Annotated in this window: 35 protein-coding genes, 4 tRNA genes and 1 pseudogene; 26 read left to right on the top strand and 14 right to left on the bottom strand. The window is 36.4% G+C overall.

The genetic code is table 11. The annotated features are described in order from the left end of the window. Positions 1-451: 451 nt before the first annotated feature. Both kdgT and XM47_RS17135 read right to left on the bottom strand, forming a co-directional pair. Entirely contained in the window at positions 452-1,456 is a 1,005-nt protein-coding gene (kdgT, locus tag XM47_RS17130; RefSeq protein ID WP_048695308.1) for a 2-keto-3-deoxygluconate transporter, read from the bottom strand. Positions 1,457-1,832: 376 nt separating this feature from the next. After that, a complete protein-coding gene (locus XM47_RS17135) occupies positions 1,833-3,524 on the bottom strand; it encodes a methyl-accepting chemotaxis protein (protein ID WP_048695311.1) in 1,692 nt (563 codons plus the stop codon). Positions 3,525-4,256: 732 nt separating this feature from the next. Between XM47_RS17135 and XM47_RS17140 the strand changes: the two genes are divergently transcribed. Next, positions 4,257-5,420, top strand: a complete 1,164-nt coding sequence (locus XM47_RS17140) for a hypothetical protein (protein WP_048695314.1) — start codon at positions 4,257-4,259, stop codon at positions 5,418-5,420. Between the two features lie 340 nt (positions 5,421-5,760). On the opposite strand, the gene XM47_RS17145 is transcribed toward XM47_RS17140, so the two are convergent. Next, complete coding sequence (locus XM47_RS17145) at positions 5,761-6,669, bottom strand: heparin lyase I family protein (RefSeq protein ID WP_048695315.1); 909 nt, start codon at positions 6,667-6,669, stop codon at positions 5,761-5,763. Positions 6,670-6,773: 104 nt separating this feature from the next. Beyond that, positions 6,774-7,538, bottom strand: coding sequence for an IclR family transcriptional regulator (locus XM47_RS17150; protein WP_048695318.1), 765 nt, complete (start codon positions 7,536-7,538; stop codon positions 6,774-6,776). A gap of 150 nt (positions 7,539-7,688) precedes the next feature. On the opposite strand from XM47_RS17150, the gene XM47_RS17155 reads away from it, so the two are divergent. Together XM47_RS17155 and XM47_RS17160 are read left to right on the top strand one after the other, a co-directional pair. Beyond that, a complete protein-coding gene (locus XM47_RS17155; protein WP_048695320.1) occupies positions 7,689-9,746 on the top strand; it encodes a methyl-accepting chemotaxis protein in 2,058 nt (685 codons plus the stop codon). Positions 9,747-9,839: 93 nt separating this feature from the next. Beyond that, a complete protein-coding gene (locus tag XM47_RS17160; protein ID WP_077066601.1) occupies positions 9,840-11,774 on the top strand; it encodes a S9 family peptidase in 1,935 nt (644 codons plus the stop codon). A gap of 86 nt (positions 11,775-11,860) precedes the next feature. Here XM47_RS17160 and XM47_RS17165 read toward each other — a convergent pair whose 3' ends face one another. Beyond that, on the bottom strand, positions 11,861-12,262 hold the full coding sequence (locus XM47_RS17165) for a DUF2721 domain-containing protein (RefSeq protein ID WP_245623496.1): 402 nt from the start codon (positions 12,260-12,262) through the stop codon (positions 11,861-11,863). Between the two features lie 290 nt (positions 12,263-12,552). Here XM47_RS17165 and XM47_RS17170 point away from each other — a divergent pair, with 290 nt between their 5' ends. The 5 genes from XM47_RS17170 (at position 12,553) to XM47_RS17190 (ending at position 23,227) form a co-directional block, all read left to right on the top strand. Continuing rightward, positions 12,553-14,022, top strand: a complete 1,470-nt coding sequence (locus XM47_RS17170) for a sulfatase (RefSeq protein ID WP_172656558.1) — start codon at positions 12,553-12,555, stop codon at positions 14,020-14,022. Positions 14,023-14,094: 72 nt separating this feature from the next. Continuing rightward, positions 14,095-15,498: a BNR repeat-containing protein gene (locus tag XM47_RS17175; protein ID WP_048695326.1), complete on the top strand. Its 1,404-nt coding sequence runs from the start codon at positions 14,095-14,097 to the stop codon at positions 15,496-15,498. 5 nt (positions 15,499-15,503) lie between these two features. Continuing rightward, positions 15,504-17,681 (top strand): hypothetical protein, encoded by a 2,178-nt coding sequence (locus XM47_RS19215; RefSeq protein ID WP_172656559.1) that lies wholly within the window; start codon positions 15,504-15,506, stop codon positions 17,679-17,681. A gap of 348 nt (positions 17,682-18,029) precedes the next feature. Next, positions 18,030-19,613 (top strand): sulfatase family protein, encoded by a 1,584-nt coding sequence (locus XM47_RS17185; protein ID WP_048695328.1) that lies wholly within the window; start codon positions 18,030-18,032, stop codon positions 19,611-19,613. A gap of 395 nt (positions 19,614-20,008) precedes the next feature. Further along, a complete protein-coding gene (locus tag XM47_RS17190) occupies positions 20,009-23,227 on the top strand; it encodes a TonB-dependent receptor (RefSeq protein WP_245623497.1) in 3,219 nt (1,072 codons plus the stop codon). 142 nt (positions 23,228-23,369) lie between these two features. Here the strand turns inward: XM47_RS17190 and XM47_RS17195 are convergent, their stop codons facing one another. The 4 genes from XM47_RS17195 to XM47_RS17210 all read right to left on the bottom strand — a co-directional run bounded on the left by XM47_RS17195 (position 23,370) and on the right by XM47_RS17210 (position 25,790). Continuing rightward, positions 23,370-24,029 (bottom strand): class I SAM-dependent methyltransferase, encoded by a 660-nt coding sequence (locus XM47_RS17195; protein ID WP_048695329.1) that lies wholly within the window; start codon positions 24,027-24,029, stop codon positions 23,370-23,372. A gap of 240 nt (positions 24,030-24,269) precedes the next feature. Beyond that, entirely contained in the window at positions 24,270-24,611 is a 342-nt protein-coding gene (locus XM47_RS17200) for an outer membrane protein assembly factor BamE (protein ID WP_048695332.1), read from the bottom strand. Positions 24,612-24,755: 144 nt separating this feature from the next. Then, positions 24,756-25,241 (bottom strand): hypothetical protein, encoded by a 486-nt coding sequence (locus XM47_RS17205; protein WP_048695334.1) that lies wholly within the window; start codon positions 25,239-25,241, stop codon positions 24,756-24,758. A 69-nt stretch (positions 25,242-25,310) separates the two neighbouring features. Continuing rightward, complete coding sequence (locus XM47_RS17210) at positions 25,311-25,790, bottom strand: hypothetical protein (protein ID WP_048695335.1); 480 nt, start codon at positions 25,788-25,790, stop codon at positions 25,311-25,313. Between the two features lie 90 nt (positions 25,791-25,880). On the opposite strand from XM47_RS17210, the gene XM47_RS17215 reads away from it, so the two are divergent. Beyond that, a complete protein-coding gene (locus XM47_RS17215; protein WP_048695337.1) occupies positions 25,881-27,359 on the top strand; it encodes a TyrR/PhhR family helix-turn-helix DNA-binding protein in 1,479 nt (492 codons plus the stop codon). Between the two features lie 64 nt (positions 27,360-27,423). On the opposite strand, the gene XM47_RS18925 is transcribed toward XM47_RS17215, so the two are convergent. Continuing rightward, positions 27,424-27,594 (bottom strand): DUF3545 family protein, encoded by a 171-nt coding sequence (locus XM47_RS18925; protein WP_077066600.1) that lies wholly within the window; start codon positions 27,592-27,594, stop codon positions 27,424-27,426. Between the two features lie 387 nt (positions 27,595-27,981). Here XM47_RS18925 and mpl point away from each other — a divergent pair, with 387 nt between their 5' ends. From mpl to msrA, 7 genes are all read left to right on the top strand, one after another. Beyond that, positions 27,982-29,340 carry a UDP-N-acetylmuramate:L-alanyl-gamma-D-glutamyl-meso-diaminopimelate ligase gene (gene mpl / locus XM47_RS17220; RefSeq protein ID WP_048695340.1) on the top strand — a complete coding sequence of 453 codons (1,359 nt, stop codon included), beginning with the start codon at positions 27,982-27,984 and terminating at the stop codon, positions 29,338-29,340. After that, entirely contained in the window at positions 29,327-29,947 is a 621-nt protein-coding gene (locus XM47_RS17225) for a flavin prenyltransferase UbiX (RefSeq protein WP_048695342.1), read from the top strand. The genes mpl and XM47_RS17225 overlap by 14 nt, the downstream gene beginning before the upstream one ends. A gap of 19 nt (positions 29,948-29,966) precedes the next feature. Further along, positions 29,967-30,890: an ABC transporter ATP-binding protein gene (locus XM47_RS17230; protein WP_048695343.1), complete on the top strand. Its 924-nt coding sequence runs from the start codon at positions 29,967-29,969 to the stop codon at positions 30,888-30,890. Next, positions 30,883-31,656, top strand: a complete 774-nt coding sequence (locus XM47_RS17235; RefSeq protein WP_048695345.1) for an ABC transporter permease — start codon at positions 30,883-30,885, stop codon at positions 31,654-31,656. Before XM47_RS17230 ends, XM47_RS17235 begins: the two co-directional genes overlap by 8 nt. Next, positions 31,656-32,303 carry a tRNA (guanine(46)-N(7))-methyltransferase TrmB gene (trmB, locus tag XM47_RS17240; protein WP_048695346.1) on the top strand — a complete coding sequence of 216 codons (648 nt, stop codon included), beginning with the start codon at positions 31,656-31,658 and terminating at the stop codon, positions 32,301-32,303. Before XM47_RS17235 ends, trmB begins: the two co-directional genes overlap by 1 nt. Positions 32,304-32,681: 378 nt before the next feature. Further along, entirely contained in the window at positions 32,682-34,301 is a 1,620-nt protein-coding gene (locus XM47_RS17245; RefSeq protein WP_048695349.1) for a methyl-accepting chemotaxis protein, read from the top strand. Positions 34,302-34,306: 5 nt separating this feature from the next. Further along, entirely contained in the window at positions 34,307-34,834 is a 528-nt protein-coding gene (gene msrA / locus XM47_RS17250) for a peptide-methionine (S)-S-oxide reductase MsrA (protein ID WP_048695351.1), read from the top strand. Here the strand turns inward: msrA and XM47_RS17255 are convergent. Further along, positions 34,826-36,031: a methyl-accepting chemotaxis protein gene (locus XM47_RS17255; RefSeq protein WP_048695353.1), complete on the bottom strand. Its 1,206-nt coding sequence runs from the start codon at positions 36,029-36,031 to the stop codon at positions 34,826-34,828. The two genes, msrA and XM47_RS17255, sit on opposite strands and share 9 nt — an antisense overlap. Positions 36,032-36,044: 13 nt before the next feature. Beyond that, positions 36,045-37,034: an ion channel gene (locus tag XM47_RS17260; RefSeq protein ID WP_048695356.1), complete on the bottom strand. Its 990-nt coding sequence runs from the start codon at positions 37,032-37,034 to the stop codon at positions 36,045-36,047. 593 nt (positions 37,035-37,627) lie between these two features. On the opposite strand from XM47_RS17260, the gene XM47_RS17265 reads away from it, so the two are divergent. After that, a complete protein-coding gene (locus XM47_RS17265; protein ID WP_048695358.1) occupies positions 37,628-39,412 on the top strand; it encodes an ABCB family ABC transporter ATP-binding protein/permease in 1,785 nt (594 codons plus the stop codon). A 78-nt stretch (positions 39,413-39,490) separates the two neighbouring features. Here the strand turns inward: XM47_RS17265 and rnhA are convergent, their stop codons facing one another. Next, on the bottom strand, positions 39,491-39,955 hold the full coding sequence (rnhA, locus tag XM47_RS17270) for a ribonuclease HI (protein ID WP_048695360.1): 465 nt from the start codon (positions 39,953-39,955) through the stop codon (positions 39,491-39,493). Positions 39,956-40,144: 189 nt separating this feature from the next. Here rnhA and dnaQ point away from each other — a divergent pair, with 189 nt between their 5' ends. From dnaQ to XM47_RS17315, 9 genes and pseudogenes are all read left to right on the top strand, one after another. Beyond that, positions 40,145-40,861, top strand: coding sequence for a DNA polymerase III subunit epsilon (gene dnaQ / locus XM47_RS17275; RefSeq protein WP_048695363.1), 717 nt, complete (start codon positions 40,145-40,147; stop codon positions 40,859-40,861). Positions 40,862-40,872: 11 nt separating this feature from the next. Next, on the top strand, positions 40,873-42,324 hold the full coding sequence (locus tag XM47_RS17280) for a TIGR03503 family protein (RefSeq protein ID WP_048695366.1): 1,452 nt from the start codon (positions 40,873-40,875) through the stop codon (positions 42,322-42,324). Positions 42,325-42,441: 117 nt separating this feature from the next. Continuing rightward, positions 42,442-42,518: transfer RNA gene (locus XM47_RS17285), tRNA-Asp, on the top strand. Positions 42,519-42,564: 46 nt separating this feature from the next. Next, positions 42,565-42,641: transfer RNA gene (locus tag XM47_RS17290), tRNA-Asp, on the top strand. A gap of 59 nt (positions 42,642-42,700) precedes the next feature. Further along, a tRNA-Asp gene (locus XM47_RS17295) sits at positions 42,701-42,777 on the top strand. Positions 42,778-42,831: 54 nt separating this feature from the next. Then, positions 42,832-42,908, top strand: a tRNA-Asp gene (locus XM47_RS17300). A gap of 1,001 nt (positions 42,909-43,909) precedes the next feature. Continuing rightward, a complete protein-coding gene (locus XM47_RS17310; RefSeq protein WP_048695371.1) occupies positions 43,910-44,224 on the top strand; it encodes a helix-turn-helix domain-containing protein in 315 nt (104 codons plus the stop codon). Next, positions 44,217-44,540, top strand: a pseudogene (locus XM47_RS19530) (HipA N-terminal domain-containing protein); the annotation flags it as partial. The gene XM47_RS17310 and the pseudogene XM47_RS19530, both read left to right, overlap by 8 nt. Positions 44,541-44,573: 33 nt before the next feature. Then, positions 44,574-45,431, top strand: a complete 858-nt coding sequence (locus XM47_RS17315) for a type II toxin-antitoxin system HipA family toxin (RefSeq protein WP_459553599.1) — start codon at positions 44,574-44,576, stop codon at positions 45,429-45,431. An 839-nt stretch (positions 45,432-46,270) separates the two neighbouring features. Here XM47_RS17315 and XM47_RS17330 read toward each other — a convergent pair. Further along, on the bottom strand, positions 46,271-46,909 hold the full coding sequence (locus XM47_RS17330) for a hypothetical protein (RefSeq protein WP_048695375.1): 639 nt from the start codon (positions 46,907-46,909) through the stop codon (positions 46,271-46,273). Positions 46,910-47,509: the final 600 nt, after the last annotated feature.

Below are 47,509 nucleotides of genomic sequence, written 5' to 3' on the forward strand. Positions count from 1 at the left end.
TTTAGCTCTATAATAATAAGCGAAGCGATGTTATAAAATTCTTTGAGACCATCAATGCACTAAGGTGAAAATTAATGAAATGCCCAGAATGTCAAAGTAATGGAGTGGGGCTTATATCCAAACTATTCCTATTGTTTGAAATCGAATTAAGGTGTTCGTGTTGCGGCAGTGTATTTGTATTGAGTAAAGGGGTTTTCCTTTTTATTAATTTAGCTCTGCAGTCGGTTATTTATTTTAGTATTATTTACTCGTTTATTTATTTGTCTGTCGATATTGTTTACTTAGGTTTGCTAGTTGGCATCTTGTGCTTAGCAGTTTTGGTGTTATTTTTACCTATGAGGCTTCAATCAAAGATTGGTAGCAGGCGATTGATTTAGCTCTATGTTAAAACAAGATCTGTTAGGGGCTAATAAAGCCAATTTTGGGACTCGCAGTGCGAGTCCCAAATAGCTTAATGACTCATTTCTAATTCATTTTTATCTATTAAGCTCTCATTTTCTACCTGAGTTGGATCACCATATCGTTTGTGGTACATGGCGGTAATGATAGGTACAAGAATTGAGGTGACAATTACGCTTGTTGCAATCAGTGCTGTAGCGCTTTGCGCAGCAACGGCAAACTTAGGCTCTATTGCCGCGATTGCAGCTGGATTTGCTATTGCAGCACCTGCAGTAGAAGAAGCTGCAACCCCAGCTGTACCGTTACCTTTTCCTATCCAGCGATCGGCAAAAATTAACGGAATACCTGTGATTATGATAACAGCTAAACCTAATAATATACCCAATAAGCCAGTTTCAAAAATAACACCTAGGTTGATTGTATTACCTAAAGCAAAACCAACAAATGGGATCATCACAGCACTGGCACGGCTGAAAAATTCTCTCAAGCTGACGTCTAAATTCCCGAGAATAAAGCCAGCTAAAAAGGGTAATACAGCGCCAATAAAGTGATGTGGTTCGAAAGTAGCCGCACCAACTGACCCTAAAATTAACATTGTCATTAATGGCCCAGATTCTAAAGACATTAAAATAAACGCGCCAGACTCTTCTTTGGAGCCATACTGGTTCATTAAACTTGCGTATAAGCCGCCGTTAGTCATATCCATAGCTGACACTATGGCTAAAGTTGAAAGACCTGCAAATATTCCAGCTTCAATCCCATTTTCTGGTAATAATGCTGCCGCAATAATGGCTACTAACCAAGCCGTACCAATTTTTGTGACAACTAAGGTACCTGACTTACGAATAACAATACCTGTTGATTTAAGATTAATACTGGCACCAATACAAAAAAACCACACGGCTAAGATAGGTAAAACACCTGTCATTATTCCTTTTGTGAATCCACCAAAGTAATCGGCTGAATCTGGCGCAAGTGTATTAATTAAAGCACCAAGAAATAAGGGAACTAGCATCATGCCACCAGGCACGCGTTCAACTGCTTGTTTAATTTTCATTCGTTTTAACTTTGTTAATTTATTAAAAACCTAAATTTTACCGATTGAAATATGTAGATATCAATCAGTTTTCAGTCGATAGGGCAGCGTTTTAGCTTAAAGTTCATATAAAGAGATTTTATAGCTGTTTGGCAACATATTTGCTTGTAAAGCCGAATTAAGCTAACGCAGATTTTTGCTTATAAGTAATTGAAAAATGAACAGTGAGTTCATATTTGATGCTGGCAAGTGGCAATAGTTTAACTAGATTGAACATTGCGCTGCTTTAAACTCGGTGGTAGTCGAGACAGTACCACCGAGCATATGATTCAGGGCAAATTAAAACAAGTATCAGCTAATACAGTTAATACCAATACGACCGAAATGCATTGCTTAATTAAACCGAGAAATTCCCCATTTCTTTATTTAATGTATTGACGTTACGTTTCAAACTTTCACCAGTCTCTGCTACTTTCTGAATTTCAATCTCTGTGTGTCCTGTTGATTCAAACAAGCTATGTAAATTTTGGTTTAAATCTTCAGTTACACTGGTTTGTTGTGTCGCGGCCGTTGCAACGACAGCATTGACTTCATTAATTACGGTAATTGATTCATTTACCTTTTCTAAAGATGCTTTTGAAGATTCGGCAACTTCTTGAGCTTCTATGCTAGTATTTTTACTAACTGTCATTGATGAAACAGCATGTTGCGCACCCGCTTGTAATTTAGTGATCATTTCTCTAATTTCTTCAGTACTATTTTGTGTTCGACTTGCTAATGTGCGGACTTCGTCTGCAACAACAGCAAAGCCTCTACCTTGCTCACCCGCTCTGGCTGCTTCAATTGCTGCGTTTAAAGCAAGTAAGTTAGTTTGCTCCGCAATTTGCTGTATAACTTCTAAAACAGAACCTATAGCATCCGTTTCTTTTTCTAATTGATTCATTGCATCTGAAGACTTATTAATATCTTCATTTAGTTCTTTTAATTTATTAACTGCTTGCATCAATGCGGTTGATGTCTTGTTAACTTCATTACTCGCATCGTGAGCAGCTGTCGCGGCAGTATTACCGTTATTTGTGATTTCTTGCGCGCTTGCAACCATTTCGTAAATGACTTGGTTTAAATATTCAGTTTTAATTTTCTGTTCTTGGACTAAACCTAAACTAGTTTTGGAAGATTGCTCTAAAAATACAGTTGAATCATTAATAACATTGGCTTCTGCGGTCACATTTAGCACTATATTTCGGATTTTATCTGAGAAATCATTGAATGATTTAGCACACCGGCCCACTTCGTCATCAGACTCTACTTTTAATTTATGAGTTAAATCACCTTCACCATGGGCAATATCTTTTAATGCTTCATTCATGTTGTCTAAGGGTTCAAGTGCTTTACGAATTAAGAAAAAGCAAATGACACAGGAAATAATTAATATACTAATACTGACTAAGCTGGTTTTTGTTGCCAGACGACTAATCGTCATATCGAATTGGTTCACTTTTTCTTGAATCTTGAGTTCTATATCATCTATAAAGTAGCCTGTGCCTAATAGCCAGTCATAGCCTGGTATTTCAATTACATAGGCTAGTTTGGGGGCTTGTTCTGTATCCCCTAATTTTTTAAATGCGGTGTAGTGGACAAATCCAGTCCCATCTTGAGCAGCTGCTGCCATATTTTCAAGCGGGTGTTTTTTACCTTGTAGTTTAACTCTATCAATTTTTAACTTTTTTGGCGGTCTCGGACCAACACGACCATTTGCAATTGCATACATATCGTAACTATTGATGAAAAAATAAGTACCATCACCAAAGTTCAAATTGTAGATGTAGTTTTTAATTAATTGATCTCTTTGTTCTGAAGGGGGCATTGAAAGCGTGTCTTTCATAGCGGAGAGTGCAACTAATACTAGCGACTTTAACTCATTTTGTTTTTGCGCAAGCAAGGATTTTCTTTCGTTTTCAATTTGAGTATTTTTAAGCGTCTCTAGCTCATTCACTGTACTCCAAGCAACAGCGGCAGATACGATAATAAGTGGAATGGCACAGATAATTAATAATTTGTTCTTAAGCAGTTTTATTTTTTTAAACATGAATATTCTGACCTTCTAAAACCCATCTAAATGGAGTTTAATCATTGCCTTGTTATTCCTTTAGGTGATGTGTCATTGCCTTGACGTATTGCAATAAAGTGCTGCACTTACCTAAGCTTAATATGACTTATTTATAGTAAAGCTCACACTTGTCTTTCTGTACATATTTTTAGCTATTTTTTTACATATTAATTACTGTAGATTTTGAATAAAACAATGCATATTAATTAATAAATGCATTAAGCAATTTATTATCAAATTTAGTAACTTGCATGAGGTATATGTTTCTTAATTAATCAAAATCATGCAGTTTTGTTTTATTTAGTGAATTTATTTATGAATATGGTTGCATTTGTTAAATTAACCAATCAAAATTAGTTTAATTTGATTTATTATGGTCAAGTTAAGTCTTTGTGTAAAGTATAATATTTTAGGGCTTAGCAAGTGGAAAATGACATGCTTGATGTTAATTAAGCAATTATTACAATTGAGACTGGGTAGCAAGAATGTTTTTGGCATTACTTTCTTTATATTAGTTAATGTAAACATCGGCCTAAATCGAGTCTTTTTGAAAAGTGATATCGCTATATTTTGACTATACTCTTTAAATGATCGAATACAGATATCTTAACTATTCCGCCATCGGCTTAAATCTTTAGTAATGTTTCGATATGTTTTAGTAAAAATGGAAACTAGAATTCCTCAAGTAATCAATGTTTTGAAAGGTTAAAAATGAAAACTTCTTATTCGTATCTCATGAGCCTTGTGTGGTTTATCTGTGCTACTTCCTTTTCGGTACTAGCCCAGTCTCATGTTGAACAAGATGGTATAGTAATTGTTGAAGCGGAAAATTTTTCAACTCAGCATTTAGATGAGAAACGCCGTTGGGTCGTTTTTTCAGCTAATCAGCATCAACACAATTTACAAGATAGTGACTTACCTCATTTTGAGACAGCCAGCGGTCAAAAATATATAGAGGTTTTACCAGACACCAGAGCTAGTCATTATGAAACGCTAGTTCGAGGAGAAAATTTTACTGATCAGGGCGGAAACATAGCTGTGCTTTCATACCCAATTTTATTTAATCAAGCAGGAAAGTATTATATTTGGGCCAGAGCATATAGTTCTAATAGTGAAGATAATGGTGTGCATTTTGGTTTAAATGGCAATTGGCCTGAAAGTAGTCGGCGCTTGCAGCTGTGTCTGGGTAAATATCAATGGACTTGGTCTTCTGCACAACGTGTTCCAGAGAACCATTGCGGTGTTCCCAATACCATTAGTTTAGATATTCCTCATGCCGGCGTACACAATGTCATGGTATCTATGCGAGAAGATGGTTTTGAGCTGGATAAATTTATCTTAACCCGAGATAAAGGTTTCAAACCAAATGGGCTAGGAGGCGAAGAAACGCTTTCTATAACGAATCCTCTGCCAGAAAAAGAGATATTGCATGGTATAAATGAATACAAGCGTATTTTATTTGCAACTGAAGATTTCGTCGTCTCAGGTAAAGATCACAAAGCTTATTATAAGAATTTCACCGAGCAAGCACTTGCTATTGATAGCGCCAAGTTAGAAAATCGAGATAGATACTTTTCGGCTAAGGCGGTTGTTGACAGCAAAGACGTGGGCATCAACCAGCTTGTATTAGTTACTTTAGCTGAAACCAAAGGCGAATCTAGCTATAAAATATTACTCAACAACAAAGTCATCGCGAATTTTACGAATCCTAAATCTACACAGGACAAACAGGAAGTCTATTTTAAAATCAATAATATTGAGTTGAGAACAGGTGATGTGTTAGAGGTTGAAGCTATGGCCGTGGGTAAGGGGAGAAGTGACGTTTCACAGGGGCTGTGGCGAGCTTTAGTACTTGTCGGTGAGAGAGTGCTATAAATAGCGGTAGCGGGTCGCTTGTACAGCATAGTCTCATATCTTGTTTGAAACATTTATCAGAGCACTCAGGTGAAACATGCTTGGCTGAGTGCGCTTAATATTAGTATAAAATCTATTATTATTTAACCTGAGTTCAGGATAATAACTTGCTTTTTAGGGGCTATTTTTCCTTACTAATAGGTATTAGGTGCGTCGAATTCGCTGGTAATAGCCAGCTATTACGTAGTCAAATTCGCCTTATTCTAAGAATAGATACCCTTAAGAATAAAATTTCAAGTCTTTATTAATAACTACAATGCCTTAGCCAATTTTTTATCCCTAATTCAGGTTATTTGGCGTTTCACTTAGGTGCAACATCTTGATAGCTAGCATTGGGATAATCAGCCATTTTTATCGCATCAAGGTACAAATAGTGGTCATTTTTCATCACACTTAAATCACCATTTAAATATAAACCCCATGATGGATAAATACCTTTATCATCATTGTAACCAAACTGTATATCATGCTTGTTTAGTACTTTTTTGCCATCTATCCAGAGTTCTAGCAGGCCTGTTTTAGCACTTGAGTAATCTACTTTTACATGCAAAACGAAATCGACCCATCTGTCTAAATAATCACTTTTTTTACCCGGAATGGTAAAAGCTTCGGTGCCTTTTCCTGTTCTGGTAATACTTTTTTCATCTGGATCCCATTTCCACGAACCTTCCATGCCGTTTTTGGTTAAGGTTAAATGAAAAGGAGGATTTCTTGAATGTTCTTTTAGGCGTTTATCTGCACTGCCATGTATTTGAAAAAATAACCAATTATTAAGTTCATCTCGAGTACCGTCACTCGGGAAATAGAAACTGAACCCAAACCAAGCTTCAGCGCCCATGACAGTATCCGTTTTATAACCATGGAACATAGCTTTGCGATCAACATTATCTATTTTAGTTTTATTTCCATTATAAGCCGCAGGGTTTTTATGCTTCCAACTGAGTTTAGCTGAATAGTTTCCCTCGCGAACAATATTCTTTTCAATATTAAAAGCGTGATTGCCTTGCAGTTGATTAAACATGAAATTTTTCGGCAAGTCAGCTTTTAACCCAGGTGTAAAACCTCTCGGGCTTTGAGCGTTCCAGCCTTGATTTTCAAAGGATTCAATTACTTTGTATTGCGGGTTAGCAAAAGCCAGATTGCTCAAAGTTAAACTTGTGAAAGAGGCCAAACATAGACTTGCCAATCCACCCAACGAAATACGGTTCATACCGACTCCCATTTTAAATAATAAATACTTGATAGCATGTTAGTTGGCTATTTGAGCTTAGTTAAGTGAGTTTGAGTTTTATCCTCAAACTCGAAATAATTGGCTTAGATAACTGCGTTTAATTCAGCTTTAAAGTATAGTTTTGTACCAGCTTCTTTTACTTGTCTAGCCACAGATTCAATTAAATCGGGTGTAAACTCAGTAATGTGCGCTGTGATACCAATCGCAGCTATTGGGTTACCTCTGTAGTCATAAATTGGCGCTGCTAAGCACCTAACTTCATTGGCATATTCTCTTTCGTCCATAGCGTAACCTATGGCTACTACCTTTTTGATTTCTTCTTTGACGGCTTCAACCGTCAGTAATGTTTTATCAGTTCTTTTAACAAAACCAATTTCATCATAAATATCTTGGATTTTCTTATCGTACATATGCGCTAAGAAAATTTTACCTGTACTGGAGCAATGCAGGGGCGCCAAAGTACCTTGTCGTGAAGCTATTTTGGTCGGCGTTGGACTATCACAAACTTCAATTATTAATGAATTATAGCCACTTGGCACTGCTAAATGTGCAGAAAACCCAGTTGCTTTAGCTAATTCATGCAATACAGGTACGGCTTTGTCTCTAAGTTTATTAGTCGACACCATCTGTAAACCAATGTGCAGAAGGCTATTTCCCGCAAAATAAAATCGTCCTTGTTTTGAAGCCATTTGTTCATGGATTAAAGTTTTTAAGATCCTGAAAACCGTTGTATGTGGCATATCTAGCTGAGTTTCAATTTCAGATGCAGTTAACCCTTGGTCATTTTCTGACAGCATTACCAATATCTTACAAGCGTTTTTTAGGTTAGGAATTAGATAATCGTTCATTTATTCGCCTCTATATCTAGATTGGTTTGTCATTAGTTGTTTAACAAAAGTGACAATTTCCAATTCAGTTGTTAAGATTACGTTATTAGTCACAATTGGTCAATTTATTTCAATTGTGGTCATTATGGTTCTTTTCCTAAGGTGCAATAAATGAAAGTATTCAATTTACTTAAAATTAAAACTAGGATAATCCTCTTAGTCGCTATTCCATTAGTTGTGACTCTTATGTTAGCGGTCGAGAAACTGGATAAGGCTTGGGATGAGCTAGAAAATGTTGAAAAATTGGATACGCTTCAAAAGTATGTTTATGTCGCTGCCCCGTTATTATCGGCGTTACAGCAGGAGATTCTTTATACCAAGATGTATTTGGGACCGGGTACGATAAACGAGCCAACTGGAACTGAATTTTATCAAGATATGTTGGATAAGAGACCCGCGGTTGATAAAGCTTTAAAGGCTTATCGGGAATTCATCAATGATGAAGCTAAATATGCGGAATTCAGTATGTTTGTTGAAGATCTTAACGCGGTAAAAACTTATTTATCTAAATTAGATTTTATTCGTGATCTTGCAAATAAACGGTTAAAGAAATTAGAAAACCAAGATAAAACAGATGGAAAATTTACATGGACAGTTCGATCTTATCAAAACATCGCAGATAGCTTAATTAAAAGTACCAACCAAGTGGTTTTGATTGCCGCAAAAAATGCACATTTGTCGTTATTAGCCAACGCATTTAAAAATCTAATTTATGCTCAGGATAATGCAACTTTACTGGTTAGTTCAATTTATCGCGGTATATCTGGCTCTGTATCTATCAATACTTATGGTGCATTGATGAAGCAAGCCGCATTAGAAGCAGCCTACCTTGATAGTTTCATCCTGTTTTCTGCTCCTCAGACTGTAGATTATTTTAAACAAGAATTATTGAATCAGGACTATTATAAATTCGCAACAACTCAATATGAGCAAATTAGAAGAAAATCGAAAACCTATTTAGATAACCCCATTAATATCGATAAGTCGGAATGGTTAGAAAATGGTAGGTTAATTAGTTTGAGCTATGAAAAAGTGATAGATCGAACACTAGAAAATATTGAATTAACCAAAAACCAGCAAATCGATCAAGCTCAAACTCAAGTTTATAATATTATTGGTTTGATTAGCTTTTTAATTATTACCCTAGTTCTACTCTCTTTAAAAATAATTATGAGTATTAATACACCATTAAAAACCCTAATGGCAGACTTAAAGAAACTCGCCGACACTAAAGATATGACGCTGAGAAGTCACATTGAAGGCCGCAATGAATTGAGTTTAGTTGGCTTAGCATTTAATTCTTTAATCAGCGTTTTTGAACAAACCTTGTCAAATGTTAGAGAAAAAATTATCTCTTTAGATCTTATTTCAAAGCGCGTATCTAGCTCGATGCGAGAGTCCATGGATTTGATCCAAAACCAGACTACAGCGACAGATAATATATCAGTTGCAATTAATGAGATGACCTCAAGTATTTATGCTGTATCTAAAATGGCTTCGGATACGTCTGATACTGTACAAAGAGTTTCGGAAATTTCCATTGAGAGCGCAGAAGATGCATCTCAAACTAAACAAACCATAGATAACTTAATTATTGAGTTAGGGGATACCAATAAGCTTGTTGCAAACTTGAACGAAGAAGCGGGTCGAATTAGTAATGTTTTACAGGTTATACAAGGCATTTCAGAACAGACCAATTTACTTGCTTTGAACGCTGCTATTGAAGCTGCAAGAGCGGGTGAGATGGGGCGAGGTTTTGCCGTAGTAGCAGATGAAGTTAGAAGCCTTTCTAAGCGTACTCAAGATTCAACAGGTCAAATCCAAAGCCAAATTGAAGAGTTAATTAGCGGAGCTTCTTTAGCTTCAGAAAAAATGGATACCCTGCAAAAAAGTGGTCTAGCTGCTGTCTCAATTGTCGAAAAAAGCACACAATCTTTTGGAGTGATTAAGGCTGAATTGGAGCAAATTACGGATATGTCTGGTCAAATCGCCGTTGCAGCAGAGCAACAAACTAATGTGGCTGATGAAATTAATAAGAGAATCCACGCAATTAAAGATGATTCAGAAACCTTACATGAAAAAAGCAGCGACACACTGTCATCAATTGAAACCTTGTCTAACAATGGTGAACAATTGCTAGAAAACATTTCACTATTTCACTTTAAATAACTCTGTTAGTGCCTGATTTAATGTGCTTAAAATTTAGTTAGGCAGTTGATGGAGAAATTTAAAATATTTACCTTTAATTATGAGAAGGATTTTATGCAAAAGTTATTCTGTTTAATTCTATTTTTATCCAGCATGGGTATAGCTCATGCTACTGTCTCAGATCCCCAAATTTATGGTGCTTTAAAATCGGTCAGTTTGATGAGCTTATCGCCAAGCGGCGAGCGAATTGCTTATAGAACGACTGATGGTAACAAAGATTTGGTTGTCGTCATGGACATCAAAAATAATAAATTCATTGGCGGCATCAATGCTGAAGAAGTGAACCCTCAAAAAATACATTTTGTAACAGAAGATAAGGTCATCTTTGTCGCTTCGCAATACAAATCGCTACCCGGTTTTATTGGTAAGCATCATGTAAGTACCGCATTTGTATATGACATCGAGAATAAAAAGCTTAGGCAATTATTGGTGCCAGGCGATCGAATTTATACCGGCCAAACTAATTTAGGCACCATAGTGGGCATCTCTCCAGATCAGAAATATGCTTATATGCCTGCTTATGTTGGTGAAAATCAAGATATGCCAAATTTTAATCTGATGAAAATTAAATTAACGTCAAAAGCTAAGCCCACAAATTATGCACTTGGCTTAAATAGTGTGATTGATTATTTCGTTGATGCTGATGGTGGTTTACTGGCTAGAGAGCGTTATGAAAATGATGGCGGCAAGCATGTTATTGAAGCCCGTAAAAATGATGAATGGGTCGAGATTTTTTCTGAAAAAGTCCCTTATCGATATAAATCTTTTGTTGGTGTAACACCAGACAGAAAATCTTTAGTTATGTTAACTAAGTCGAATAAAACGCGCAGAACCGCATATTATACAATGTCACTTTCAGATGGAAAAATATCTTCCCCTATTTTTGAACACAAAAATAAAGGAGTTGAATCCGTTATTACAGATATTAATCGTGTAGTTGCTGGGGTTCGATTTTCCGGGTTTAAACCAAGTTATAGCTTTTTTGATAAAGAGTTAGACAAGAAAATTAATAATATCGTTAATTCTATGCCTCAGTACAGTTTTAGAATTACGGATTATGATGATAACTGGAACAATATTATTTTTTATCTTGAAGGTGAGGGGTTGTCTGGGGATTACTTGCTCAGTAGCAAGGGTGGTTTCTCTAGACTAGCAGGTGCTCGTAAACATATCGCTGGTAGTGAAGTCGCTCAGGTAATCGAGTATGAATATACAGCACGTGATGGTTTAAAAATTCCAACATTACTAACTTACCCCAAATCAGTAAAAGCGCAATCTGGCCAGCCTAAGCTTCCTGCAATTATGTTACCGCATGGCGGACCTGAATCATATGACAGGTTTGGCTTTGACTGGTTAGCACAATATTTCGCTAAAAAGGGGTTTTTAGTTATTCAGCCACAATTTAGAGGTTCAAGTGGTTTTGGTGCTGACCATACATTAGCTGGTTATGGAGAATGGGGTAAAAAAATGCAGCATGATTTGACTGATGCGGTATTACATTTAACCCAAACGGGTGACATAGATCCTGACAAAGTATGTATCGTTGGTGCAAGCTATGGTGGTTACGCTGCTTTAGCTGGCGCAGCATTTACCCCTGAAATATATAAATGTGTCATTTCAATTAACGGAGTAAGTGATCTAGAAGAAATGATGGATACAGAAGAAGAGCAATATAGTTCAAACCATTGGGTTGTTAGGTACTGGAATGATGTTATTGCAGATGGACCAGCGGGCGATAAATTACTCTCAGATATTTCTCCGATAAATCATGTCGAAAAAATTAATGCGCCTGTGTTGTTGATTCATGGTGAACATGACACTGTCGTGCCTTATAAGCAATCTTATTATATGCATGACGAGTTGGATGATGCAGATAAACAGGTAACTTTGGTGCGCTTAAATGATGAAGACCATTATCTCAGTTCTGACGTGACTAGAAAGAGTGCCTTAGAAGCGATCGAAAAGTTTCTTAAAAAGCATATGTTATGAGTTAATACACCTTAGTTAAGCAACACACTAAGTTAGCTTTTGCTTAGTGTGTTGTTAAAGACCGCATACCCTATTTTTCTTTATGATTATTCGTGTAGCCTGCCCAAATTTTCTAATTGTTTATTCAAAGCATAACCACTGATATAAACTTCAAAAAAGCAGATAAACAAAGAAATAATTAAACTAACTAGGCTGATAGCAAATAAAGTCAATGATAGTTCAGTAATTGGTATTAATAGGATAATCATAGCTAAAGTGCAGCTAATAAAGGCGCCTATCCCCCATAGTTGCATATGTCTTATCAGGCGGATCCTTAACCTTAAATGCTCGATTTGAGAGCGCATAGTGTCATCTGCAGTTTCACGATATTGGACGTAAAGTGAACGGGTTAAGCCTGCAATAACATTAAAGCGATTAGTGTAGGCGAGTAGTAATAACGAGATTGCTGGAAATAATAGAAGTGGACTCGTGCTTGTCATGTCAAACATATAAACATCCTGTGAATTTTAAACATGAAGAAGGGTACAGCTTATAACGAATTCCTATCATAGAACTTTATTCGCTCATTTCATAGACAGTAAATCAGATTTTATTACAAAGGTATAATAATTATCCTGAATTTAAGACCCTGTTATTGGCTAGACACTTCATCTAAATATTCATCTTACTAATTGTGCTTATTTTGTGTATTTTTTGTTTTATTGGTGTATATTGACTGGTTGTGACTTGTGTTGATTGTTTTGTGGCTTTGGCTGAATAGATTAAATTTGAGGTTGATATGTTAAATAGGCGTAATTTCTTACTCGGCGCTGCAGCAGTAGGCGGTGTTGGGGCTTTATCTCAGTTAGATTGGTTTAAAGCATTAAAAAAAGAATATCCAAATGTCTTGATGCTTATTGTCGATGATTTAAATGATTGGGTTGGTGCTATGAATGGCCATCCAAATGCCAAAACACCTAATATTGACCGCTTAGCTGACCAAGGTACTTTGTTTATGAATGCCCATGCTTCTGCACCTTTATGCGGGCCTTCTAGAGCCAGCATCATGACTGGTTTATCGCCTTCAACAACAGGAATCTATGGCCATATTAACGATAACGATATTAAGCGCGCCAGTGATAAAACGGCTCAATCTGTATTCTTGAGTGAATATTTTAGAGAGCATGGTTATTACACGGCAGCTGTCGGTAAAGTTTTCCATCAAAAAGTAGCAGCTGGCAGCTTTGACGATTATGGTGGCCGAGTTAAAGGCTTCGGTCCTTACCCTGAACAAAATATGGTTTGGGATGATCCTAGAACCAATACAGATTGGGGACCATTTCCGGAAAAAGATGAGCAAATGCCGGATTATGATTCAGCTCATTGGATCGCGGATAAGCTAAAGCAAGCGCATGACAAACCATTTTTTATGGCATGCGGATTTCTTCGACCTCACGCTCCTTGGCATGTGCCACAAAAGTGGTTTGATTTACATCCTAAAGAAGACGTAACTTTACCTCCGTATTTAATTCAAGATATGGCAGATGTGCCTGATATCAGCAAACGTATAACCGATCACCCTATGATGCCGACTACCGAGTGGGCAGTTGAAAATGGTGAATATCGCAATATTGTCCAAGGTTATTTAGCCAGTGTTTCTTTTGTCGATTCATGTGTCGGTATCGTGTTAGATGCACTTGAAAACAGTCAATATGCTGATAACACAGCTGTTGTGTTATGGGGTGATCACGGCTACCACATAGGTGAGAAAGAAAAATTTGCAAAAATGACGTTGTGGGAAAGAGCAACTAGAACTCCGCTAATTATTAAGCCACCTAAATCTAAAGGCAAACAAGTCACTAATCGCCCTGTCAGTTTACTCGATTTATATCCGACTCTAGTAAAAATGTGTGGCTTACCTAGAAACCCTGCAAATGAAGGCCGAGATCTGACCCCTTTATTGAATGATCCAACAACTAAGTGGGAACACGCAGCGCTAACCACGTATGGCGCAAAAAATCATGCTGTTAAAACTGAAAGGTATAGATATATACGTTACGAAGACGGTTCCGAAGAATTATATGACCATAAAAAAGATAAAGATGAGTGGGTAAATTTGGCGAATGATCCTGCTTACTTTGAAATAAAGCAAAAACTTGCCGAAGAGATCCCTATAGAAGATGCGCCTTGGTCTAACAAAACTTATTACACGGGTAATGATTATTTTAATCAAAAAACCCTAGAGGCAGGTGGCAAAGGCAAGATTTAGTTCTGGCCTCGCTCGTTAATTTAGTTTCAGTTATTTAAAAAATTCAATAATTTAGGTTTAGGTTTGTTTACTATGAAAGCAATATTCCAAAAAAATTTACGAGATTTTACATATCTCAAAATAATTACTTACGTAGCAATTGTAATTTTTCTATACACTTTTTTCTTGCCAAGAGCTGTATACGCTGAAGTAAAAGTCATCAACACACTTGCACTGGATAATGTTTGGTCTGGACACAGAATCAAGCCTTATTTATTAACCCGTGGTGAGCACCAATTTGTTGCTTATTTCGATGCAAATCGTCAAATGACTGTCGGTTATCGAGCACTTAATGGCAAATGGCGCTATTACAAAGTAGATAGCTGGTTAGGCTGGGATAGTCATAACTATGTGACTATGGAACTTGATAAAGAAGGTTATCTGCATGTTATGGGAAATATGCATGCAGACCCATTGGAATACTTTAGAACGAGCGAGCCTTATAATGTGAGATCGTTGAGGCGAGTTGCACAGTTAGTCACTCCTGAAGTTGAACAACGAATGACTTACCCAATATTTTTATTAAATAAAAATAATGATTTGATTGTTAAATACCGAGATGGTGGCAGTGGTAACGGCAGCGAGATCTACAATATTTATAATACAGAATCTAAAACTTGGTCAAAATTACACAATCAACAATTTTTAGATGGTGAAGGCTTAATGAGTGGTTACTTTGAAGGTCCTCGTTTGGGCCCTGATGGTTATTTTCATTTAATTTGGGTATGGCGTAATTCACCCAATGCGGCGACCAATCATTCTTTATCTTATGCAAGAAGCACAGACTTAGTTCATTGGGAGGATTCTAACGGGCAATCTATCTCATTACCTGTCACCTTGAAAAAAGCAGAAATAGTTGCGCCAGTACCACCATTTGCAGGCATGATTAATGGTAATGTAAAACTGGGGTTTGATAGTAAAAACCAGCCTGTTATTACTTATCATAGATATGATCCTAAAGGTAATACTCAAATGTTTTTAGCGCGCAAAGAGGGTAAAGGCTGGATAAATACGCAAATTAGTGATTGGAAAAATTTCCGTTGGGACTTTGGTGGTCATGGTTCATTAGGCCGTTTTGCGGTTAGACCCTATAACCCAATCGCGCTAAACGATAAAGAAATCGGGATCATGGTTAGAAAACATGACCAAGTTATGCAGTTTGTGGTATCACAACAAACCTGGGAAACTGTAAGAGTTGAAGAGGCAGAGATTTTCCCTGCAATTATTACCCCTGACTCACTAAAAGCTAATCAGCATATGTTTAGTGGTGAAATTAAATATAAATTAGAACATCAGGTATTTGAAGGCGTAGGCGATTTGAGTCCCAAAGGCGGACAGTATTACCTTTCTTGGTATAGTCAACCAGGTAATAGAGATAAAGCGCATTCAACCATTAGTCCATCTAGTGTAATGCTGTTGCACGAAATAAAAGAGTAAACATAATGAAAAAAATATTATCACCATTATTAATTGCAGTTGGTATTGCTGGTTGCACTCATAATAATTTAGAAGTCAGCCAAACTGCAGAGCAAAGCCCTGCTATTTCAACTAACACATATACTTTTGATGCGATTGATGATTTCACTAGCATAGAAAAAGGCAATGTGCCTTTTTACAAAGATACGAGAAATGATGCTTTGGGCATTGATGCCCGCATTTTGGAATACCGCGCAGGTTTTGCCCGAGCAAACAAAACATTTGAAGGTGATTCTGGCATTTATGACATCACAATTAAAGTTTTAACCGAAGAAGATGGCGAACCTAAATACAGATTATTAGTGAATAATCTGTTGGTTGGAACTTACCGTAGTTCGTATATAGGTGAAGATTCGCCTAAAGACTTAAGACCAGAAAATCATACCTGGCAGGGTATAGCTTTAAAAAAAGGCGACATCATTAGTATAGAATCTAATGCTGATACTAATGGTGAAATCCCTGAACATGGCGGTACTGCATGGGCTCGAGGTCGTTGGCAAGCGCTTGAGTTGACACCTGCAGGTCAGTTAACAGTTGACCGACCGCAGTTTAATAAAGTAAGTGATATTTTAATTGCTCAGTTTGATTTGCAACCGGATGCGGATGATGTGCACGCGATTGCTGCTTTAGGTTCTATGCTGAAACACCCAGATCTAAATGGCGTTAATCTAGTTGCAGTTGCAGGTACGACAGGCATCCAAACTGGCACTTATTTTAATTCGAATTCATTATTTGACTTGGCATTTGGTCGAGAAAATCTAAACTGGACAGACGCTAGAGCTGATTGGCAAAAATCGGCGAAAATGATTCGAGATAGAGTTAAAGCTGTACTTGCACAAGGCGGTAAAGCTTGGGTACAAGAGGCTGGGCAATCGGATTTTACTCGGGATTGGGTTCAAGCGCTTTTAGAGTCAGGCGTACATCCGGCTATTGTTAAAAATAATGTAATAGTCGTGCAGCATAGCCAGTGGAATGAAGATAAAACCACACCAGAAGATTTAGCTTTTGTTAAGAAGATGACGGACTATCGCGCGATAGATGATGGCAATAAACCGCAACGTAAATTTGATCTAAACAATCGACGTGGGCCATTAACGCCAGAATATGTTAATGCACAGAGTAAATGGTTAGAGAGTGCAATCTCTGCTGATAATTCCAATAAAGATGCTCAGGTATTGTGGTTAGAAGCAAAACGTATTATCGCTGAAATTGGTTTTAGCGCAAAACACTCGACTATTCCAAATGGCGGTGTTGATTTTTCAGATATAGTTGAGACTTGGTGGATTTTAGATTTAGGCCAACCTGCGGTAACGATTCATGCCTTCTGGGAAAGGTATATAACCGATGTAGAGCTAGATCAGGTTGCTCCGCCAAAAGGCCGATTAGCAGTCGTGATAGATGGTAATTCACCTGATCCTGATGATATCGGTGCAACGCCTGTTATGTTTGCTTTACTTCAGCAAACCGGGTTAAGCGATAGGTTGGTTCATATTTCACATTCATGTGACCTTGACCCATTTAGAAATAAAGCAAAATATCAAATTGACGCAACAAATGAGGCCCGTCGGCAAAAAATCCTTCACCACTTGAGTGGTAAAGGTATAGAGTTATTTGGTCCATTCAACAATTTACGCAATTATTATAATTGCCGTGTTGATCAGCAAGGTGCTATGAATGATTTAGTTGATGCAATAAATGCCTCAACGGCAGCGGATCCTCTATGGATAATAGAAGCTGGAGAGCCAGATTTAATTGGCTACGCTTTGCAGGCTGCAGATCAAAGTGTGACTAAGCACGTACATGTTGTTTCACATCACCCTGCAAATGATGACAGTGGCGATTACTTTACATGGCAACAAATTCTTGATTTTGGTGTAACAGAGCATCAAATAGGCGATCAAAATGTAGGATTACAAACTCCGATCTCACCTTGGGATTGGGCAAAAAATCACCCTAATCCAGGTTATCAATTTATTTGGCAAATGCTAGCCTATGCAGAACAAGATGGCATAGTACCATTCCAAGAAAATAAATTTGATTGCTCAGATGCGGGTATGATTTATTGGTGGATAACGGGTGCTGATAAAGGGGGCAATAAGTTCTCAACAGCAGCCGATATGAAAGAGCTCCTATTCAGAAAGTAAAGCGCTAGAAGCTAACTGCTCAGAAAAGAACTGTATAGAGAAATCGTTCATATGAGTTGAACATCTTCAAAATGACCAATCAAGTTAATTAACTTGATTGGTCCATCTGCGCGATTAGAAAAAACTTATTATCCCGAATCCAGATTTCTTAACCTTATTGACTGTTTATCTAAATATCCATAACTTTTATTAGTTCGTAGCGCACCTCATCCTCGCTTAAATACCATATTTGAAATTAATTAGGAAAAAATTTAAATTTTAAGATTGAATGTGATTTATTATGCTTAAATGTGACCGTTATGTTGATTTGGCTCTAGGTTAACAAGGAAATTATAAGAGGTTGGTGCTGTGCATTTTAGAATTTATTTAATTATAGCTGCGATTTTATTACTAAGTGGTTGTCACTCTGTTTCTAAATTAGCAAATGAAATAGAGTCAGCTACACAAAAAACTGAGGAAAATAGACAGCTAAAACAGGCTAATCCGAATGTTATTATTATTGTTGCAGATCAGATGCGCAGAGCGTCTATGGGGTTTTGGCAACAAGAAAAATTCCGTGGCGCCTTAAATGGTCGAAGCGATTATGTTGTTACGCCAAATCTAGATAAGCTTGCCAATGAAGGGATTGTGTTTACCGAAGCGATTTCTAATTACCCACTTTGTAGCCCATTTAGAGGCATGCTCATGTCTGGTATGTTTCCTCATAACAACGGTGTGACTAACAATACCAGAATCGATCGCCCAACAGTTGGCTTAAGACCAGATATCACCTCACTAACAGAAGTACTTAATCAAGCTGGCTATAATACTGCGCTCGTCGGGAAGGGCCATTGGCATAATAATCTGCCACTATTTGATAATCATAGTCGTTACGTCGGTACAACTGTAGCCCCAGGTGGACATTTTATGAAAGGGACTAAATACGATACCTTTATTCCGCCAGGACCGGGTCGACAAGGTATTGAGTATTGGTATCAAACGCTTGGCCATAATCATGACAGCCCTATGGTTTATACAAATGACACTAAGAGGAGTGGGGTGCCAGAAGGTCATCCTTATTTTCCAAAACGATATAGTGCTGTTGATCAGGCGGACGTCATTATTGATTATCTAAACAATACCCATCAACAAAGACAAGTCGATAAGCCTTTTTCTATTTTATGGACAATGGACCCACCACATAGCCCGTATCAAGCAATGGAAGACACAGATGAGGCTATATACAATCAGTATTATAAAGATTTACCGATTGAAACCTTACTCAATAGACCTAATGTCAATATCGAGAGGGCGAAGAAATATGCTCGTATTTACTTCTCAATGGTGACAATAGTTGATCGTGAAATCGGTCGTATATTAGATGAGTTGAAAAGCTTAGGGTTAGATGAAAATACCTTAATTGTATTTACTTCTGATCACGGTGAAATGATGGGTAGTCATAGCAAGATGACTAAAAATGTATTCTATGAAGAGTCGCTAGCTATTCCGTTAATTATTCACCAGCCGCAAAAACTAAAACCACAAATTCAGGATTTATTAATTGGCGTTCCAGATTTTATGCCGACAATACTCGGTTTATTGGACCTTGAAGATAAAATTCCAGATTCTTTGGATGGGCTTGATTATTCGCCATTACTCCTTAACAAAAAACTGGGGATAGAGCGTTTACCCAAATCCAGTCTTTATTATGGTGCAGGCTCAAAATATGGTGTGAAAACTCATAAATACACTTATGTTGTCAGTGGTAACGGCGAGCTAGCCGCATTATTTAATAATTTAAATGACCCTTATCAACTAACGCCATTAAATTTTGCTGATATTCCTACGCAAGATGTAAACTTTTTAAAACAGCAACTCGGCTATTGGCTCAAAAAAACAAATCATGATTGGTTTAAAGCTCGTAAATATCCATCCATGATTGCCTATCCTTAATTTCGATCTATATTTAAATACCATATATGGTCAACATTGATTTGTTGATCATAAATTCCTTATTTGTTATTAACTTTTATATTACATATGGGAGTTAAAGTGATTGTTAATGTTGTCTTTTAACAAAAAAGTCATTTTTTATCTTGGATTGTGACTTGTTTTTGTTTTTGTATACATTAAATGTCATTATTATTCATTAATATGTTTCTTTTGAGTTTTTATGAGCGCTTGTGGTTTTTTATTTAATGCATTTAAAACAATGATTTATGTGTTTAGTGTAATTTATTGTAAATAAAATTTACAATAAATTTACCAAAAAGACTTAAAATGATTGAAATTGTTATTAATGTGAATATAATTAAAGTTGTTTTATTAATGTTAATAACGTGGCGATTATGAAGTTAGTCACAGACACAACCCAAACTCAAAATACAAAATTAGAAAGTGGGAAATACGGTATGACCAAACCAACTAACACATTTAAAAATGCTAATTTACGTCCTAACAAACTAGCCTTAGCTTTAGCTGCTGCTGGCTTAATGTTTTCTGTCAGTGGCTCAGTTGTTGCTGCTGAGAAAGCTAGGCTTACGGCTAAAGAAAAACAAGCACAACAGGAAGAAGTCGAGAAAATCCAAGTAACAGGTGTCCGAGGCGCGTTAGAAACAGCTTTGAATACTAAGCGTGAAGCGCTTTCAATTGTAGATGCGATTTCAGCTACTGATATTGACGCTTTACCAGCGCTTGATTTCGGTGAAGCATTACAAGCTATTCCAGGTGTTCAACTGGACCGTTCAAGTGAAGGTCGCCAATCAGAAATCAGCTTACGTGGTTTATCTGGTGGTTTTGTTAAAACGACAGCTATGGGGCAAAGCTTTGCAACGCCAAGTCGAAGTTTTGGTCCTACAGGTGGCACTAATCCATTTGCGGCTTTCGAAGCTGGTGTGTTTGATGGTGTAACCGTTGTTAAAACTCCAACTGCAGATATCCAAGCGGGTGGTATGGCGGGTGTGGTTGATAAAAAACTACAAAAAGCTTTATCAAAAAAAGATGGTAAATACAGCGTCAGTTTAGGTGGCCGTTATGAAGAGCTAACAGGTAACTGGGATAAAAGTATCAAGCTTTCAGCTGCTAAGCACTTAATTAAAGATGAATTAGCGGTTGCTTTTAAATTTTCGGGTTCAGAGCAAACATTTCGTCGTGATTTAGTACAAACAGCTGTTCATGTACCTTTAGTTAATACGGGGCGACTAGGCCAAGCTAGCTCTGATACCATTGGGGCTTATATTGATAAGTACAATATTCCAGAAGGTTCTGTATTAAAAGGTGTGTCAAACCTTCGCAATGTCTCTGAGTACAGTGACGGTGATCGTGTTTCATTTACGGGTAACGTAGAATGGAAACCAATTGAAAATTTAAAATTGGGTGCTCACGTGCTTTACACCGAGCGTGATTTAGGCGCTGGTACTAAAGAAGATGCTCAAATTGACGCAGGTATCCATCGCAGTAATCGTAACCATGGCCGTGATTCGCGTATTGAACCTGATATGGATACGGCACCATTTATTTATAAAACAGATGAAGATGGTGTCGATCACTACATGGTTAGCAATGTTCATTTCACCAATGGCTACTATGGTTTTACTAACCGAAAAACAACATTCTTAGAAACTTCAAAAGGCCTTTTCTTATACGCTGATTATGCTACAGATGATTGGGCGATTGACGCTAACTTTAATCAATCTGAATCTGAGAATCAGTTTATGAATATTGGTATTGAAATGGCTCATAACCAACATCATAGTAATACTTCTAATCATAAAGCTGCTGGTGAAACCTCTAATACTGCTTTTCCTGCTGTACCAACTGGCATTGATGGTCAAATAAGCACAGGCCAAGGTAATATGGAAGACATTATAGGTCAGTTTACTGGATGGGAAACATATAATTACGACAACTTAAATTGGAATACACCTACTGTAACAAGTCCGACGATTACCTCATATGACCCTTCAAATGATGGCCGACGAGTTCAATTCCGCGTAAATGGGCGTGTTGATACACCTATTCGAGACATGTCTGCTGCTGAATTCAACGCCGAGCGTTATACTGAATTTGGCTTTGGCGATGCTTTTAACGTTTCATCTATTAAATTTGGATCACGTTACAGTAAAGAAACACTGGTTAATGATGATCATCGTGTAAGTATTTCTGGTGTTGACTTGGCAAATGTTAGTGGCGGCCTAGTTAAAGATACACTGCTTACTGCTGAGCAAACCGCTTTCTTCGATGGCAAAGTACCAAATACATTCGGACAGAATTCAGGTTGGCAGACTTTCAGTAACGATGAAGCTGCAGCAATTTTACAAACAAACTTGGCAGATTTATCAACAGCCTCTGAAACGAACCCTTATCCGGTAGAAATTATACCGCCAAGTGGTTTTTATGAACGCATCAACAACAATACAAAGTTACCAGAGTTTTATCAAAACAATTTCGATGTTGATCAAGAAATTAAAGCTGCTTATGTTATGGCAAACTTTACGGGTGATTTAGATGCTATCTCCTATACGGGTAACTTTGGTGTTCGTTATGAAGAAACTACTAATAGCTTCTTAGGTGCACGTACTGAAGTTATTGAAGAAGGTGGTAAAGAACTCGCTTTATCACAAATCGAGTACGAAACTGACTATGCTAACGTATTACCATCATTTAATTTATCGTTGGATTTCTTAGATGATTTTGTTTTACGTACTGCTTATTTTAAAGCCTTAGTAAGACCTAACTTAAGATCTCAAAATCCAACACTAGCGATTAACGAAGGTAATACCAATATTACAGTCAATTTACCAGCGGCTGAATTAGAGCCATACACGGCTGATAACTATGATTTATCATTAGAGTGGTATAACCGTGAGGGTAGTGCAGTATCAATTGGTGTGTTTAAGAAAGTAATTACTGATTTATTCTTAACTGAAAATCCGTGTCCTAGCTTAGGAGAATATACATATCTTGACGATCAATTTGGTGGATTTGTTGGTGAAGATTCAGAAGACCAAGGCAGTTGTTTACAAATAGCCGAATACACTCATCCAGAAACAGGTGAGGTAGGTAACCGTAGTCTTAGGTTAACTCGTAAATACAATGCAGATAATGAAATTAAATTAACAGGTATTGAATTTGCGCTACAGCAAAAACTTGATTTCTTGCCATATCCTTGGAACGGGTTTGGTGGTGTGTTTAACTACACATATATAGATCAAACAGGTGATGAAGGCGATAACAAACTTTACAAAGTATCACCACGCTCATATAACTTAATTGGTTATTGGGAAAATGATGGCCTTAGCTTACGCTTAGCGTATAACTGGCGTGATTCGTTCGATATTCAAAGCTCTAATACTTATTATGGTATTGAAGATAAGAAAACGAAAGCGAGTGGTCGTTTAGATTTTTCAGGTAGCTATAAGGTAAGTAAAGGCCTTACCTTCTACTTAAAAGGCTATAACATTACCAATGAGCAAGTTTATGAATATTTTGGCAATGACGAGCGAGCAATGGCACGTATCGACTACACTGGTCGTATTGTTGAAGCGAGTTTGAACTACAGTTTCTAAACTCTAGTAATTAAACATACTGTTTAGAGGCCTTTTGCTTAATAAAGCATAAGGCCTTTTTTATTTAAGCTATTTTGATATTGTCAGACTTTAAATATTTCGAGAAAGCTCAAGCTGCAAGCATCAGCTGTAGTCGCTCAGACTAGCCATCATTTCTAGAATAGGTTAACACTACGCCTTTAAATTGTTTACTGAGGTAATCCGTATTGATAGGCTTTACCTGACTATGTTCAAAACCTAAACTGACCATTTTTTTACTGAATTTAGCATGGTGTCCTCGGCCTGGATCAACCAGTATGACTTCGCATGTCGGGTTAGCATGTTGTTTGATAAAGTTAGATAGTAATTCTATGTGCTGAGCTTCGTAGAGTAGATCACTACCAATAATTAAATCAAACTGACCTAGTTTTGTTATTTCGTCAGCCCAGCCAGTTCTGATAAAAGGGATTTTTGGATCGTCATTTAGTTCGGCGTTTTTATCTAAAAATGATTCTACTTCTGGGTGGTAGTCAGTTGCCGAAATGTCTGCATGTCGGTTGTTTAAAACTAAACTGGCTAAGCCTAAGCCGCAACCTATTTCTAAGATACGTTTCCCTTCAATTTTAAAATCTGTCATGGTCTGTGCTAACACATGACCAGATGGCCATATAATGCCAAAGAATGGCCAATTAGCGGAGGAAATACCAAGATTTTCAGCTACATGCTCATCGTCTTGAAATTGTTGGTTATCTCTTAAGCTTCTGATGTGAATATCAATATTATCAAACTCTATGGTTTGAAATTTAAATCTGAGTTTTGACATTTTTAATTTGACCTTGTGTTAAACAGGCAGTGAGAAACTAAGATCAAATTGTAAGCTGATATCAACCAAGCACTGATTAGACTATGGAGCATATAGCAATCTAGCTAATATAGCGACAAGTGAATTTATGCAGTGGGCTTGGGAAGATTAAAGGTAGCGGTACTTGGGATACCCCAATTGTACCGCTAATTATTGTTTGCCGAATTAGGCAAAATTAGATTGAAATTTTAAAACTAAAATTTAGATATCTAAAGATTGGTTGAAGTTTTCTGGCTCATCTATATTACCCGACATTTTAGCTAGTTTATTATCAGTAAAATCTAAAATAAGCTCTATTCTAGCGTCTGGGCGTCCGTCACCGTAATTTATTGTATAAATGTAATGCCAAGTGTCTTTATTAAAAGTGTCATTTAAAACTGGGTTGCCTAGCACAAAAGCAACTTGTTCTTTACTCATGTTAATTCTGAGTTTATCTACATCTTTTTTCTCTATGTAGTTACCTTGTCTAATATCAATACGGTATGCGCAACTGGCTAGGCCTAGTATTAAAATTATGGAAGCTAATCTGGTAAATAATTTCATTGTCAATCTCATAAAATAGGATCACTTAAATATTGAAAATTAAACTTAAGTGATTTTTAACGCCGGAGTATATCGTTTCAATAAATATAAATACAGGCATGCTTAAAAGGTTTTTTAGAAAAAACAAATTGATAAAAGTTCAATCTATAAACTTCTATCCAAAATCGCACCTGTCGGTTTAATCGATTTGATGCCTTTCTCTGTAAATTTGAAGATAAGTTGTACCGTATTATTTTCGAACTTGTATTTGTTATTGTTTATCTTAAGTTCGTAATCACCCTTTAAATTATTATTTGGCGACTTTACTAAGCTAATTTGATGCTTGCCTAGGGTTAAGTTAAAAGTATCAAAATATCCTTTGGCTAATTCTTGCACCCAAATATATTTCTCTTTATGAAGTATTAAAGCCATTGAATATTTTTCTGGCAGTTGATCAACCGCAACTCTCATTTTTCCAGCCGAAAAGTAGTTTTCTCCTGATTCTTGTTCAAATGAAAAACTAAATGGTACAGTTTTTTCCACCCCTGAAGGATAAACGATTTTAGCTTCGCCGCTTTCTGTGAAGTAGGCAAGGGCATTGTGGCTAACAAAAATAAATGAGATGAAAATGGATGCTAATAACTTTTTCATTATGGTCCTTCAATAAATGCCTATCGGCTTTAATTTTTCAGCTGGTAAAATAACTTTACCTATACTAACTTATTTACGCCATTCTAATCGATTAATTTTTTCTTCTAGATTATTAATTGCAAACAAGCACTTTTCTCTTCTTTCGTATAGTTTGTGACTTTTTGGTAAATTTGGGTGTAGTCTAATTTGATCATCAAATTTGGTTAAATACTGTCGGTACTCAGCTAATTTTTGGTGCAGGTAACCGACTCGGCTGCGTCGATTTTTACCTAATTCTTCATTTTCTATATGCTTAGTTAATGCGAGTCTAGCCAATAGGTCTAATTGGTCATTTAGCATTTCGTTAAGCCGTTCATTGTCTTTGTTTGTACTTAGACATCTTTTCGCTAGCTCACGGGTTTCGTCTATGTATTCATCTAAGGCTTCGGACTGGCAGATATAACTCCTATGCATTTGTAAATGGTGTATCAATTCATCTTGGTTTGCCAATTTTAGTAATTTTTGGTGCAAAGAATTTATGATATTTGTGACATCTTGATATAATGACATTTATTTTCCAAATCATTAGGGTTTAGCGTTATTTAAACAACTAGTCTAAGCTTATCTAAATTATATAACTTTTCGACTTAAGGTGCCCATATGCGACTGGAAATCTTTTGTGAGCATAGAGCTGGTATCACACAAGATGTTTTAGAAGTTCTAGTGCGACATCAAATTGAATTAGATGGCGTTGAGGCTGATCATGACTACATTTATCTGAACTTTCCTAAAATCGCATTTGCTGAATTTCAGCATCTTATGCCAGAAATGCGATTAATAAAAGGCGTTAAAGATGTAAAGACAGTCGATCATATGCCATTTGAGCTGCAACAGTTTGAATTGAATTCTATTTTAACGAATAGTTCTGAGCTAATCGTGTCATTGGATAGTAAAGGGCATGTAATCCGGTTTAGTATTGCGGCTAAAAATACCTTAGGTGAGAAGGTGTTTGAATCGGATTCAAATTTTATCCATTCAATTAAAGGTTTTAATTTACATAAGTGGATAGAACAAAAACCAACTAGTCGGATATTACAGGTCGCAGAAATTAACCACCAAGTCGTACAATTAGAATTGACGCCTATTTGGTTACCAGCAGAAGGCAATAGTTTCTGTTTTGTTGGCGTATTTATTCGATTACAGCCTAATCGTAAAAGTTACCCATTAGCCAACCAACAAGATTTTATTTTAAATAATGTGGTCCAGCATTCTAATCCAATGCGCAAGTTTATTCGTGAGTTGAAAAAAACGGCAAGAGAAGATTTGCCGCTCGTTATTTATGGTGAAATCGGCACTGGTAAAAGCTACTTTGCCGAGTTAAGTCATTATCTAAGTGCTAATTCTACCTTAAAGCTGATAAAACTAGATTGTGCAGAGCTCACGGGTGATGAAATCCTGACTCAATGTGAGGCCGAAATTGATCACGCCAATTTGGGTTCAGTCATTTTATTAAACTTTGATAGATTGAAACCATTAGACCAAGAAAAAATTTATCCTGTTGTGTCACAAATTGTCAGTGATGGTCAACTCAATTTAATTTTAACTTCACAAGTAAACTTAAATTATAAGGTAGCTGAAGGGCAGCTTGATGAGCTTTTATATAATTTAGTTAATCAGTTAGAAATTAGAATACCGGCATTACGTGAACGTCAGGCTGATATTGTTGAATTAACTCAGCTAATCAGTAAAAAATGCACAACTAAGTTAGAGCGTGCGCCAGTAGAAATTGATAAAGAAACGTTAGACCAATTTGCGAAAATGGAATGGCAAGGTAATGTTGCCCAACTAGAGCGTGTGATTAAGCAAGCCGTTATTAAGTCTGATGAAAATATTCTGACATTAGAAGATTTTGAATTAACTAACATTGAGAACGAATTTTATCAAGTACAGGCTGAGCTGGTTGGTAGTTTGGATGATGCTGTTAAGCAGTTTGAAAATGCTATGCTAAGACGTTTATATCCCCATTTTCCAAGTACCAGACAATTGGCTCACAAACTTGGGCTAAGCCATACCGCGATTGCTAACAAGTTAAGAGAGTATGGGATAAATAAAAATACAGTTAAAGTGATTAAAAAATAATAAAACCAACCTGTTTATAGCTTAACTGGCTGAAGCAGGTTGGCTTTGATCTTATTTTGCTGGTTTATTCAGAAAAATTTAAGTCGTAAAACTCATCAATTTCTCTAAGTTCTTTGTCTAAATTTCTTTGGTCCATAATTGCTTCTATTTCACGCCATTTTCGTTTTTTATTAACTTTGTTTTGGTTGTTAGAATTGGCTTGAGGTAGGTTAAATTGGCTGTTAGCTAGTTCCATAATAATCTCCGAGAAATATCAATTTTGAACACAAACTATAATTTTGAGTTCAAAGTTAAATCTGTTTGATGACTTTTTTATTAACAAATTGTTAAGCTTTCAATTTGTTTTCTTATTTCCATAATTGTTAGTTTATTTAACAATTGAGCTTAATATGCGACAAAATTGATTAATAGTCGAGCTTTTGTTGCTGGTTTTTTGATCGTGTCGTTTTTTACTCCAATTAAATTAGTTGCCAATTTATATCAGTTAATAAATGGTTATTTAATTAATCTAAAGATAGCTCTAGCTTAGTAACAAAAACGAGCGACAACTGTTATTATATTAGGCTCAGTTGGAATTAAGGTTGATTAACCTGTCTCGATTTAAATTTTTGGTACTAAATATATGCATATTCACATTCTTGGTATTTGCGGCACTTTTATGGGTGGTTTAGCTGTGTTGGCTAAAGAACTAGGTTACAAGGTAACTGGATCTGATGCGAATGTTTATCCACCTATGAGCGATCAACTTGAATCTTTAGGGATTGAGTTGATGTCTGGCTATTTGGTTGAACATTTACAACCAGAACCAGATTTAGTTGTGATAGGGAATGCATTATCACGTGGTAATGAAGCTGTTGAATATGTACTTGATAAAAATATCCCATATGTCTCAGGCCCTCAGTGGTTATTTGAGCATGTATTAAAAGACAAATGGGTATTAGCAGCCTCGGGGACTCACGGCAAAACGACGACAAGTAGTATGCTCGCTTGGATTTTAGAGGACAATGGTTGCAAGCCGGGTTTCTTGATTGGTGGGATCGCTAATAACTTCGGTATTTCAGCCAGATTAGGTGATTCTATCTTTTTTGTAATTGAAGCAGACGAATATGACAGCGCATTTTTTGATAAACGCAGCAAATTTGTCCATTATCACCCAAGAACACTAATCGTGAATAATCTAGAGTTTGATCATGCGGATATTTTCGATAATTTAGCGGCTATTCAAAAACAATTTAATCATTTACTTAGAATTGTCCCTTCGACAGGTTTAGTCATTTCACCTGCTGATGATATTAATGCACAAGAGATGATCAAGTTAGGTTGCTGGAGCGAAGAGCAACAATTAGGGAAAGATTGGACCTTTAGTGCGATTAACCCAGATTATAGTCAATTTGAAGTGTATTTTGAGCAAGAGAAACAAGGTGAATTAAACTGGAATTTACTCGGAAAACATAATGCACATAATGCGGTAATGGCTATTGCAGCTGCGCGCCATGTTGGGGTAATACCAAAAGATGCAATTGCAGCACTTACGCAATTTCAAAATGTTAAACGTCGACTCGAACTTAAAGGCGAAGTTAATCATGTCAGGGTTTACGATGATTTTGCACATCACCCAACCGCAATCGCCACAACACTTGATGGATTAAAAAACAATATTAATACAGGAAAAATTATTGCTGTATTAGAACCAAGATCAAACACCATGAAAATGGGGGTTCATAAACAAGAGCTTGCTAACTCTCTTACTCAAGCCGATCTAGTTTTTATGCTCGAACCAGTTGGAATGAACTGGTCATTAAATGAAGTTGCGCAAGCATGTCAGCAAACTTGTGTGGTTAAAAATACTTTAGAAGACGTGATCGATTCTGTATTGCAACATGTATCCAAAGGTGATCATATTCTGGTGATGAGCAATGGTGGTTTTGGTGGAATACACAATAAACTTTTAGACAAATTGGATACACATGAATTTTGCTAATCAAATTACACTCGCTTTAACTGGGGCATCGGGTATGCCCTATGCCCTTTTACTCCTTAAAGCACTGGTTAAAGCTGATTATAAAATCCATTTATTAATCTCGTCTGCTGCTCAAGTTGTTTTAAAAACAGAAAGCCACCTTTCGCTGCCTAGTCGGAGTGATTTAGCTGCGGAATTTTTAGCTAAATATACAGATGCTAAACCCGAACAAATCATCTGTTATGGTAAAGATGAATGGTTTTCTCCGGTTGCATCCGGTTCTTCTGCACCTAAAACTATGGTTATTTGTCCTTGCAGCATGGGAACAGTTTCTGCCATTACACATGGTGCAAGTGATAATTTAATTGAGCGGGCAGCTGATGTTGTTATCAAAGAAAAAGGTCAATTGATTCTACTGCCAAGAGAAATGCCTTATTCAGTGATTCATTTAGAAAACCTAACTAAATTGGCCAAACTTGGCGTCACCGTTATGCCGGCCAGCCCAGGTTTTTATCATGAACCTAAAACTATCGATGATTTAGTAGGTTTTGTTGTCGCTAGAATTTTAGATCATCTCAACATACCTCAAACCTTGCTGGAACCTTGGGGTTATCAGCCTTCAAAATAAATTTAAACGGTTTTTAAATATGTACGCGCTAGAAATAAAGGATTTAAAGAAAATTTACGCAGGAAAAGTAGAGGCATTAAAAGGGATAAACCTATCTGTTTCAGAAGGTGACTTTTATGCTTTGCTCGGACCTAATGGGGCCGGAAAATCTACCACCATTGGTATTATTAGTTCATTAGTTAATAAAACATCGGGCAAGGTTTCGATATTTGGTTACGATATTGATTCTGATTTAGAATTGGCTAAAGCACATATAGGCTTAGTGCCTCAAGAGTTTAATTTTAATCAATTTGAAACAGTGGAACAAATCGTCGTTAATCAAGCTGGTTATTATGGAGTTGAACGAAAAGAAGCTATCAGACGAAGTGAGATTTATCTAAAACAGACTGATCTTTGGCAAAAACGTAAAGAGCGTGCACGTAATCTGTCGGGTGGTATGAAGCGACGATTAATGATAGCAAGGGCTATGATGCATGAGCCAAAATTATTAATTCTGGATGAACCGACTGCTGGGGTGGATATTGAGATTCGTCGCTCTATGTGGGAATTTCTGCAAAAATTAAATGAGCAAGGTATTACAATTATTTTGACTACTCATTACTTAGAAGAAGCAGAAACATTGTGCCGAAATATCGGCATTATAGATAAAGGTGTTATTGTTGAAAACACCAGCATGAAGAGCTTACTCAGTAAGTTAAATGTTGAAACATTTATACTCGATCTGGCGGGTGATCATATTGATATTAATTTATCTTGTTGTGAATATAAGATGTTAGATCCCCACACTTTGCAAGTCGTAGTTGAGAAAACTCAAGGTCTGAATCAAGTATTCACCGAATTAACAAGACAAGATATCCAAGTGATCAGCATGCGTAATAAATCGAATCGTTTAGAAGAGTTATTCGTGGGATTAGTTGAAAAGGGAAGAGAATCAAATGGTTAGATTAAATTATTGGATCGCACTCAAAAGCATTTTATATAAAGAATGTAATCGATATTTACGTATTTGGGTTCAAACCCTTGTACCGCCTGCGATAACAATGACACTTTACTTTGTGGTGTTTGGTAGCTTAATCGGTAAAAGAGTCGGAGAAGTCGATGGCTTTGCGTATGTCGAATTTATGATGCCTGGTTTGATTATGTTATCTGTAATCAATAATGCATATTCAAATGTTTCATCTTCATTTTTCAGTGCTAAATTTCAACGCAATGTTGAAGAGTTATTGGTAGCACCGGTACCGACTTTTGTCATAGTCGCTGGCTATGTGTTAGGTGGGGTCTCTAGGGCGATTTTAGTTGGTAGCATAGTTACCTTAGTTGCATTATTTTTTGTTGATGTGAGTGTGTTTAATTGGCTCGTGGTGATTTCAACTCTACTGCTGACAGCGACACTATTTGCGCTGGGTGGCTTAATTAATGCGATATATGCTTCTACCTTTGATGATATCAGTATTATCCCAACCTTTATTTTATCGCCATTAACCTATCTAGGCGGGGTATTTTTCTCAGTTAGTATGTTGCCTGAGTTTTGGCAAGGTGTCAGTCAATTAAACCCTATTATTTATATGGTCAATGCTTTTAGATATGGGTTTCTAGGTATTTCAGATATTAATTTGGGACTCGCATATAGTGTCTTAATTGGTTTAACCCTAGTGTTATTCACGCTAGCGATGCGATTGATTAATAAAGGTGTAGGTATCAGAAGCTAATGGAAGCAAATTCAAGAAAGGTTGTATCAAATCAAGCCGGATGCCATCAAGATCTGGATAAAATTGTCTTAAAACATAAGCAGTCAAAGTTTTTAAAACCTGTAGCAGAGCATTCAATTGACGCTTTTGAGCAAATAATAACTGCAATACAGTTTCACAATTTACCTGTTATTTTTGATGCTTGTTGTGGCGTGGGAGATAGTACGAGAAATCTAGCCAAACAAAACCCAAATTATTTTGTTGTTGGTGTAGATAAATCGGATTTTAGACTAAGCAAAAATAGACAAGAGAATCCAGATAATATGATCTTAGTCCGCTCGGACTTAAATGATTTTTATCGCTTAGCAGCCCAACATAATTTTAAAGCCGAGCAGCATAAAATTTATTTTCCAAATCCTTGGCCTAAGTCTAACCATATTGGTCGCCGATGGCATGGCGCTCCAGTATTTTCTGATTTAGTAAAGCTCTCAGAAAACATTGAAGTTAGATCCAATTGGCGGATATATCTTGAAGAGTTTCAAATTGCATTAAATCATTATGGATTAGCAAGTCAAATTGTTGAATTTAAAGTTGAAAACCCAATTACGCCATTTGAAAAAAAATATTCGAACAGCGGCCAGCAAATCTTTCAATTAAAAACAGTGTAATCTTAACCAGAAGTAAGTATTAATTAATATTTACTTCTATATTACCAATAACTTCCCAACATGCAACCATAGGTGTTGAGGTTTTGTTGCCTGCAACACTTATATCGTTTTCATAATCAGGTCGAAAACTGTCTTTTGCATAAATTACCTGATCTAATGGATAAATTAGAGGAATGGACTGTCGTTAGGCAGGCAAGTTTGGACTAATCTTAGTAAGGATAATGTCTATAAAATATAGATTAAGACGATACAGACTCAATTTTTCTGTGTTTTGTCGAATAATTAACTACTTTAGATTAAATACTTTTTTATAAAGTAATGCAAACTCTCTAACTAGATCTATACTATTAAAAATTATTATACTTTATAGAGGCTTATATGAACTTTTCTAGCATTAGATTTAAAAGCTCAATGCCAATTGCAATTTTGTCACTGACCTTATTTGTTTCTTTTATTTTGTTTTTTCAGTTATTAAATATGCAAAATAAAGCGTTGGAATCTCAAGCGGATGAATTTTTAAAAGCTATTGCTGTTGTACTTAATGCTGATCGCGACTTGTATCAAGCTAAAGTTGCTGAGATGGAGTTGGTTAATCGAATTGGACAGTATCAAAAAGCGGATTCTGCGAGAATAGAAAATGCAGATCAAGTTAAAGATAGATTTAACCAATATCGTCAATTTCTTAAAGCTTATCCAGATGTAACGTCACAATTTAGAGGTTTTGAACCCGCTTTTAATACATGGTTGGACTCGTCAAATAAATTGGTGTCAGCGGCTACTTCAGGTAATACGAATCAAATTAGTAGCTTAACGGCAACAACGGATCGATATTTTGACCAATTAAGAGATATTTTAGATAAAGCTGGCGAACAGGCTGAAAAAAAATCTATTGCCGTATTAACTGAGATTGAATCAGACATTAATCAGTTTCAATTTATTGCTTCTATTATCGTTTTAATCATCTTAGCTGTAGCAGGGTGGTTTAGTTATATAGTACCTAAAAACTTAACTGATCAAATTAACTTTTTAACTAGAAGAATTTCAGAAATTGCGTCTGGTGATGGCGATTTAACCGCTCAAATCGCGGTCAAATCTAAAGATGAATTTGGAGACTTAGCTAAAGAATTTAATTTATTTGTTAGTAATCTTAGAGACCTAGTATCTACTATAATGGCTCAATCAAAAGACTTGGAGCAGTTAACAGACACCTTAGCTGGTACAGCTGATAGCTCTAAGAGTATTACACAAACACTAAATTCTGCTTCTGATTCTATTGTTAGTGCGGTACACGAAATGAATCTATCTAACAAAGAAATGTCGCAAGTGGCGACAATTTCAGCTGAAGAGGCTGATAGTTCACATCAAATGGCGATAGATGGTATCAAAGTGGTTGACGAGTCAAATAAACGGATTAATGAATTATCTTCAGAAATGGAAAGAGCTTTATCAAGTTCGGATGAATTACAAAAGAGTTCTGGTGATATTGCATCTGTTTTGAGTGTTATTCGTGGGATCGCAGAGCAGACTAATTTGTTAGCATTAAATGCTGCAATTGAAGCAGCAAGAGCGGGTGAGCAGGGTAGAGGTTTTGCTGTTGTTGCTGATGAAGTTAGAACTTTAGCAACTCGCACCCAAGAAAGCACAAACCATATACAAACCATGATAGAGTCGTTACAAAGTAATATTAATGACTCTGCTGCGGCTATTTCTAATGGCAAATCTAATGTTGATAAAACAGTGGAGGTATTCCAAAAAGCAAATGAAGTATTTGAATCATTACAAGCTTCTTCTGTTAGAGTAAATGAAATGTCGACTCAAACAGCTCAGGCTACTGAGGAACAAACAGCGGTTTCTACTGAAATTAGCCAAAATTTACATGCACTCAGTGATCAAACCGCATCCGCAAATTCAGTAGCGCAAACGAGTAACGATCTGTCAATTGAAATTCGTAACTTATCTTATAATTTAAATAATTTAGTCGGTAGATTTAAGGTTTAATCGTAATGAAAGAATTAGCAACATTTGGTGGCGGTTGTTTTTGGTGTATAGAAGCTGTATTTAATCGTTTGCAAGGCGTTAGTTCTGCTGTGTCTGGCTATACTGGTGATAGTGAAGAAACCGCTAATTATAAGGATGTGTGTACTGGGTTGACTAAGCATGTGGAAGTGGTGCAAGTCAGCTTCGACCCAAGTATTATTAGTTATGACGATTTAGTTGCAATATTTTATTTTATCCATGATCCAACACAATTAAATCAACAAGGTAATGATGTCGGTTTTCAATATCGAAGTGTGATTTATGGACATACTGAATCGCAATTAGAACAAGCTCAGGCGGTAACTTCGAAGCTGAATATAGAAAAATATTCAGGTAAAATTGTGACCGATATCTTACCTGCCGTTCATTTTTACCCTGCAGAAGCGTACCATCAAAATTATTTTATGGATAATCCAAACCAACCGTATTGCTCTGTTGTTATTCAACCCAAGTTTGAAAAGTTTTTAACTGAGTTTTCAACTTCTTTAAAATAACTCAATTTCATCATTTTGTGTTGAGCTGTCATCTGATGAATGATTATCTAGTTTCATTTCATATTGAGTTTTTATTGTTTCTAGTGCGTAAGCAATATCATTTCGGATTTTCATTAATTCTGCTACGTTGGACTGAGTTGTTGATTCTGTTTCTTGTGCAGAATCATTCAGCTTTTTCATCTCACCCGCAGCACTATTCGCTTCATTTGCTGTTGTTTCTTGATCTTGCATTGAAGCAATTACTTCACTCGCTAGCTCAAGTACGGTTTGCATTGACTCACTTGAGTTATTCATTTTATTTAGATTATCTAAGGTTGATTCAGCAGCTTCTGTCATCGGGTCACAGACAAGTCGCATTAACTCTGTAAGTTCTTTAACCTCATTTATAGTATTGGATGCCACTTTTTGTATCTTATTTGCTGAATCATTCGCTTTTTGCGCTAGGTTTCTCACTTCTTCAGCAACTACTGCAAAGCCTCTACCATATTCACCCGCCCTTGCTGCTTCAATTGCTGCATTCAGAGCCAGTAAATCTGTTTGTGACGCAATTTCTGTGATAGCCGATACCGAGCTATCAATCTGTTGAATTTCTTGTGATAACGATTCTATTCGAGTAGCTGTTTCTAAAATAGATTTATTTACTTGATCAATTGTTTGGTGGCTTGTTGCTGATTGATCTCGGGTTTCTCCTACAATAGATGTTGTTTCAACAACTTTGTCGAATATTTGTATAATATTTTCTGTTGTTGTGTGTGTTGCGGTTGCCATTCCTTGCATGGAGTTATGTAAGAAATCACTATGTGTTTTTAGCATGGAAGACTTTTGTTCCATAATGCTAAAAGCATCTTTTAATTGAGTTGTAAAATAGTCTAGTTGACCAGCATGCTGCTTAGTCAATGAAATTTGTTGTTCAATTGGATTTAATATTTGATAAAGAAGTTGCTTATCCTCGGACTCTGGTGAGTCTTGAAGTGATTCTAATCTATTTAAATTAATAGTTTTGTCTTGTTTGATTTTGCTAAGCGCTTCACTTAGGTGCTTAGTATTAGAGCTTGTAAATAAATTATAAACTAAATAGATATTTATAAGCGCGATGAGAATAAAAAAGCTTAAGTTTAAACTCGATTCTGATGTAATAGCACCAATGGTCGCTAATATAGCGCTTGAGCTTGTCAGCATGATTTTTAAGTATTTCATTTTTGCTCCGTTACTATCGAGTCATTTTCTTTACAAATACAACAACGAATAGCGCTATGGTAAAGCTGCCAACAAAGGCTTCGAAGGCTGCAATTATTCGAGCTGGCCCTATTGGCGTTATATCCCCATAGCCAAGTGTTGTAAAGGTCACAACGCTATAGTAGAGGACGCCGAAAAACTCATTTAAGTTTTGAGATAATGACGCAGATAAATCGAGTTGTATCACTTCTCCTTGATAATTTACACCTAATAGATAGTAACCGAAAGCACATGTTAAGATTAAAGCCAAAGAAAATACGATGACATTCATGGGTCTTTCGCCATAGCCACAAAACAAATCTACAATTTTGGATACGAGTCTGGCGTTAGAGAACTGTGGCATTCTCATTCGGCGCATCGTTAACTCTTTATGGATGCAGTAACCGGCAAGTTCAAATAACCCTTGGTTTTCAGCTGCTTTTCTAATATCGCGATAAATTTCTTCTGCTTGCTCAAAGTTATCTAGCGCACCTTCCTGGTCTTTTTTCTTTACAGCTTCATGCGCTACTTTTTCTTGCATGATTTGCTGACTAAGATGGATGTTATCAATTTTCGCGTTATTTAACTTTATTCCTAATAAATTAGCGTCTTCGAGTTTAGCGCAGTGTAAATTGGCCTCTGTTAGATCGGCTTTCATTAATGAACTGTTTGATAATTTGATATTAAATAAGTGGGCGCCGCGAAGATTTGCACGATAAAAATCAGAGCCACTAAAGTCAAAACCGTGACTACTGCCTTTTTTAACTAAATTAATGCCGGATAAATTCGCACGTTTTAATTGAAGGCCTTGAGTTATGCCACCGTTGTTAGCATATCGCTCTAATTTATCGGTTAATTCCATTCCTTTCTTGTCGAAGCTTGAATCGTGCCAAAAACAGAATCCGTTCCCCATGTCGACTTCTTGGCAATAATTGCCATTAGGTGAGCAATATTTACAACTGCCAAATTTTTCTGTTTCATGCATGTTATAAAAAATTCCACTATTTTATTTTTTATAACAATAACTTTAACCTAAAATGATGATTTTGCTAACACTATCATTCAATTATCCATAAATTTAATTATAAAAATTAGTATGATTTAATATATAAAACTGTCTAATGGCTTAATTTTCTATTGTGAAAAATGCATAAAATTATAAACCATGCTGAGTTGGGGCACTTGTATGCCTCAATTCTAAGTATTTCGAAATTAGCAGGGTAATTAAATTTAATTCAGCTAATGTAGCCTAAATATTTAACAAGTTGCTATCTGGCTAAGTTTTTATGAAGCAAACTTAATTCGTTGTCACTTGGCTACTGGTTGTTGCTGGGTAAAACTAGATTGGGCTTTTACTCCATTGATTCGGATTAGCTGATGATTACATATTCGTATTTTAAATATTGGTTCAATGGCCGACGTTTATCATTACCAAATACCTTCACTTAAACTTGATATTTATTTGTTCTTCTTTGTAACTTGCTTATTTTTCGGTGATTTAGAGCTTTCTTAAGCATAAGCTTATCAGTTATGATGAGCTACATTTTGTCGTTTACCCGTGATTAAATATAAAGCCTAATGCGTCCATCTAACTATAACGATTTCAATAATAAGCCGATTAATTGGCAAGTTTTTCATCAAATTTTACCATATCTACTAGATTTTAAAGGTCGAGTCGCTTTAGCTTTATCTTGTTTGATACTCGCTAAATTTGCCTCTGTTAGTTTGCCTTTTATTCTTAAGCATATAGTGGATGATTTAAACCCTAACGAGACAAGCCAAATGCTTTTGGCTGTGCCATTAAGCTTATTGTTAGCTTATGGTGCTGTCAGGTTAGTGAATACATTAGTTGGCGAAATTCGAGATACTTTGTTTGGTAGAGTAACTGAACGAGCCATGCGTAAGCTCGGTTTAGAAGTTTTTAAACATCTACACAGGTTAGATATTGATTTCCATTTAACCAGGCAAACTGGCGGGGTTGCTCGTGATATAGACAGAGGTACAAATGGCATTAGCTTTTTAATGCGGTTTATGGTGTTTAATATTATTCCAACCATATTAGAAATTAGCATAGTGGTTGGTATATTTTTGATTAACTATGGGTGGCAATACGCAGCAATAATCTTAGCTGCTGTGGCTAGTTATATTAGTTATTCTATCTGGGCAACAGAATGGCGTACTACTTATGTCAGAGCGGCTGCTAAAGCCGACTCTATCAGCAGCACTAGGGCAATAGATAGCTTATTAAACTATGAAACGGTGAAGTACTTTAACAATGAAGACTATGAAGCAAATCGATACGATACTGTTTTAGCTGAATGGGAAATAGCAAAACGTAAAAACAGGTTAACCTTGTTTGTGTTAAATGGAGGCCAAGCTTTTATTATATCTGCTGCAATGACAGCTATGATGGTGCTTGCAGGCTATCAAGTTGCAGATGGAAAAATAACCATAGGTGATTTTGTACTTGTGAATGCATTTATGATGCAATTATTTATGCCATTAAATTTTTTAGGTTTTGTTTATAGAGAAATAAAAGGATCACTTGCCAATATTGAAAATATGTTTGAGTTACTGAACAAGAAGCCACTTATTACTAGTGATGAACAGGCTCGAAATTTAATAGTCGATAAAGCGCAAATCGAATTTAAAGACGTTAGTTTTAGCTACCAACCCGATAGAGAAATTTTAAAAAACATTAGTTTTAAGGTATTGCCTAAGCAAAAAGTTGCAATAGTTGGCGAAAGTGGTTCCGGCAAATCTAGTATCATAAAATTATTATTTAGATTTTATGATACAGGCTCAGGTAGCATTAATATAGATGAACAAAATATTCAAAAAGTTGATTTATTGAGCCTTAGAAAATCAATAGGTATAGTGCCACAAGACACGGTTTTATTTAACGATACTATTTTTGAGAATGTTAAATACGGTAGACCATCAGCAACAGATGAAGAAGTTGAAGAAGCTTTAAAACTAGCTCATTTATCAAACTTTGTTTCGAATTTACCCAAAGGAAGTCAAACGCTTGTTGGGGAAAGAGGGCTAAAATTGTCGGGTGGGGAAAAACAAAGAGTCGCAATTGCGAGAACTATCTTAAAACGCCCGCCTATTATGGTGTTTGATGAGGCAACGTCTTCACTAGACAGTCAATCAGAACAAGCAATACTCAATGCATTTAAAGAGGTATCACAAGGCCATACGAGTATCGTCATTGCTCATAGACTCTCTACAATAGTGGATGCTGACAATATTATAGTGCTCAATCACGGTGAAATAGTTGAGCAGGGGACTCATCACAGTTTGCTTTTATTAAATGGTCGTTATGCTCAAATGTGGCATACCCAACAAGATAAAGCTTAAAATTGAGTCTTGGCTTTAGGTGTCCTTGTCAGTATATGAGTAACAAGGACATATGGTGCTAACTTAAGTATTAATCATTTAAGCTTCTTTGTAGCCTTTATCTTCAATCAAATCAGCTGACCCTGCGGCATCTCTTGCTAAAACGTCACATCTTTCGTTTTCAACATGGCCAGAATGACCTTTAACCCAATGCCATTCAACTTGATGTTTTTCGCAAAGTTCGTCAAGTTTGACCCATAAATCTTTATTTTTGACATCTTTTTTATCTGCGGTTTTCCAGCCTCTTTTTTTCCAGCCATGGATCCATTGATTAATTCCATTTTTAACGTACTGGCTATCAGTCGATAAGTTAACAACGCATTCTTCGGTTAATGCCTCTAAACCTTTAATTGCAGCTAATAACTCCATTCGGTTATTCGTGGTTAAAATGAAACCTTGGCTCAGTTCTTTTTCTTTCTTTCCATATCTTAATATAGTGCCGTAGCCCCCTGGCCCCGGGTTACCTAGACATGAGCCGTCAGTGAATATATCAATTGTTTTCATTTATTAATTCTTTTTACGATTAATGTAGGCAGTATACGAATTAAATTTTAAATTGCGAATGAGAGTTTATGCTAGATTAAATATAAGGTAATCTTCGCGACAGACAAAGAGTAGGTTAGGCTCTTAAACGTAAACATAAACATTGTTTAATCTAGGCTATGGTTAAGCAGGCTAAATTTAGGTAATAAAATGGCAAGACAAATCGTACTCGATACTGAAACGACAGGTATGAACCAAGCAGGCGGTCCAGTTTATTTAGGGCACAGAATTATTGAAATTGGCTGTGTTGAAATTGTAAACCGACGTTTAACGGGTAATCATTATCATGTTTATATTAAGCCTGATCGTGAAGTTGACCCTGAAGCATTTGAAGTCCATGGTATAAGTGACGAAATGTTGGCTGATAAACCAGACTTTACAGTAATTGCTGAAGAATTTATCGAGTTTATCCGAGGAGCCGAACTTGTTATTCATAACGCACCGTTTGACGTTGGCTTTATGGATTATGAATTTGAAAAAATGGGACTAAATGTTAAAACTGAAGATATCTGTAAAATAACGGATAGTTTAAGTCTCGCAAAAAAAATGTTCCCAGGAAAACGGAATAATCTAGACGTACTTTGTAACCGTTTTGGAATAGATAATTCGCACAGAACATTACATGGCGCTTTACTCGATTCTGAAATCCTTGCTGATGTTTACTTGTTAATGACAGGTGGGCAAACCGCTCTTAATTTAGCATCGGACTCTAATGATGATGGCAGTATTACAGACATTATTAGAGTAAGTTCAGATAGAAAACCATTAAAGATAGTCTCTGCTACTGCCGATGAAATAGATGAACACAACAAAAGGCTTGATTTAGTAGAAAAAAGTGCGGGTTCATCATTATGGCGAAGCGAATAACAGGATAGTAAATGCATACAGCAAGGCTTATACGATTAAAATTAACTTTATTTATTTTTTTAACTTGCTTCTTTAGCAAGAGTTTTGCTGTGATGACTGCAGGTACCGTACCTGCAGTTGATTTAGCCAGCAAGCAAACCCGACCTTTATCTATTCTTCATCTGATTGAAAATCCAAAACATATTAAAGGGATTAAATTAATCGATAATCGCTTTCGTATTGATCACTATGTTGATGAAATCGTCATGATTTTTTTCCGAAAGCAGGGGTCTTCACCTGTTATTTTAATCCGACCGGATGGCAGTAAGCTATACGCGCCCACAATGCCACCAGCGGAAGGTGAATGGTACGACGATTATAGTTACGACATGATTAGGCTTAAAAATCCTATGGTCGGCCCTTGGCAAGCTGTCGGTAAAATTGAAGAAAACAGCAAAATCATGGTTATCTCAAACATTGAGTTACAGGTTGATCCCTTACCTGAACTGTTATTTAGTGGAGAAACAATTAAACTCAATGCTAGATTAACCAATAATGGTGAGTTAATTGATTATGGTAATTTTAGTGATGTGGTGAGCTTAGACGTTACCTTTACCAGTACCAACAATAACCAATATGAAAATTTTGGGGCCGATACTGTCAATGTCGCTAGGTTTAAAGATGATGGCCAAGGTTTTGATGAAAAAAGAAAAGACAGTGTGTTTACTGGTGAGTTTAAATTAGAGTTAATCCCCGGTGAATGGTTGACCAGTTTTTTCCTTGATTTAGGCTTATTCAATCGTGAAATTACATTTGATCCTATTGTATTAGAGAAGAACCCGTTCATTTTTGATGTCGATAAAGCGGTGGAAGATGGACAACAACATCTTTTCAAAATTAGCTCAGAAAGCGACTTAATCGATTTTAAATCTTTTGTATTTAGTGGTGATATTTATTACCCGAACGGAGAAACTGAAAAATTTGCTATTTCAGCGAGTGAAGACGACGTGAAAACGATGGAGCTATTTAATTATTCTGATGGCATATACAAAATTAAAGTGTCTGCTTTTGGTAAAAATAAATCAGGCAGAGACATGATGATGTCGATTCCGGAATATGAATTTAACATAGCACCTGCTGTATCAACTTTACCCGAAGAGTTAATTGACTTAGAGCAGTCATTAGCTGAAACCTTACCTAAAGAACCAGAAGTGGTTGTAGAGCCAGAACCAGAGCCTACACCAGCGTGGCAGGTGATTAGTATTATACTCGGTATCTTTATATTCATTTGCCTAATTGCTTTCCTACTATTTAAGTTTGTTATCTTTAATGATAAGCCGCTGTTTAAAGATTTTTCGATTAAGAATTTAATACGTAAAAAAGCACCAGCAAAAGAAATGGAACTACCAGATAACGAGCATATGGATAAATTATCGACAGATAATGACGATATAATAGACTTATCTTTACCTGATGAAACTTAATTGAATTTTTTATAAAAAATGGGTTGACTCATTGCCAGCTTGTCCTTATTATTGCGCCCGCTTCTGACGGAGAGCAATCTTTTAAAGAAGTAAGTAGATGATACTTAAGTGATATGCGGAGTGGTAGTTCAGTTGGTTAGAATACCGGCCTGTCACGCCGGGGGTCGCGGGTTCGAGTCCCGTCCACTCCGCCAACGCTTAATTTCAATACTTTATATCGTCAGATATTTAATACTCAGCGGAGTGGTAGTTCAGTTGGTTAGAATACCGGCCTGTCACGCCGGGGGTCGCGGGTTCGAGTCCCGTCCACTCCGCCAACTATTAAATTAAACGATATGCATAGAACATAGTTACTTTACTTAAGTAATGCCACTGCGGAGTGGTAGTTCAGTTGGTTAGAATACCGGCCTGTCACGCCGGGGGTCGCGGGTTCGAGTCCCGTCCACTCCGCCACTTTATGTTCAATGTTAAGAACTTTAGTTACTTATATCTAAGTAACGCCACTGCGGAGTGGTAGTTCAGTTGGTTAGAATACCGGCCTGTCACGCCGGGGGTCGCGGGTTCGAGTCCCGTCCACTCCGCCACTCTTTTACCTTAATATTCATTAAGTTACTATTCAAAACTCATTTTTACTAAGGCTCAGAAATAGTTATTGTGACCATTTTGTGGCCAAATCGTGACTATTGTTAGTGTTGGCCGATCGTCATCAAATTATTAAAAACCGTTCCACTTAATTTTAGTTGTTATAGCGTTAAATATAACAATTTGAACCTTTCAGTTTTTAATGATATCCATGTCTTATTTTACCTTCTATACACTTACAGCCAAGATAAATGTAACTTGATTTAAAACTTGTGACCATTTTGTGACTGAATTTTATTTATTCTAAATTAAAACAATAGATTATATAGATTTAGCATTTCAAAAAATATCATCAACCCTCTCACTTTTAATATCTATCAAGCATTTTATGTTACCTAAAAAATAGCTATATTTAACTATACAGCAGGTAAATTTCAGCCAAAAATCAATGTGACCAAAGTGTGACTATTTTTATATTTTTAATTTTTAAACTATTGATGTAAAAATATAAATTTCATTATTTTTCGAAAATGAAAGCTATTCTATTTTGTGCTGCATCTTTGCTTAAAATATCAATTTTAATCGTCCTGCTGTTTCAACTACCCTGAAAATGAATTAAGAGTTATTTATGTTGGCTGTTTGAACTAACAAATAAAAAGCTGTGTAGCATGTCAGTTTTATTTGCTGCATTAATCGTAATGTACCAACGTTTTTTACTGAAACAATTTAACTGCGTGATTAAAAATTCCAGTGTAGATAGATGTCTAACGATAATTTTACTTGAATTTGTATTTGATCTTAGCAAAACAACGGATATGAGTTTATAAATATCTTTGACGTCATGTTTATAAATACTGCGTAAAACATGCCACATACATATAGCACTATATATCGAGAGGTGTTTTTGATATGTAATAGCCTATAATTTTTGTCCTTGGTTGGTTTGTGTGATATATTTTTATATATCTTAAATTCATTTTGATATATAAAGGTGTATCAATGTATGAGCTACGCAACAGAACTGATAATTGGAAAGCTAAGAGAAGCACGAGAGCGTAAGGGTTTTAGTCAAAGAGAGCTGAGCGCTCGCTCGGGAGTGCCTCAAAGCCATATCTCAAAAATTGAGTCTGGTGGTGTCGATCTTAGAGTTTCCAGTTTGATTGTTCTGGCCCGAGTGCTTGATTTAGAGCTATTTGTTGCGCCTAGAAAATCAGTCCCAGCAATAAATTCGATCATTCGAAGTAGTAGTATGGAGATGGATGATGAAAGTATACCTGTGAAACCGGCATATTATTTAGGCGAGGATAGTGATGATTAACAAAGTCTCCACTCTGAATGTATTGCTCTATGGCGAGCCTATCGCAACTATAACTAATGTGGGCCAAGATCGAACTCTATTTTCTTTTACGGAAGAATATATAAATAACGAATCAAGATCGGTCTTAGGGCTTGGGTTCAAAGACTCGTTAGGAAACTTGCTAACAAATTTCAAACCAACGCAGACAAAATTAATTCCATTTTTCTCGAATCTATTACCTGAAGAAACGATGCGAAATTATCTTGCTGAACGAGCAGGAGTCGATCCGGCTAGAGAGTTTTTCCTGTTATGGGTACTCGGACAAGATCTTGCTGGTGCAATCACTGTTGAACCAGCGGATGGGGAGGCATTGCCGATAACCGACCAAAAAGATATTGAAGATGAAATGAAATACGAAGAACCGATGCGTTTTTCATTAGCGGGGGTACAGCTAAAATTTTCAGGGGTGCAACATTCAAATGGCGGTTTGACGATCCCTGTGACTGGTCAAGGGGGGTCATGGATTGTGAAGTTGCCGTCTTCACGCTTTGAAGCGGTACCTGAAAATGAATATTCCATGATGGCATTGGCTGGCATGTTAGGAATGAACGTACCGGATATCCAACTGCTACCAATTGATCGAATTGAGAACATACCAGAAGGCATTGGAAAGTTTGGTGATAGTGCTTTTGTGATTAAGCGTTTTGATCGTGCGGATAACCAAGCGATCCATATTGAAGATTTTGCACAAGTCTTTGGTATATACCCTCATGATAAATATAAAATGGCGTCTATGCGAAACATTGCTCAAGTCATAGGTATAGAAGGGCAAGCAGAAGATATCGCTGAGTTTACAAGAAGGTTGGTCTTTAACACGCTGATCGGTAATGCGGATATGCATTTGAAGAATTGGTCTGTGATATACAAAGATAAGCGAACGGCATCAATAGCACCGGCTTATGACTTTTTGTCGACCATTGCGTACATTCCTGACGATAGTGCATCGTTAAAGGTTAGCCGTAGTAAAAAATTTAGTGAGTTTTCGATAGATGAACTATCGCACTTAGCGGCTAAAGCAATGCTACCAGAAAAGTTGGTTTTGGAGACAGCCAAGCAAACGTTAGAAGGCTTTCACCAGGTGTGGGCGAAAGAAAAAACTAATCTGGCGCTTACAAAGTCGATGGTTGAAATCATAGATAAACATTTAACAACCATACCTCTGCGGTAGTTGGTATGGAGAGTAATAAAGATACATACTGAGTAATAAAGTATCGTGCTAAAATGGCAGCAATCACATAGGTATGCTGCCACTTCTAAAACGTTTATGTCCAAAAACGTGCTAGAGTGGCCGTCTGCTTTTCGTTCAAAGCAGAAATATAGGCTTTGTGCCACAGTGAACTTAATTTGTCAGCGGCAAACTTAATGCAATTCAGTGGTGACCGTGAATGTCATTTGGTGGCTGTGTTGAATGATAATGACTGGCATTTTTGATGTAATAGGCTGGCAAATTTAATGTGATTTTTCAGCCAACGTAACTTCGATCTAAAACGGCCAGCTCCGCAAGTTTATCTTGGGCCAGGCCTACCTCTTTTCTTTTCGCTCGAATACGGCAGCCTAGTTTTATTGCTAATTCTTTCACTGTAATGTTCCTTAAATTTTTTCATATTATTGCATTGGTGTGTGTAAATTTAAATCTAGTATTTATGACCAAAAAGTTCGTACCGCTACCTTTTATGTAAAAATAACGTTTTAATGTTATTTAAATTGAAAGCCCTTATTTTATTTGCTTTTATGGGTTTTTTTGATGGTTTTTAAGGTTTTTTAAATTTATGCATTTTCATGCATAAGCGGTGTGCAATTTTACATTTAACTTATTTTGATGTTAAGGCGTTGATTTTTATGGCTGTGCAATTTTTTCTTCGTTTCGTATTTGTTACCACTATTTTGAAGTGGTTGTTAAAGTTGGATTTATGGGTGGTTATATTGATTTATATGCTTAAGGGGTTATTTTATCACTTTAAGTTGGAAAGTTAGGTGCTTTGCCAAAGAACCATTTGCGAGAATAGGTTACTTACGAAGAATATCCGTCAAAGCTTGCTCTATCACAGACACCATTGATTCTTCATCATCGATACTTTGGTTGGCATTAATGTGGGATAAGATACCCTTTGCTGCACCTTTTATTTTGGATTTATATTCTCGCTCTTTTGCGACTTTATCTAATTCAGAAGCGTCGCGCTGCTTAATTAATTCATCTGAGTCAATTTTTAGTTGCAGGGCTTCATCCTTATCTTCGGTAATAGCATCAAAAATATTGTCGAAAGCAAGCTCAACCTGTTTGCTTTCAAACTCAGTAAGCTCACTTACTTTGTTAAATCCAATAATCAGCTCTTTTTCACTAATCGGCCATGAAAAATTACATTTATCTAACAGCTCATTCAAAGTGTACTTCTCAGTATTTAGGTTGCGCGTTTTACACCAGGCTATCGCTATTTGATCAAAACGCTCAGCAGATATTTCAACTGTGAGCTGAGAGAACGGCTTTCCATCTACTAAGCCCTGACTCGTGATATGATAATTTTTAGGGTACTCTATTTGAATAACAACAGGGTTAGGGTTTACCTCATGATTTTCGAAGTCGTAAAAACATTCTTGATATAAGTTTGGACCATCTCGATAACTAGTTATCCATTCTTTTGTTGACATAAACACACCTAAGATCACCTGATCTTGATACACCTATACTAACATTCGAACTTAAACTCTTAAAGAGCAACCTCATATCTCTAGCCTGGGTACCATTTAGAATTACAACTTCAAACAAATATAAAAGCCGACTTCATTCTGCGGCTTTTTAACATATCAGTATGAAACTTTATTGTATGGGTGAAACTTATGATTCGCCAACATGCTCAGGTAGTAAATTAGGTGCTAAATATGAGGTTCAAGCAGCAAATTAGGTAGTAAGTCGTTTACTCATTTTTACTACCATTTACTAATTTAAAGTGTATTTACTAAAAATAATAGTAAAGCATAGTAAAGGTGTTACAGGGTCCTAATTTACCGCTGATCAGATGTTGTATTGCTAACCAGAGTATTTAGTTTAGCAACCGCGGTGACCCTATAACAAAATCTGTGTAACTGCCTATTATTAATACCCATTGAGGGTTTAAGATAGGCAGACTATGAATAAAAAAGAACTTGAAGCGTTTGCAAAGCAAGCCGCTAAATCAATTAAAACGAGGGCGTTCAAAAATCTGTGTCAGGTAAAAACAGTCTAAACTTGTAAATACTCGTTTAACCGCC

The sequence above is a fragment of the Catenovulum maritimum genome (genome assembly GCF_001050375.1).
GTDB lineage: Bacteria > Pseudomonadota > Gammaproteobacteria > Enterobacterales > Alteromonadaceae > Catenovulum > Catenovulum maritimum.

Bases quoted from the DNA above. Each gene is read 5' to 3' on its own strand.
- kdgT (WP_048695308.1), bottom strand. From the start codon at position 1,456: ATGAAAATTAAACAAGCAGTTGAACGCGTGCCTGGTGGCATGATGCTA.
- XM47_RS17135 (WP_048695311.1), bottom strand. From the start codon at position 3,524: ATGTTTAAAAAAATAAAACTGCTTAAGAACAAATTATTAATTATCTGT.
- XM47_RS17140 (WP_048695314.1), top strand. From the start codon at position 4,257: ATGAAAACTTCTTATTCGTATCTCATGAGCCTTGTGTGGTTTATCTGT.
- XM47_RS17145 (WP_048695315.1), bottom strand. From the start codon at position 6,669: ATGAACCGTATTTCGTTGGGTGGATTGGCAAGTCTATGTTTGGCCTCT.
- XM47_RS17150 (WP_048695318.1), bottom strand. From the start codon at position 7,538: ATGAACGATTATCTAATTCCTAACCTAAAAAACGCTTGTAAGATATTG.
- XM47_RS17155 (WP_048695320.1), top strand. From the start codon at position 7,689: ATGAAAGTATTCAATTTACTTAAAATTAAAACTAGGATAATCCTCTTA.
- XM47_RS17160 (WP_077066601.1), top strand. From the start codon at position 9,840: ATGCAAAAGTTATTCTGTTTAATTCTATTTTTATCCAGCATGGGTATA.
- XM47_RS17165 (WP_245623496.1), bottom strand. From the start codon at position 12,262: ATGTTTGACATGACAAGCACGAGTCCACTTCTATTATTTCCAGCAATC.
- XM47_RS17170 (WP_172656558.1), top strand. From the start codon at position 12,553: ATGTTAAATAGGCGTAATTTCTTACTCGGCGCTGCAGCAGTAGGCGGT.
- XM47_RS17175 (WP_048695326.1), top strand. From the start codon at position 14,095: ATGAAAGCAATATTCCAAAAAAATTTACGAGATTTTACATATCTCAAA.
- XM47_RS19215 (WP_172656559.1), top strand. From the start codon at position 15,504: ATGAAAAAAATATTATCACCATTATTAATTGCAGTTGGTATTGCTGGT.
- XM47_RS17190 (WP_245623497.1), top strand. From the start codon at position 20,009: ATGAAGTTAGTCACAGACACAACCCAAACTCAAAATACAAAATTAGAA.
- XM47_RS17195 (WP_048695329.1), bottom strand. From the start codon at position 24,029: ATGTCAAAACTCAGATTTAAATTTCAAACCATAGAGTTTGATAATATT.
- XM47_RS17200 (WP_048695332.1), bottom strand. From the start codon at position 24,611: ATGAAATTATTTACCAGATTAGCTTCCATAATTTTAATACTAGGCCTA.
- XM47_RS17205 (WP_048695334.1), bottom strand. From the start codon at position 25,241: ATGAAAAAGTTATTAGCATCCATTTTCATCTCATTTATTTTTGTTAGC.
- XM47_RS17210 (WP_048695335.1), bottom strand. From the start codon at position 25,790: ATGTCATTATATCAAGATGTCACAAATATCATAAATTCTTTGCACCAA.
- XM47_RS17215 (WP_048695337.1), top strand. From the start codon at position 25,881: ATGCGACTGGAAATCTTTTGTGAGCATAGAGCTGGTATCACACAAGAT.
- XM47_RS18925 (WP_077066600.1), bottom strand. From the start codon at position 27,594: ATGGAACTAGCTAACAGCCAATTTAACCTACCTCAAGCCAATTCTAAC.
- mpl (WP_048695340.1), top strand. From the start codon at position 27,982: ATGCATATTCACATTCTTGGTATTTGCGGCACTTTTATGGGTGGTTTA.
- XM47_RS17225 (WP_048695342.1), top strand. From the start codon at position 29,327: ATGAATTTTGCTAATCAAATTACACTCGCTTTAACTGGGGCATCGGGT.
- XM47_RS17230 (WP_048695343.1), top strand. From the start codon at position 29,967: ATGTACGCGCTAGAAATAAAGGATTTAAAGAAAATTTACGCAGGAAAA.
- XM47_RS17235 (WP_048695345.1), top strand. From the start codon at position 30,883: ATGGTTAGATTAAATTATTGGATCGCACTCAAAAGCATTTTATATAAA.
- trmB (WP_048695346.1), top strand. From the start codon at position 31,656: ATGGAAGCAAATTCAAGAAAGGTTGTATCAAATCAAGCCGGATGCCAT.
- XM47_RS17245 (WP_048695349.1), top strand. From the start codon at position 32,682: ATGAACTTTTCTAGCATTAGATTTAAAAGCTCAATGCCAATTGCAATT.
- msrA (WP_048695351.1), top strand. From the start codon at position 34,307: ATGAAAGAATTAGCAACATTTGGTGGCGGTTGTTTTTGGTGTATAGAA.
- XM47_RS17255 (WP_048695353.1), bottom strand. From the start codon at position 36,031: ATGAAATACTTAAAAATCATGCTGACAAGCTCAAGCGCTATATTAGCG.
- XM47_RS17260 (WP_048695356.1), bottom strand. From the start codon at position 37,034: ATGCATGAAACAGAAAAATTTGGCAGTTGTAAATATTGCTCACCTAAT.
- XM47_RS17265 (WP_048695358.1), top strand. From the start codon at position 37,628: ATGCGTCCATCTAACTATAACGATTTCAATAATAAGCCGATTAATTGG.
- rnhA (WP_048695360.1), bottom strand. From the start codon at position 39,955: ATGAAAACAATTGATATATTCACTGACGGCTCATGTCTAGGTAACCCG.
- dnaQ (WP_048695363.1), top strand. From the start codon at position 40,145: ATGGCAAGACAAATCGTACTCGATACTGAAACGACAGGTATGAACCAA.
- XM47_RS17280 (WP_048695366.1), top strand. From the start codon at position 40,873: ATGCATACAGCAAGGCTTATACGATTAAAATTAACTTTATTTATTTTT.
- XM47_RS17310 (WP_048695371.1), top strand. From the start codon at position 43,910: ATGAGCTACGCAACAGAACTGATAATTGGAAAGCTAAGAGAAGCACGA.
- XM47_RS17330 (WP_048695375.1), bottom strand. From the start codon at position 46,909: ATGTCAACAAAAGAATGGATAACTAGTTATCGAGATGGTCCAAACTTA.